Here is a 55,437-nt window from a genome sequence, read left to right as displayed (position 1 = left end):
TCGCGATCCCACAGCTCGCCGAGGCGCCGCATCGCGGGCAGCACGGTGAAGCCGTCGGTGCGGAAACGCTGCACGCGCCCGCCTTCGTGATCGACGGCGATCAGGATGTCTTCGCGCACCGCGCGGATCGAGTCGGTCAGCGCGGTCAGTTGCGCACGGTTCTGGAAGTGCCGCGCGAACAGGATCACGCCGCCGGTATTCGGATGCGCGAGGCGCCGCGCATCGTCGCGCGACAGGGCCGTGCCGACGACGTCGAGCATGACCGGGCCGGGAGTCGTTTTCATCGAATCGGGAATTCCGTCAGGAGGAGGTTCGGGAAACAGGGGCAGGCGCGGCGTCCGTCTCGGCGATCACGAACGACACCGCGTAGTCGCGCTCGTCGCTGACCGTCACGCGCGCCGTGATGCCGCGGGCGGCAAGCCAGTCGGCCAGCTCGCCCGACGCGACCACGTACGGCTCGCCGCTCGGGTGGTTGAGGGTCTGCAGCGCACGCCACGTCATCGGCCAGTGCATGCCGAGCCCGATCGCCTTCGAGAACGCTTCCTTCGCGGAAAAGCGCGTCGCGAGGAACGCGATGCCGCGCGCCTCGGAGCGGGCGCGGCGCGCATGGAACACGCGCAGCTCGTCGGGGCCCAGCACCTTCTCGGCAAACCGGCCGCCCGTGCGTTCGAGCACGGCCGCGACGCGGCTCACCTGCGCGATGTCGGTACCGATGCCGTAGATCGCCATGTCAGTACGCGCCGGTGTGGCCCGGCTGAGCCGGGTCAGGCATGACGTGCGATGCGCAGCGGCCTTTCATCTTCACCGCGCGCCGCCATGCAGCGCGGCAACGCGTGCGGCGACCATGATCGCCTTCATTTCGCGCACCGCGTTGTCCCAGCCCGCGAAAATCGCGTGCGCGACGATCGCATGGCCGATGTTCAGCTCGACGATGCCGTCGATCGCGGCGATCTGCTGCACGTTCGTGTAGTGCAGCCCGTGACCGGCATTGACCTTCAGGCCGAGCTGCGCACCAGCCTGTACGCCCGCGACGATGCGCTCGTATTCGCGCTGCTGCGCGGCTTCGTCGTGCGCTTCGGCATAACGGCCCGTATGCAGCTCGATCACCGGCGCGCCTGCTTCGTGCGCGGCACGGATCTGCGTCTCGTCCGGGTCGATGAACAGCGACATGCGCACGCCCACGTCGGCAAGCTGCTTGCACGCCGCACGCACGGCCTCGAAGCGGCCGGCGACATCGAGACCGCCTTCGGTCGTCAGTTCCTCGCGCTTCTCGGGCACGAGGCACGCGTCGTGAGGGCGCACTTCGCAGGCGATATCGAGCATCTCGGCCGTCACCGCGCATTCGAGATTCATGCGCGTCTTCAGCAGCGGGCGCAGCTTGCGCACATCCGCATCGACGATGTGGCGGCGATCCTCGCGCAGATGCAGCGTGATCGCGTCGGCGCCGGCTTCCTCGGCGGCGAGCGCCGCGCGGATCGGATCGGGATAGGTCGTGCCGCGCGCATTGCGCAGCGTCGCGACGTGGTCGATGTTCACGCCGAGGTCGATGGCGGTGGGCGTTGTCAGGAAGAAGCTCATAGGTTTTGCAGGTCGATCAGGATCTGACGCGTGGCAAGCGGCGTACCGCCGAGATAGGTGTTCAGCAGGAAGCGCATCAGCGTCTTGCTTTGCGCAACCGTCTGGGCTCGATGGTAATCGTCCTGCTCCATGTCGAGCAACGTCTGCCCGGAAATGACCGGCCAGTGCGACGGAACTTCGTCGTCCGCGTTGCGCACGCCCCGCTCGGGATCGAACACGTAGCGGCGGTCAGGCTCGACCGCGCGGCGCGCGACCGTGCGGTTCAGCGCCATCGCGTAGCCGGTCTCGCGCAACAGCACGCGCTCGAACGAGCGCAGTACCTGCACCGCGGGCTCGCCGTGGGCGAGGCGCGTGAGGGTCAGCACGTAGTGGTTGAAGAGCGGCGGCTGGGGATCCTCGCGCGCGCAGAATTTCACGAGCAGCTCGTTCGCGTAGAAACCGCACAGCAGCCCGTCGCCGCCGAGCGGCAGCATCCCGCCGACCCACTCGGCGCCCGTCAGCGTGCGCACCTCGGATTTGCCCGACCACGACAGCAGCAGCGGCTGGAAAGTCTGCAGTACACCGCGCAGCGCGGAGTGCGGGCGCTTCGCGCCCTTCGCGACGAGCGCGAGCCGGCCGTGATCGCGCGTCAGCACGTCGACGATCAGGCTCGTTTCTCGATACGGGTAACTGTGCAGCACGAACGCCGGCTGCTCGGCGACGCGGAAATCGGACGTGCGAGACGTCGCGCGCCGCGCCTTGCGCGGCGGTTCGGGCGGTGCCGGCAACGGCGCGTCGTTCGCGCCGGCCGTCACCGCGTCTTCGGTCGACGTCAGTGCGTCATTCGTACCCATAGGCACGCAGCCCCGCCTCGTTGTCGGCCCAGCCGCTCTTCACCTTCACGAAGGTCTCGAGGTACACGGGGCCGTCGAACAGCTTCTCCATGTCCATCCGCGCCTCGGTGCTGATCTGCTTGAGCTTCTCTCCCTTCTTGCCGATCACCATCGCCTTGTGCGAATCGCGCTCGACGAGGATCGTCGCGAAGATGCGCTTCAGGCGCCCTTCCTCCTCGAACTTGTCGATCAGCACGGTGCTCGTGTACGGCAGTTCATCGCCGGTCCAGCGGAACACCTTCTCGCGCAGGATTTCGGCGGCGAGGAAACGCGAGCTGCGGTCGGTCAGTTCGTCCTCGCCATAGATCGGCTCGCCTTCCGGCAGGTACGGCTTGATCGTGTCCAGCAGGCGCTTGATGTCTTCCGGACGCTGCGCCGACAGCGGCACGAGCTCGGTGAATTCGCGCAGCGTGCTCATCTGCTGCATGAACGGGAACAGCGACGCCTTGTCGGTCACGCGGTCGATCTTGTTCGCGATCAGCAGCGTCGGCATGCCGGGCGGGATCAGGTCGAGCACCTTCTGGTCGTCGGGCCCGAAACGGCCGGCCTCGATCACGAACAGGATCACGTCGACCGACGTCAGCGTCGACGTGACCGCGCGGTTCAGCGAACGGTTCAGCGCGGTGCTGTGACGGGTCTGGAAACCCGGCGTGTCGACGAACACGAATTGCGCGTCGTCGAACGTGTTGATGCCGGTGATGCGGTGGCGAGTCGTCTGCGCCTTGCGCGACGTGATGCTGATCTTCTGGCCGACGAGTGCGTTCATCAACGTCGACTTGCCGACGTTCGGGCGGCCCACGATCGCGATCATGCCGCAACGGAAACCGGTAGGAGCGGGAGTGTTCATATCGTTTGGGAGACAGGTTCGGAAACGGCCGCGCGACGCGCGGCACGATCGATGGGCAATTCAGTGGTCGGCATCGGCCACGCGCGCCTGCGCGGCAGCGAGGCTCACGCCGCCCGGCGGCGTCTCGGAATCCGGTGCCGCCGTATCGCGCGTGCGCGCCGCCGTGCGCGAAGCGGAGTCGGTACCGGCGGAAGTCTTGTCGGCGGACGCGGGGGCCGAGTCGGCGGCCTGGGCAGCCGGCTTGTCGGCTCCGCGTGCGGCGGGCACGGCTTCGGCGGGTTTCTCTGCGGCCTTGTCGGGTCGCTCGGCCGGCTTCTCTGCCGGCTTTTCGGCAGCCTTGTCGACCGCCGGCTTCGCCGCCCGTTCACCCTTCTCGGCGGCTGCGTCGACATGCGCCGCGCGAATCGCGGCCATCGGCGCCGCGGCCGGCTCATTACCGGTCGCCGCGGTTGCCGCGGGAGCCGCACCGGCCGCCCTCGCCTCGCGCGCCGCCGCGCGTTCCTTGCGCTCCGGCGAGCGCAGGTCGAGCGCTTCCTGCACACCCTTCACGCCCGGCACGATTTCGGGTTCGACATGCTTCGACCCGCGCGCGTTTTTCGAGCGCTTCGGCTTGGCGGCCAGCATCGGCGCGGCCGCCATCACCTCGTCGAGCGCCTTCTTCGCGGCGGCCTGCTCGGCCGCGCGCCGGCTCGCACCGGAGCCCGACACCTTCACGTCGAGCTTCGGCACCGTGCATTCGACTTCGAATTGCTGATTGTGCGCCGCACCATGCGTGGCGACCACCGTGTAAGTCGGCAGCGCGATCTTGTGCCCCTGCAGGTATTCCTGCAGCAGCGTCTTCGCGTCCTTGCCGAGCGTGCGCGGATCGATGTGGTCGAGAATCGGGATATAGAGGCGCTTGATGACCCCTTGGGCGGCTTCGAAGCCGCCATCGAGGAACACGGCCCCGATGATGGCTTCGAACGCGTCCGCGAGGATCGACGGGCGGCGGAACCCGCCGCTGCGCAGCTCGCCCTCGCCGAGCCGCAGCCCGTCCGAGATATTCAGGGCCTGAGCAATTTCGTACAGCGACTGCTGTTTGACGAGGTTGGCGCGTACGCGCGACAGGTCGCCTTCGTCCAGCTTGCTGAAACGCTGGAACAAAAGGGCAGCCACCGCGCAATTCAGAACGGAATCGCCGAGAAACTCGAGCCGTTCGTTGTGCGTGGCACTGTGACTGCGATGGGTCAAAGCCTGGCGCAACAATTCCGCATTGCGAAATTCGTAGCGCAGCCGGCTTTCCAACTGGGATAAGGGCATGTGCAGGAGTATAACGCGGGCGCCGGTCGGGCCGAAACGGCACGGCCGGACGCGAAAAGGCGTGACGAGGCGGTGTTACCGCCGGTTCTTAAAGTAGTTCGGCAATACGCGACGCGGCCCGTGCGTTGCGTATTGCGAGTGACCCGGATGCGATCAGTTGAAGGAACCGATGCGCTTGAGGTCGCTGAAGTTCATCCAGATGAAGAACGCGCGGCCGACGATGTTCTGGTCCGGCACGAAACCCCAGTAGCGGCTGTCCGCACTGTTGTCGCGGTTGTCGCCCATCATGAAGTAGTGACCGGGCGGCACCTTGCAGATCACGCCGCGGCTGTTGTACGTGCAGTTGTCGCGAAACGGATAGTCGTATGCGCCCATCACGAACGGCGGCACGGCCGGGTTGTTGAGGATCGCGTTCTTCTTGTTGCCGATCGTTTCCTCGAACTGCTTCGCGTAATTCTGGCGCTCGTCGTCGAAGAAATCGGGCAGCGGCGTTTCGGGCACCGGCTGGCCGTTGATCGTGAGCTGCTTGTCCTGGTATGCGACGGTATCGCCCGGCAGGCCGATCACGCGCTTGATGTAGTCGACCGACTCGTCCTTCGGATAGCGGAACACGACGACGTCGCCGCGCGACAGCGGGCTGCCCTGCGTGATCTTCGTGTTCGTCACCGGCAGGCGCAGCCCGTATTCGAACTTGTTGACGAGGATGAAGTCGCCGACGAGCAGCGTCGGCACCATCGAGCCCGACGGAATCTTGAACGGCTCGACGACGAACGAACGCACGACGAACACCGCCAGGATCACCGGGAAGAAGCTCGCGGTGTACTCGAGCCACCACGGCTGGCGCAGCTTTTCGTCGCGCAGCTTCGAACGCGTCTGCACCGCGTTTTCATCCGCGAAACGCTTGTCGATGCGCGACTGCTGGCGATCGAACTCCTCGATCGCCGAGTCGGCCGCCTTGCGTCGCTGCGGCAGGAACACCAGTTTGTCCAGCACCCACGCTACGCCCGTCAAGATGACGAGCACAAAAAGAATCAGCGCAAAATTCATAAAAGGAACAGTCCTGTTATTTGTCTTCGACGCGCAAGATCGCAAGGAACGCTTCCTGCGGGATCTCGACCGAACCCACCTGCTTCATCCGTTTCTTGCCTTCCTTCTGCTTTTCGAGCAGTTTCTTCTTTCGCGTGATGTCGCCGCCGTAGCACTTCGCAAGCACGTTCTTGCGCAGCGCCTTGATGTTCTCGCGCGCGACGATGTGCGCGCCGATCGCGGCCTGGATCGCCACGTCGTACATCTGGCGCGGGATGATCTCGCGCATCTTCGCGGCCACTTCGCGACCGCGGTATTGCGACTGCGAGCGGTGCACGATGATCGACAGCGCATCGACCTTGTCGCCGTTGATCAGCATGTCGACCTTCACGACGTCCGACGAACGGTATTCCTTGAACTCGTAGTCCATCGACGCGTAGCCGCGCGACACCGACTTCAGGCGATCGAAGAAGTCGAGCACGATCTCGGCCATCGGGATCTCGTACGTAAGCTGCACCTGGCGCCCGTGATACTGCATGTTGATCTGCGAGCCGCGCTTCTGCTCGCACAGCGTGATCACCGAGCCCACGTAGTCCTGCGGCATGTACAGGTTCACGGTGACGATCGGCTCGCGCACCTCGGCAATGCGGCCGGGCTCCGGCATCTTCGCCGGGTTCTCGACCATGATCGTCGAGCCGTCGCTCTGCACGACCTCGTAGACGACCGTCGGTGCGGTCGTGATGAGATCCATGTCGAACTCGCGCTCGAGCCGCTCCTGCACGATTTCCATGTGCAGCAGCCCGAGGAAACCGCAGCGGAAACCGAAACCGAGCGCCTGCGACACTTCCGGCTCGTACTGCAGCGACGCGTCGTTCAGCTTCAGCTTCTCGAGCGATTCGCGCAGCGCGTCGTATTGGTTCGCTTCAACCGGATACAGCCCCGCGAACACCTGCGGCTTCACTTCCTTGAAGCCCGGCAGCGGCTCGGCGGCAGCCTTGGTCGCATGCGTGACGGTATCGCCGACCTTCGCGGCCGTCAGTTCCTTGATGCCGGCGATGATGAAGCCGACCTGCCCGGCCGACAGCGATTCGAGATTGCGCGATTTCGGCGTGAACACGCCGACGTGCTCGACCGGATACTGCGCGCCGGTCGCCATCATCTTGATCTTGTCCTTCGGACGCAGCGTGCCGTTGACGATGCGCACCAGCATCACGACACCGACGTAGTTGTCGAACCACGAGTCGATGATCAGCGCCTGCAGCGGCGCGGCCGGATCGCCCTTCGGCGGCGGCACCTTCGCGATCAGCGCTTCGAGGACGTCCTCGACGCCGAGCCCCGTCTTCGCGCTGCAGCGCGTCGCGTCGGTCGCGTCGATGCCGATCACGTCCTCGATCTCCTCGATCGCGTTCTCGGGGTTCGCGGCCGGCAGGTCGATCTTGTTCAGCACGGGAACGACCTCGACGCCGAGCTCGATCGCCGTATAGCAGTTCGCGACCGTCTGCGCCTCGACGCCCTGGCTCGCATCGACGACCAGCAGCGCGCCTTCGCACGCGGACAGCGAACGGCTGACTTCGTACGAGAAGTCGACGTGCCCCGGCGTGTCGATCAGGTTCAGGTTGTAGACCTTGCCGTCGCGCGCGCGATAGGACAGCGCGGCTGTCTGCGCCTTGATCGTGATGCCGCGCTCGCGCTCGATATCCATCGAGTCGAGCACCTGCGCTTCCATTTCACGGTCGGCGAGGCCGCCGCATACCTGGATGATGCGATCCGCGAGCGTCGACTTGCCATGGTCGATGTGCGCGATGATCGAGAAATTGCGAATATGATCCATTCAGTGCCGATCAAGCGAAAAAGGCGCGCTCGACGACCGCTGAGCACGCCTTGTGTAAGTCGGTGAAAAAACGGCTTATTTTAGCCGAAAAGGCCTTCGCCGGGCGGTATTTCCAACGCCGGCCCGCGCGGCACCCTGCCGGGGCCGCCCGCCGGGCATAGCCCGGTACCAGGCGCCGCCGCAAGGCAGCAGCCCGACCTCAGCGCCGGGCCGCGAGCGCGTCGTGCACCTTCGCGGCGTCGAACCGGTGGCGGCACACTTCCGCACCGTCCAGCAACAGCACGGGCACGTCCTCGTCGTAGCGGGCGACGAGTGCCGCATCGGTATCGATGTCGATGTAATCGACCGCAACGCCGAATTCGGCCGCCACCGGCGCCAGTGCGTCGCGCATGTCGTCGCACAGGTGGCACCAGCCGCGGCCGTAGAGCGTGAACATCGGCGCGTTATTTCTGGCGCGGCCGCACGGGCACGAACTGCGTGTTGTCGCCGCGCCGCACGAGTACCGCGACCGCCTTCTGCGGATCGAGCTGCGCGGTCACTTCGGCGAACTGCTTCGCGTTCGTGATGTCGGTGTCGCCGACACGCAGCACGATGTCGCCGCGCTGCAGGCCCGCACGGGCGGCCGGGCCGTCGACGCCGTCGATCTGCACGCCGTTCTTCAGCTTCAGCGTCTTCATCTGCTCCGCCGTCAGGTCGCTGACCGTCAGACCGAGCGAGTTGGCCTGGCGCGGCTTCTGCGGCGCGTTCTTGCGCTGCTCGGCCTTCGCCGTCGATTCGGCCGGGGTTTCCGCGATCGTGATCGGCAGATCGCGTGCCTGACCCTTGCGCCACACGCTGACCGTCGCCTTCGTGCCCGGCTTCGTGTCGCCGACCATGCGCGGCAGATCCGACGCCGTGTCGACCGAACGGCCATTGAACTTCAGGATAATGTCGCCCGGCTGGATGCCCGCCTTGTCGGCCGGCCCGCCCGGCTCGACGCTGCTGACGAGCGCGCCCTCCGCCTTCGGCAGCCCGATCGAATCGGCCACGTCCTTCGTCACTTCGCCGATCGCCACCGCGATCCGGCCGCGCGTGACCTTGCCCGTCGCCTTCAGCTGGTCGGCCACGCGCATCGCCTCGTCGATCGGAATCGCAAACGAGATGCCCATGAAGCCGCCGGTACGGCTGTAGATCTGCGAGTTGATGCCGATCACCTCGCCCTGCATGTTGATCAGCGGGCCGCCCGAGTTGCCGGGGTTCACGGCGACGTCGGTCTGGATGAACGGCAGGTAGTCGCCCGTGTTGCGGCTCTTCGAGCTGACGATGCCGGCCGTCACCGTGTTGTCGAGGCCGAACGGCGAACCGATCGCGACGACCCACTCGCCGACACGCACCTTGTTCGAATCGCCGATCGCGACGACCGGCAGGTTCGACGCCTGGATCTTGACGACCGCGACGTCCGTGCGATCGTCGACGCCGATCAGCTTCGCCTTGAATTCGCGCTTGTCGGTCAGCGTCACGTAGATGGTGTCCGCATCGTCGACGACGTGCGCATTGGTCATCACGTAACCGTCGGCCGACACGATGAAACCCGAACCGACGCCGCGATTCTGTTCGGTGTCGGGGGGATTGTCCGGCGCCGGCGCGTTCTTCGGGTTGCCGCCGCCATTGCCGCCACCGTTGCCGGGCGCCTGCGGCAGCGGAATGCCGAAGAAGCGCCGGAAGAATTCCGACATGTCGCCGTTGTCGAAGCCCGGCGGGAGCATCCCGCGCGGGCCGCTGCTCGTCGGCACGTTGGCGGTGGTCCGGATGTTCACGACGGCCGGCCCGACCTTTTCGACCAGATCGGCGAAGTCGGGCAGGCTGGCAGCGGGAGCCGTCACCGCGACCGCGGTATGTGGCACGAGCGGCAGGCAGGCAGACAGCGCCGCCGCCGCGAGCCATTTGCGCAGCGTGAGTTTCATCATGTCGGAAGCCGTAGCGTTACTTGGAAGCCTTGTATTCTATGGCAGACGCGAACTGCTGCAACGTCGCCGGCGGCACTTCGCCGAGCACGGTGATCCAGTAGTCGCCGCGGCGCTTCACGAGAACGTTCGTTGCACCGGTGCTGCCCGCGCCTTCCTTGCGCGTATTCTTTTCGGCCGGCTCGATGAAAACCGAGATCGTCGCGAGACCGTCGGTGAAGACGGCCTGATCGACCGGAATCGGCGGCTCACCCGCGTCGCGCGCGGCCATCGGCCGGCGCACTTCGCGAATCTTCTGGAAACCGGCAACACTCGGTGCGAGTTGCCAGCCCTGCGCTTCCATGTCGACCGTCGCGACCGGCGGGCGTACGACCGTCCAGCCGCTCAGGTTGCGCATGCCGGCCGCGATCGCGGCCTTGTCTCCGCTTGCGCCGCCCGTCTGCAATTGCGAGAAAGCGATCTGCTCGAGCACATGATCGTTCGCATCGAGCGTCTGCGAACGCAGCAGCAGCCCCGTGCGCGCGTCGGCCCACAGCTTGTACGTGAAGCGGTATGCGTCCTTCGGCACGAGCTCGACGACCTGCGCGTCGATCCCCGCGACACGATCCTTGCCGAGCGACTTCGCGTCGTAGACGGACATCACGTGCTCGCCGCTCGCGCCGAGCAGCGCGGGGAACGAGTCGCGCGTCTGACGGCGCTCGACCACGCACAGCTTGCGCTCGGGTACGAACGTGTACAGCTCGTCGTTGTGGCGCAGCAGTTTGCGCGGCTTGCCGTCGAGCGTCTCGATGCGCTCGAACTCGCCGTCGCGGGACGCGACGTGCGCAATGCGCGACGACTGCACATACCCGCCGCGCTGATAGACGAACGTGCCTTCGTAGCTCTGCTGCTGCGCCGCTTGCTGGACGCGGTCGAGCCAGTCCGCGGCACCCTTGCGGGTCGCGACGGGATCGTCCGGTTGCTGGGCGCTGGCAGGAAGGGATTGAACGGACAACAGGGCGGCTGCGCAAAGCAGGAGGGCCGGCAGCCGCTTCCATCCGGAGATGGCTTGATTCAACTGCAATGTCCGCATCGGGTTTATTGGCCTGGCGTGGTGGTCACGGCAGCGCGGATCAGCGGCATCGAACCCGTGACGACGGGCTGCTGCGCGAATTGCTGATGCGCTTCAAGGTATTGGTCGAGGCTGGCGTCGCGGATGATGTTGACGTCCTGCAGCCCCGGCTGGGTCGATGCCTGCGCAACCGTCACGCGCTGCAGGTTGCCGCCTTGCGGCGCACCGGCCGACGCGACCTGGACGGCGCCCGGGGCACCGGCCGTCTGCATTTGCGGGACGACGATCCACGTCAGCGTGGCCGCCGCGGCGGCAACCGCGAACGCGGGCACGACGCGCCGGCGCAGCGACAGCAGCTTGCGCGCGACCGGCGCGGCCGCCGGCGCGAGCAGGTGCGGCTCGCTTTCGAGCGCAGCCGACATGCGCGCGGTGAACGCGACGCTCAGCGCGGGCGACAGCGCCAGTTCGTCCGAGCGCAGCGCATCGCCGATCAGGTGGTAATGGGCCCACGCAGCGCGATCCGCGCGGTTGAGCTCAGCCAGAAACTGCCCGTTGTCCGGGCCATCGAACATTTCGCCGTCGACCAGCGCGGAAAGGCGCTCGCCGCGCGAGCACGCTTGCGACTGCGTATTGACCGACCCCATGATGCTCCCCATCTTGCACACCCCGTCGTGACTTCACGACTCTAACCGTAACTAGACCCCGACCCGCGTCGCTCCGCCTGTCGCGCTTACCAGCGCTTGCCTTCGGGCGTATCGAGCAGCGGACGCAATTTGGCAGCGATTGCCTCGCGTGCACGGAAGATCCGCGACCGGACCGTCCCGATCGGACAGCCCATCATTTCCGCGATCTCTTCGTAGCTCAGGCCCTCGATCTCGCGCAGCGTAATTGCCTGGCGCAGTTCCTCGGGCAGCAGAGCCATGGCAGCGTTGACCGTCTCGGCAATCTGCTTGCTCATCAACATCGACTCAGGCGTGTTGATATCCCTTAGTTGGTCTGCGTCGGAGAAAGTTTCCGCTTCCTCCGCATCGGCCTCGGTCGAGGTCGGCGCCCGGCGGCCTTGCGTCGCAAGGTAGTTCTTCGCCGTGTTGACGGCAATTCGGTACAACCACGTATAGAACGCCGATTCGCCACGGAATTGCGGCAGCGCACGATACGCCTTGATGAACGCGTCCTGGGCCACATCCTCGACCTCGGCGGGATCACGCACGAGGCGCGAGATCAGCCGAATGATCTTGCGGTGGTATTTGGAGACCAGGAGTTCGAACGCCGCCTTGTCGCCCTTCTGTACGCGTTCGACCAGAGCCTGATCGATTTCTTTTTCACTCACCTGACAAATCCGTTAACTAGGGATGCAACGCGGAGCGTCATTGTAACGTTCCCGCGCCGGACGCTGGTTACGGTACGTAACCGCGCCGCCGTCATGCCCGCCCCGCCGCGCCCGCCGTCTTCGCCAGCACGGAAAGCGCGCTGAACGATGCGGCATCGAGCGCATCGGCCGGAATCAGCAGCGGCCGGGCTCGCCGAGCACCCTGCCCGCCGACCGACAGCACCAGCAGCAGGCTGCTCCAGTGCGCATGCCCCGTCACGCGGCCACGGGCCAGCAGGCGCCCGGTGCGGCCGAACGCCGCGATTTCCCCGAACGCGTCGATCCGCAGCTCGGCCGGCAGCCGGCGGGCACAGGCCCGTGCGGCGCATACGGCCAGCAGCGCGGCCGTCACGGCCGACACGCATGCGCCCGCGGCAGCGCCCGCACGCGGCGCCCAGAACAGGTAGGCCGACGCGGCAGCCGACGCGACGAACGCGGCCAGCACGACATATGACACGGCCGAGGCCCGCAACGCAAAGCGCTGCGGACGCCCGGCCGGCGCATCGAATGGACTCGTCAAGTGACTGCGGCGTCAGACGCGCTTGAACACCAGCGTGCCGTTGGTACCGCCGAAGCCGAAGTTGTTCTTCACGGCCACGTCGATCTTCATGTCACGTGCGGTGTTCGCGCAGTAATCGAGATCGCACTCGGGGTCCTGGTTGAAGATGTTGATGGTCGGCGGCGACACGTTGTTGTGCAGCGCGAGCACCGTGAACACCGACTCGAGGCCGCCCGCGCCGCCCAGCAGGTGGCCCGTCATCGACTTCGTCGAGTTCACGACGATCTTGTAAGCGTGCTCGCCGAAGGCCGCCTTCACCGCGTCGGACTCGTTCTTGTCGCCCAGCGGCGTCGACGTGCCATGCGCGTTCAGGTACTGGACCTCGTCCGCGTTCACGCCGGCGTCGCGCAGTGCCGCGACCATGCAGCGGCGCGGGCCGTCCATGTTCGGCGCGGTCATGTGGTACGCATCGCCCGTCATGCCGAAACCCGAGACTTCCGCGTAGATCTTCGCACCGCGTGCCTTCGCCGCTTCGTATTCCTCGAGCACCATCACGCCCGCACCTTCGCCCAGCACGAAGCCGTCGCGGTCCTTGTCCCACGGTCGGGACGCGGTGGCCGGATCGTCGTTGCGGGTCGACAGCGCGCGCGCTGCCGCGAAACCGCCGATGCCGAGCGGCGACACCGTCGATTCGGCGCCGCCCGCGACCATCACGTCGGCGTCGCCGGCCTGGATCAGGCGCGCCGCGAGGCCGATGCTGTGCAGGCCGGTCGTGCAGGCCGTGACGGCCGCGAGGTTCGGGCCCTTCAGGCCGAACATGATGCTCAGGTGACCCGAGATCATGTTGATGATCGAACCCGGCACGAAGAACGGCGAAATCCGGCGCGCGCCGCGATCGACGTAGGTCTGGTGCGTATCTTCGATCATCGGCAGGCCGCCGATGCCGGAACCGACCAGCACGCCGATGCGCTCCGCATTGGTTTCGTTCACTTCCAGCCCGCTGTCCTTGATGGCCTGGACACCGGCGGCGATGCCGTAATGGATGAACGTATCCATGTTCCGGGCTTCCTTCGCCGGGATGTACTCCTCGGCGCTGAACCCCTTCACTTCGCCCGCGAAATGGACGGCGAGGTTCGACGGGTCGAACTTCGTGACGGTGGCAATGCCGGACTTGCCGGCGACGAGATTGGCCCAGCCGTCGGCAACATTATTGCCAACAGGCGAAATCAGCCCCAGGCCTGTAACAACAACACGACGGCGGCTCACGGTAACCTCTTTTCCATTATTGGATGACAAAAACAAAAGCCACAGTGGCCACAGGAACCAGCCCTGCGAGCCCTGTGGCTGTTAGTCCGTCCGGCGCGAGGCCGGCAGGATGGCGCGTCAATCGCGAAGATCGCGGCGACGTGGCGGACAAGCGCGAAAGGCGCCTGTTACGCCTTGACGTTTGCGCGAGCGTAGTCGATCGCTTGCTGAACGGTCGTGATCTTCTCTGCTTCTTCGTCCGGGATTTCCATGCCGAACTCGTCTTCGAGAGCCATCACCAGTTCGACGGTGTCGAGCGAGTCGGCGCCCAGGTCGTTCACGAACGAAGCTTCGTTCTTGATCTCGGCTTCCGCGACGCCCAGTTGTTCAGCGACGATCTTCTTGACACGTTGTTCGATGTTGTCCATTACCCCTCCGAGGGAAAGTTCAGATTTACAAGTGCGCGCATTTTATCAGGTTTGCTGACGCCAAAACGCGCGTTGGCTTGATGGTCGATCAAGCGCCGATCCGCCTGAAAAACGGGATACGGCGCGGATGGTAAACGAAAATCGTTACGACATGTACATGCCGCCGTTCACGTGCAGCGTCGTACCGGTGATGTAACCGGCCTGCGGCGACGCGAGGAACGCGACGGCGTGGGCAATGTCTTCCGGGCTGCCGAGGCGGCCGAGCGGAATCTGGGTCTTGAGCGCGGCCTGCTGTTCTTCCGGCAGCGTCTTCGTCATGTCGGTATCGATGAAGCCCGGCGCCACACAGTTCACGGTGATGCCGCGGCTGCCGATTTCACGTGCGAGCGCACGGGTCATGCCCGCGACACCCGCCTTCGCGGCTGCATAGTTGACCTGACCCGGGTTACCGGCCGAGCCGACCACCGACGTGATGTTGATGATGCGGCCGCCACGCGCCTTCATCATCGGGCGCAGCACCGCGCGCGACAGGCGGAACACCGACTTCAGGTTGGTGTCGATCACCGCGTCCCAGTCCTCGTCCTTCATCCGCATCGCGAGCTGGTCCTGCGTGATGCCCGCGTTGTTGACGAGCACGTTCAGCGCGCCGAATTCCTTCACGGTCGCGTCGATCAGCGCCTCGGCGGCTGCCGCGTCGTTGACGTTCAGCACCGCACCGCGACCCGTGACGCCCGCTTCCGCGAACGCCGCGGTGATCGCAGCGGCGCCCGACTCACTCGTCGCCGTGCCGATCACCGTCGCGCCCAGGCGCGCGAGTTCGAGCGCGATCGAACGGCCGATGCCGCGCGATGCGCCGGTAACGATCGCAACCTGTTTATCGAGAGTCTTGTCCATGAATCGAATATCCGTCTCTTGAGAAAAGGCGCCGCGTCAGGCGGTCACCAGCTTGAGCGCTTCGTCGAGCGACGCCGGATCGAACACCGACGCACCCGTCAGGTTGCCGTCGATGCGCTTCGTCAGGCCGGCGAGCACCTTGCCCGGACCGCATTCGATCACGTGCGTAACGCCCGTGCCTGCGATGTGCTGCACGCACTCGACCCAGCGCACCGGGCCCGCGGCCTGGCGCACCAGCGCGTCCTTGATCGCGGCCGGATCGCTGACCACGGCGACGTCGATGTTGTTGACGACCGGAATCTGCGGCGCCTTCACGTCGACGTTCGCGAGGTAGTCGCGCAACTGATCCGACGCCGGCTTGAGCAGCGACGAATGGAACGGCGCCGACACCGGCAGCGGCAGCGCGCGCTTCGCGCCCTTCGCCTTCGCGATCTCGCAGGCCTTTTCGACCGCGGCCTTGTTGCCTGCGATAACGACCTGCGCGGGTGCATTGAAGTTCACTGCCTCGACGACACCCGCTTCCGCGGCTTCCGCGCATACCGCACGCACCGTGTCGTCATCGAGACCCAGGATCGCGGCCATGCCGCCCTGGCCGACCGGCACGGCCGTCTGCATCGCCTGCGCGCGAAAACGCACGAGCGGCACGGCATCCTTGAACGCGAGCGCGCCGGCGGCGACGAGCGCCGTGTATTCGCCGAGGCTGTGTCCGGCGACGATCGACGGCGCCGGGCCGCCCGCCTGCTGCCACGCGCGATAGCACGCGTAGGCCGCGGTCAGCATCACGGGCTGCGTGTTGGCGGTGAGGTTCAGCTCTTCGGCCGGGCCTTCGGCGATCAGCTTGCCGAGATCCTGATTGAGTGCATCGGATGCTTCCTGGAGCGTCTCGCGCACGACGGCCAGATCGGCGAATGCGTTGAGCATGCCGACCGCCTGCGAGCCCTGCCCCGGAAATACGAATGCAAATTTCATATCGTCCCCAATTGAATCGATTCGGACGGCGCGCACGAATGGCGCGCCGGTGGGATCCGCGCGCAGCCGTCGCGCGCCGCGGATCAGTAGCGGAAGACCGACGCGCCCCAGGTGAAGCCGCCGCCGACGCCTTCGATCAGCACGTGCTGGCCGCGCTGGATGCGACCGTCGCGCACCGCGGCGTCGAGCGCCAGCGGAATCGACGCGGCCGACGTGTTGCCGTGCTGGTCGACCGTCACGACCATGCGCTCCTGCGGCAGGCCGAGCTTGCGGCAGGTGCTGGTCATGATGCGGATGTTGGCCTGGTGCGGAATCAGCCAGTCGATCTGCTCGGGCGCGAGATTCGCCTTCGCGAGCGCTTCGATCGCGACCTTTTCGAGCACGTTGACCGCGAGCTTGAACACGGCCTGCCCGTCCATGTGCAGGAACGCGCTGCCGTCGATCACGCCGCGATTGACGTTGCCCGGCGTGCACAGGATGTTCGAGTAGCTGCCGTCCGCGTGCAGCGCGCTGCCGAGCACGCCCGGCTCTTCCGACGCGGACAGGATCACCGCGCCCGCGCCGTCGCCGAACAGCACGCAGGTCGTGCGGTCCTTGAAGTCGAGAATGCGCGAGAACGTCTCCGCACCCACCACGAGCGCGGTGCGGTGCTGGCCGCTGCGGATGAAGCTGTCGGCGGTCGCCATCGCGTACGCGAAGCCCGAACACACGGCCTGTACGTCGAAGGCCGCGCCGCCGTTCTTGATGCCGAGCTTGTTCTGCAGCAGGCACGCGGTGCTCGGGAACACGAAATCGGGGGTCGAAGTCGCGACGATGATCAGGTCGATCGACTGCGGATCGATGCCGGCGGCCTCGATCGCGCGACGCGACGCCTCGAGCGCGAGGTCGCTGGTCGTGACGTCCGGTGCGGCGAAATGGCGCGCATGGATGCCCGTGCGCGCAACGATCCACTCATCGCTCGTCTCGATGCCTTCCTTCGCAAGTCGATCGGTCAACTGCTGGTTCGTGACGCGGTCAGGCGGCAGGTAGCTGCCCGTGCCGAGCACGCGGGAATAGAGAGTCGATTGGGCCATTTATGCTTTAGAGGATTGCGCAGCGGAAGGTTCGGCGTGATGGCCTGCGGCGGGGCTTGCATGGCCCGCGCCGCCCGCGTTGTGTTCGCCGTCGCCGAGCGACACCGAATTATCCGCCATCGCACGCGTGAGGCGCTCCAGCACGCCGTTTTTGACGGCATCATACCCGCGTTTGATTGCCCACTCAAACGCGTAGGCATCGGCCGAACCATGGCTCTTGATCACGAGGCTCTTCAGCCCCAGCAGCGCCGCGCCGTTGTACTGGCGGTGATCGACGCGCTTCTTGAAACGCATCAGCACCGGCAGCGCGAGCAGCGCCATCAGCTTCGACATCAGCGAACGGCCGAACTCTTCGCGGATGATGTCCGACAGCATCTGCGCGAGCCCCTCGGACGTCTTCAGCGCGACGTTGCCGACGAAGCCGTCGCACACGATCACGTCGACCGTGCCCTTGTAGATGTCGTTGCCTTCCACGTTGCCGCGAAAATTGAGCGTGCTGGCGCGCAGCAGTTCGCCTGCGCGCTTGATCGTCTCGTTGCCCTTGATAACCTCTTCGCCGATGTTCAGCAGGCCGATCGTCGGGCGCTCCTTGCCTTCGAGCGCGGCCACGAGCGCGTGCCCCATTTCCGCGAACTGCAGCAGGTGCTGCGGTTCGCAGTCGACGTTCGCGCCGAGGTCCAGCATCATCGTGTAGCCGGTCGGGTTCGGCAGTGCGAACGCGATCGCGGGCCGCTCGATGCCGGGCAGCGTCTTGAGTACGTAACGGGAAACGGCCATCAGCGCGCCGGTATTGCCGGCGGAGATGCAGGCCTGCGCCGCGCCTTCCTTGACGTGGTTGAGTGCGACGCGCATCGAAGAATCCTTCTTCTTGCGCAGCGCCACTTCGACAGGGTCGTCCATCGCCACGACTTCGGTGGCGGGAACGATGGTCAGCGCGGGATCGTCGAGGGCTTTCAGCTTTTTCAGCTGAGCGCGGATCGCGCTTTCGATGCCGACGAGCATCAGGTGCGCATCGGGATGCGCGCGGACGAACTTGACTGCCGCGGGAACGGTCACGGACGGGCCGTGGTCGCCTCCCATGCAATCGATTGTGAGCTTTACGGTCATGGAATGCGACGAATTTCAGGCACAAAAAAGCGGCAGTTGAATGCCGCCTTTTTGTTGAGCCAGGAAAGTGTCAAGCGAACCAGTTGTCACGCGAACGGCAAACGTAGCGCGCAACGCGTGACTTGACGCTTAGTCGTTCTTCGTCTTGACGACTTTCTTGCCGCGGTAGTAGCCGTTCGGGCTGACGTGGTGACGCAGGTGCACTTCACCCGTGCTCGGCTCGACTGCCAGCGGCGCTGCCGTCAGGAAATCGTGCGAACGATGCATGCCGCGCTTCGACGGCGACTTCTTGTTTTGCTGGACTGCCATGACTAACTCCTAAATAATTTTCCGGATTCTAACACAGCCCGATCCGGCGCTTAACTACCCTGGCCCAAAGCCTTTACGCCTTCCCGCGCCACAACTGCTTAGTGTTTCTTGGTGCCGTCACCGCCCTTCTTCAGCGCTTCCAGCGCTGCGAACGGATTCGGCCGTTTGCCTTCGTCCCCGGCTTCGTCGGACTCCTCGTCCGTCTCTTCCGCGGGACCGCTCGCGCCCGACACGAGGCTTTCGTGAACTGCCGGGCAAACCTCGTGCTTGGGCACGAGCGGCAACGAAAGCAGCAATTCCTCTTCGATCAAGTCGACGAGATCGAACTGGCGTGAGCCCACGATCACATCGGCTTCATCGTCGTCGAGCGGAAATTCTTCAGCTTCTTCTTCGGTCGCGACGACCCGGTACGTCATGTCGACGTCGAACGTCTGGTCGTACGGGGTCATGCAGCGCTGGCACGTGAGCCACGCATGACCGTGCACCGCGAGGCGCAGATACGGCTGCTGCCCGTCGGCGCCGTCGTCCTGCAACTCCTTCTGGGTGAACCCTTCCGCCTGCCATGTGAAGACCGTGTCGCGATCTGGCGCGTCCGCAGGCACTTCGTTTAACATGCGCGGCAGTTGCGAGAGGTGCACCGCGCCTGCTGCCTGCCGCCCGCTGCGGGCGAACTCGAACAGGTCGACTGCATGCGGATCAAGTGGCGCCGCAGCAGGTTTGCCAGAAGAAGTGTTCATGTGCGCTCCTGCCTACAGGCTGACTTGCGGATCCGACTTGGTGCCGCTCGCGTACGGGTGACCGTACTTTACTTCCGAAGACCCGGCAGGCGCCACCACAACGGAAGCCTGCCGACGAAAAGCGGGAAAGCATACCTGTTTTACCTTTTGCAGTCAATCACTTAAGCTTGCGTCCGCAGCAACGCTGCGCAACACCCGACGACTCACCGATCCCACCGACCATGCCGGATACCGTTTGCCGCCCGCCGCGGCTGATTCTTGCCTCCAGTTCACGCTACCGCCGCGCGCTCCTCGAGCGCCTCGGCATCCCCTTCGACGTCGTGTCGCCCGACCTCGACGAAACCCCGCACGACGGCGAGACGCCGGCCGCGACCGCACTACGCCTTGCAGGCGCGAAAGCGCGCGCCGTCGCCGCGACGATCGACGCGCCGGACGGCGTGCTCGTGATCGGGTCCGACCAGGTCGCGACCTTCGACGGGCTCCAGATCGGCAAGCCCGGCACGCATGAGCGTGCGCTCGCGCAACTCGTGTCGATGCAGGGCCGCGAAGTCGAATTCCACAGCGCGCTCTGCCTGTATGACAGCCGCACGGGCGAAGCGCAGGTCGAGGACGTCGTCACGCGCGTGCGTTTCCGCTCGCTGCCCGAGGCCGAACTCGATGCGTACCTGCGCGCGGAAACGCCGTACGACGTCGCCGGCAGCGCCAAGTCGGAAGGGCTCGGCATCGCGCTGCTCGACGCGATCGACTCGAACGACCCGACGGCACTCGTCGGCCTGCCGCTGATCGCGCTCACGCGGATGCTGCGCGCCGCCGAATATCCACTGTTTGCAACCACCCGTGGAGACCGCGCATGACGGCCGGCACGCTCTATCTCGTTCCGAACACGCTCGGCGAAGGCGACGAATCGATGCTCGCGGCGGTCCTGCCCGCGGCCGTGCAGGCACGCGCCGGCACGCTCGGCTATTACATCGGCGAGAACGCGAAGACGACGCGCGCGTTTCTGAAGAAGATCGGCACGACGCGCCCGATCCAGGAAATCGAGATCAGCGAACTGAACGTCAATACGCCGGCCGGCCAGATCGACCGGCTGCTCGCGCCCGTGCTGGCCGGCGCGGATGCCGGCCTCGTATCCGAAGCCGGCTGCCCGGCCGTCGCCGATCCCGGCGCCTTGCTGGTGCGCCGCGCACACGAGCGCGGCGTGAAGGTCGTGCCGCTCGTCGGGCCGAGCTCGATCCTGCTCGCGCTGATGGCATCGGGCCTGAACGGCCAGAGCTTCGCGTTCAACGGCTACCTGCCGGTCGACGCGGCCGCGCGCGCGAAACGCCTGCGCGAACTCGAGCAGCTGTCACGCAAGGCGCGCCAGACGCAGATCTTCATCGAAACGCCGTACCGGAATCAGGCGATGCTCGACACGCTCGTCGCGACCTGCGCACCGTCCACGCAGATCTGCGTCGCGGCCGACCTGACCCTCGCGACCGAGACGATCGCGAGCCGCACCGTAACGGACTGGAAAAAGGCGCCTGCGCCGAATCTGCACAAGCGCCCTGCGATCTTCCTGCTGCTGGCGAACTGAAGCCGCGACCGGTGGCTGCCCGGCAGCCGATCGGCGGGCCATCGCGGCCCGCCCGCTTCCGTCAGCGCAAGCTGACCGCCGCGCCGCCGGCCGTCAGCGCCTTCATCGCGGCGCCGCCGACGGCCGCACCGAACTTGCGCGCGACACGGTTCGTCAGGCTTTCCTTCACCGTATAGTCGACGAGATCGGGCGCCTTCAGCACGTCGCGCGCGACCGTGTCGGTCGTGCCGAAGCCGTCGGCGAGCCCGAGCTCGACGCTCTTCTCGCCGGTCCAGAACAGGCCCGAGAACATGTCGGGCGTCTCGTGCAGCCGCTTGCCACGGCCATCCTTCACCGCCTTGATGAACTGCGCGTGCACCTGGTCGAGCAACGCCTGCGCGTGCGCGTCCATCTTCGGCGTCTCCGGCGAGAACGGATCGTAGAAGCCCTTGTTTTCACCTGACGTATGCAGGCGCCGCTCGACGCCGAGCTTCCCCATCAGGCCGGTAAAGCCGAACCCGTCCATCAGCACGCCGATCGACCCGACGATGCTCGCCTTGTCGACGAAGATCTTGTCGGCCGCGGACGCGATGTAATAGCCGCCCGATGCGCACATGTCGGTCACGACGACGTACAGCGGCTTGTCCGGATGCTTCGCGCGCAGCCGCCGGATCTCGTCGTAGACCATCCCGGCCTGCACCGGGCTGCCGCCCGGGCTGTTGATCCGCAGCACGACGCCGGCCGTACCGTCGTCGTCGAACGCGGCGTCGAGCGCCGTGTTGATGTCGTCGGCGTTCGCGTTGACGCCGGCGGCGATCTCGCCGTCGATCGTCACGAGCGCCGTATGCCGCCCGCTCGCCGAGAACTTCGCATCGCTCGAGAAATCGATCAGCGCGAACGCAAGCAGCACGAACACGCCGAGGAACGCGAAGCGGAAGAAGATCTTCCAGCGCCGTGCCGCGCGCTGCTCCTTGACGGCCGCAAGCGCGATCCGCTCGAGCGCCGCACGCTCCCAGTTCGGTTCACGGCTGTCGGGACGGGAGGAGGAATCCGGGGAATTCGGTTGGTCGGCCATGCGGTATTGTCGTCAGTCGGTCTTGGCGGAAACGGCGGGACGCAGGTCGGCGTCGGGCACCCAGAATACCGCACGCCCGTCGGCCGTGTCGCGCTCGTCGACCTCGACCGGCCGCAGCCGGCCGCCGCGGCACGGGCCGCCGACGCACTTGCCGGTGTTCGGCTCGTAGATCGCGCCATGCGTCGCGCACATCAGGTAGAGACCCGACGATTCGAAGAACTGGCCTTCGGCCCAGTCGAGCTCCATCGGCACATGCGCGCAGCGGTTCAGGTAACCGTATGCGCGCCCCTCGTAGCGCACGAAGAACACGACGGCCTGCTCGCCGCGCAGCGTCGCGTCGACGCGCACGCCGGCACCGCCGTCGGCCAGGGCATCCGATGCACACACGCGCATCGCATCCGGCGCCGCGCTCATGCGTGCTCCCGCAACCACGCGGCCAGCGCTTCGACGTCCGGCGCGACGAAGCGCGGCGTGAGCGCAGCCAGCGCATCGGCCGTGTGCGCGCCGTATGCGACACCGACGCCGGCCGCCCCGGCACTCGCGGCCATCTGCAGGTCGTGCGTCGTGTCGCCGATCATCACGGTGCGGGAAAGATCCTGCCCCAGTTCCCGGGACAACTCGTGCAGCATCGCCGGATGGGGTTTCGAGAAAGTCTCGTCCGCGCAGCGCGTCGCATCGAACAGGCTCGTCAGCTTCGACTGGTCGAGCACGCGATTCAACCCGACCCGGCCCTTGCCGGTTGCCACGGCGAGCAGATACCCGGTGTCGCGCAGCTCGGCGAGCAGTTCGCGCACGCCGGCGAACAGCTCGATGCGCTGGTCGTCGAGCAGATAGTGATAGCGGTAGCGCTCGGCGAGCCGCGAATAGTCGGACGGATCGAGGGTCGGAGCGGTAATCTGCAGCGCGTCGCGCAGGCCGAGGCCGATCACGTAGCGCGACGCCTCGTCGGACGGCGTGGGCAGGCCGAGATCGCGGCATGCGGCCTGGATGCTGTGCGCGATGTGCGCAGTCGAATCCATCAGCGTGCCGTCCCAGTCGAAGACGATCAGGTCAAATTGCTGTCGAGCCATGCGGTTCAGGTTCAGGCGGTATCGCGCAATGCGCTGAGTTGGTCGAGGAAGCGCCGGCATTCGTCCGGCAACGGCGCATCGAACTGCAGCGCCTCGCCGGTCAGCGGGTGGGCGAGCTTCAGCCGGTGCGCATGCAGGAACATCCGTTTCAGCGACGGCTGCGCATTCGCGCGCGCCAGCGCCTTGTTCAGTGCGAAATCGCCATACTTGGCGTCGCCGGCGATCGGCAGGCCGAGATGCGCGAGGTGCACCCGAATCTGATGGGTCCGACCCGTTTTGAGTTCCGCTTCGACGAGAGCGTAGTCCGGCCAGCGGTCGACGAGGTTGAACACCGTATGCGACGGCAGCCCGTCGTCCTGCACCCGCACGCGGCGCTCGCCTTCCGGGGTCGAATACTTGAACAGCGGCGCCTTCACCGCGCGGCGGCGGCCCCAGTCGGGCTGCCATTCGCCGTGCACGCACGCGAAGTAGCGCTTGTCCATCCGGTTCTCGCGAATCTGCTCGTGCAGGCCGACGAGCGCCGTGCGCTTCTTCGCGAGCATCAGGATCCCGGACGTCTCGCGGTCGAGCCGGTGCACCAGTTCGAGGAATTTCGCGCGCGGGCGCGCCTGGCGCATCTGCTCGATCACGCCGAACGCGACGCCGCTGCCACCGTGAACCGCGACCCCCGCCGGCTTGTCGATGACGAGCATCGCGTCGTCCTCGTACAGCACGTGGAAATTCGCGGGCGGCACGACGGGCGTGTCGGCGCGCGCGAGGTCGGCCGCCGCGACGCGCACCGGCGGCACGCGGACGAGGTCGCCCAGTTCGAGGCGGTACTGCGCATCGATCCGGCCCTTGTTGACGCGCACTTCGCCGCTGCGCAGGATCCGGTAAATATGGCTTTTCGGCACGCCTTTACAGACGCGCAACAGGAAGTTGTCGATCCGCTGACCGGCCGAGTTTTCGTCGATCTCGATCATCGATACCTGGCCGCTTGCGACCGAATTCTGGGATATTTTGCCTAACTCATTCATACTGAATATAATTTTGCCCAGCCTGACGTTGTGGGTGGCCTGATCGGCCGGCCCCGGCTGAATCGGGCAAGGCGCAAGCGCAAACCGCTATTTTACTTGCGCCGGGGGTCCGCTGCTCGCCCCTAATCAAAGAGATGCAGCAAGTTGCACGCACGGCGCCGCCCGTCGGCAAGGATCGCGCCCACAGGCGGATTCGGTCGGCAAGGCGCCGCGGTAACGGAAAGTTGGTTGAAAAGAATTTGATCGGCAGCCCGACGGCGCGAGGTGCGTCCGCAAGCTGCCGGTTGCGAAAATTACGGCGTTGCGCCCGATTTGGTTCCGCGAAGCGTGCGGGACTTGGCGACGTCAAACCAGGGAAGTACACCCCAAGCGGGAAAGTCGGGCTGGATTCGATACTCCCCGCTGCGGCCCAAGCCGCAGCATCTGCCGCCCGTCGGCGCGCGCGACGCATTGCGCGCGCCCGTGGCAATGCCCGGACAGGCTTAGCGCGCTTTTGCAGCGTGCGGTGTGTGAACGCCGTGCTTTGAAGCCGTATTCGCAGGTGCCCTACGGCCGCCGGCCCCGTCTTTCGGGGCCCAAGCGCCTCTTCAGGCAATTCTCCCCGCCATCGTTCCCGCTCCAGCGTGCTCGTGACAACACAACAAGGTGCGGCCTGCCGTCGTTCCCGCCCTCGCGACTGACAACCGCGAGGCGCCGGCAGCGGAGCCGCCTGGAGCCGTTCATGAAACGCATGCTGTTCAATGCGACGCAGCAGGAGGAGCTGCGCGTCGCCATCGTCGATGGGCAGAAGCTCATCGACATCGACATCGAAACCGCCGGGCGCGAACAGCGCAAAGGCAATATCTACAAAGGTGTCATCACCCGCATCGAGCCGTCGCTCGAAGCGTGCTTCGTCAATTACGGCGAAGACCGCCACGGGTTCCTGCCGTTCAAGGAAGTCGCCCGCCAGTACTTCAAGGAAGGCATCGACATGCGCTCCGCGCGCATCCAGGATGCACTGCGCGAAGGCCAGGAACTGATCGTCCAGGTCGAGAAGGAAGAGCGCGGCAACAAGGGCGCCGCCCTCACCACCTTCATCTCGCTCGCCGGCCGCTACCTGGTGCTGATGCCGAACAACCCGCGCGGCGGCGGCGTGTCGCGCCGGATCGAAGGCGACGAGCGTCAGGAACTGCGCGAAACGATGGCGCAACTGCAGATTCCGGACGGCATGAGCATGATCGCCCGTACCGCGGGCATCGGCCGCAGCGCCGAGGAACTGCAGTGGGACCTGAACTACCTGCTGCAACTGTGGCGCGCGATCGAAGCGGCGTCGCAAAGCGGCAACGCCGGCCAGCCGATGCTGATCTATCTGGAATCGAGCCTCGTGATCCGCGCGATCCGGGACTATTTCCAGCCCGATATCGGCGAAATCCTGATCGATACGAACGAGATCCACGATCAGGCCCGCGCATTCATGGATATCGTGATGCCGGACAACGTCGCGAAGGTGAAGCGCTACCACGACGACGTGCCGCTGTTCTCCCGCTTCCAGATCGAGCACCAGATCGAGACCGCGTACTCGCGTACGGTGCCGCTGCCGTCGGGCGGCGCGATCGTTATCGACCACACCGAAGCGCTCGTCGCGATCGACGTGAACTCGGCGCGCGCGACCAAGGGCGCGGACATCGAGGAAACGGCTACCCGCACGAACCTCGAAGCGGCCGACGAAGTCGCCCGCCAGCTCCGCCTGCGCGACCTCGGCGGCCTGATCGTGATCGATTTCATCGACATGGAATCGGCGAAGAGCCAGCGCGAAGTCGAGCAGCGCCTGAAAGACGCGCTCAAGCATGACCGCGCACGCGTCCAGATGGGCAAGATCTCCCGTTTCGGCCTGATGGAACTGTCGCGCCAGCGCCTGCGTCCGGCCCTGTCGGAAGGCAGCCATGTGACCTGCCCGCGTTGTAACGGCACCGGCCACATCCGCGATACCGAATCGTCCGCGCTGCAGGTCCTGCGGATCATTCAGGAAGAAGCGATGAAGGAAAACACCGCGGCGATCCACTGCCAGGTGCCGGTCGAGGTGACCGCCTTCCTGCTCAACGAAAAGCGTCAGGAAATCAACAAGATCGAGTCGCGCTTCAAGGTCGGCATCGTGCTGATCCCGAACAAGCACCTCGATACGCCGCACTACAAGCTCGAGCGCCTGCGTCACGACGACGCGCGCCTCGACGATCCGCGCGCGTCCTGGAAGATGGCCGAGGAAGCGGCCCGCGAGCTCGAGTCGGAAACCGGCTACAGCAAGCGTGCGGCGGAAGTGAAGCCGAAGCAGGAAGCCGCGGTCAAGGGCATCACGCCCGAGCGTCCGGCGCCGAGCCCGGCACCGCAGCGTCCGGTCGAACCCGTTGCCGCGCCCGCGCCCGTCGCGCCGGCAAGCGGCGGTTTCATCGGCTGGCTGAAGGGCCTGTTCGGCGTGGCGCCGGCTCCGGCGCCCGCACCGGTCGCCCCGGCACCGGCGAAGGAGCAGGCAGCCCGTCCGGCTCGCGGCGAACGCGCCGAGAAGTCCGAGCAACGCGGCGAACGCGGCGGCGATCGCAACCGCAACCGTCGCGGCGGCGCCCAGCAGGCACAAGGCGGACGCGACCAGGCTGCGGCAGGCCGCGGCCAGCAGCAACGCCAGGAACGCGAAGGCAAGGAAGTGCGTGAAGCACGTGAGCCGCGCGAGAACCGCGAACCGCGCGAGGGCCGTGAGCCGCGCGAGGGCCGTGAGCCGCGTGAAGGTCGCGAGATCCGCGAAGGCCGTGAGGGTCGCGAAGGTCGCGAGGGCCGTGGCCCGCGCGAAGGCCGCGAGCCGCGTGAAAGCCGCGAGCCGCGCGAGAACCGCGAACCGCGCGAGCGTGCCGAGCAGCCGGAAGGCGTCGAAGCCGCAAGCCGTGGCGAGCGCCAGGAACGTCGCGAGCGCGGCGAGCGCCGCAAGCCGACCCAGCATGCGGCTACGCTCGAAACGGTCAACCGTGGCGAAACGCATCCGGAACCGGAAGCCGACAAGGCCGTCGCCGAGGCCCTGCCCGGCGCCGAGCTGGCAGCCGACGCGGAAGCCGGCGCGCGTGATGGCGAGGAACGTCGCCGTCGCCGTCGCGGCCGCCGCGGCGGTCGCCGCGAGCGCGAGGAAGACGGCGCAGTCGTCGACCACGCCGAGCAAGGCGCAGATGGCGAAGCCGCCGTACAAGCCGTGACGCCGGAAGCACCGGCTGCTGCCGAACCGGCCCACACGGCCGCACCGGCAGTCGTCGTGGCCGCGGCTGCGGAAGGCGCCGTCGTCGCCGAAGCAGCGGTCGAGCACCACGCCGAACCGGTTGCACCGGCCGCTGTCGAGCCGCAGCCGGCACCGGCAAACGTCGAAGCGGCTCCGGTCGAACCGGCGGTTGTTGCCCACGCGGCAGAACCGGCTCCGGTCGCACCGGCCGTCGAAACGGAAGCCGGTCCGGCTCCGGTCGCGGTTTCGCCGACGGACGCGTTCGAAGTGCCGGCAGCGCCTGCCGCGGTCGAAGCACCGCAGTCCGCGCCCGTCGAGCAAGCCGCGCCGGCCGTGGCGATCGAAGCCGCTCCGGCGGCTGTCGAGCCGGCACCGGTCGAAGCTGCGCCGGTCGAGGCCGTTGCAGCACCGGCACCGGCACCCGTTTCCGCACAACCGGCAGCCGCACCCGCTTCGGCGAGCCTGGATGTCGTGCTGGAGCAGGCCGGTCTCGTCTGGGTGAACACGGACGCCGACAAGTTCGCCGCCGCGCAGGAAGCCGCGTCGCGACTCCCGCGCCCGGCTCGCGTGCCGCGCGAACGCAAGGTACTGCCGCCGGTCGATACGGCCCCGATGCAGCAGGTCGAAACGACGCATCACTGACCGGCACATCGCCCGACCAGGAAAAGCCCGCCTCCGGCGGGCTTTTTCACGTCCGCGCTGCGGGTTTCCGCCCACCGGACCGGCCCGCCGCTTGCGGCTAAAATAGAGGTCTGGTTCGCACTTCTTTCAACATGTCCCGACGCATCATTCCTCTCGCCGACGTCAGCGGGATGCCGGACGTCTCCGGCGTCGCGCACGCCCCGGACGGCACGCTGGCCGACACGCTCGCCAGGCCGCTGCGTGACCTGCGCATTTCGGTGACGGATCGCTGCAACTTCCGCTGCGTGTACTGCATGCCGCGCGCCGTCTTCGACAAGGACTACCCGTTCCTGCCGCACAGCGCGCTGCTCACGCACGAGGAAATCGAACGCGTGGCGCGACTCTTTGTCGCACACGGCGTCGAGAAGATCCGCATCACGGGCGGCGAGCCGCTGCTGCGCAAGAATCTCGAATTCCTGATCGAGCGCCTCGCACGCCTGACCACGCATGACGGCCGCCCGCTCGACCTGACGCTCACGACCAACGGTTCGCTGCTCGCCCGCAAGGCGCGCGCGCTGAAGGACGCCGGGCTCACGCGCGTGACGGTCAGCCTCGACGCGCTCGACGATACGCTGTTCAAGCGCATGAACGATGCCGAGTTCGCAAGCGCCGACGTGCTCGACGGCATCTTCGCCGCCCAGGCTGCGGGCCTCGCGCCGGTCAAGGTCAACATGGTCGTGAAGCGCGGCACCAACGACAGCGAGATCCTGCCGATGGCGGAGCGTTTCCGCGGTACCGGCGTGATCCTGCGCTTCATCGAATACATGGACGTCGGTACGTCGAACGGCTGGAACATGACCGAGGTGCTGCCGTCGGCGGACGTCATCGCACGCATCGCCGAACACTTCCCGCTCGTGCCGCTCGAGCCGCACACGGCGGCAGAAACCGCGCAGCGCTGGGGCTATGCGGACGGCAGCGGCGAGCTCGGCGTGATTTCGAGCGTCACGCAGGCCTTCTGCGGCGACTGCACGCGCGCGCGGCTGTCGACCGAAGGCAAGCTGTACCTGTGCCTGTTCGCGTCGACGGGCCACGACCTGCGCGCACTCGTGCGCGGCGGCGCGAGCGACGCCGAGATCGCGACCGCGATCGCCCGCATCTGGCAGGCCCGCACCGACCGTTATTCGCAGCTGCGCGGCAGCGCGTCTGCCGACACCGTGCCCGACGGCGCCGGCAAGCGCGTCGAGATGTCGTATATCGGCGGCTGACGCACGCTGCCCTTCCGCCTTCTCGCGATGCCCGCTTCCACCTCTCCCTCGATCGCCGGCCTGCTGCTCGCAGGCGGGCGGGCCACACGCATGGACGGCGTCGACAAGGGCCTGCAGTTGCTCGACGGCACGCCGCTCGCGCTGCACGTGCTGCGCCGCCTCTCGCCACAGGTCGACGAAACGCTGATCAGCGCGAATCGCCATGCCGATCGTTATGCCGAACTCGGCGCACCGTTCGACGCGCGCATCGTCGCGGACGAAACACCCGACTTCCCCGGCCCGCTCGCGGGCCTGCTCGCCGGCATGCGGGCGGCACGCGCGCCGCTCGTCGCGTGTTCGCCATGCGATACGCCCTACCTGCCCGCCGACCTCGTCGCACGGCTGCACGCGGCGCTCGACGCGCAGCAGGCCGACATCGCCATGGCGGTGACCGTCGACGCGCAGCAGGCGCGCTCGCCGCAGCCGACGTTTGCGCTGCTGCGCACGTCGCTGGCCAACGATCTCGCCGCCCGGCTCGCGGCCGGCGACCGCAAGGTGCGTGCGTGGTACGCACGCCACAAGACGGTCGAAGTCGAGTTTCACGACGAGCGTGCGTTTTACAATGCCAACTCCTGGCAGGAACTCGCCGCGCTGGCCCGCCGCTGACGGCACTCGCGCGGTTCCCGCCCGCCGCACGCGAAACCCGCGCTCAGGCACCCTCCTCGCGCCACCGGCCACGAACCCGATACGCCTTGCGGCGCAGTCCGACTGATGATCACGCAATCCTCGCCCGCCTCCCGAAGCGCCCCCGATTCCGATGCCCCGCTGTCGCTCGCCGACGCGCAGGCACTCGCGTGCCGCTTTGCGGTGCCCGTCGCGGCGTGCGAGACGGTGGCGCTGCGCGATGCGCTCGACCGCGTGCTCGCGGCCGACGTGAACGCGCCGTTCGACATTCCCGCCTACGACAACTCGGCGATGGACGGCTACGCGTTCGACGGCAGCACCGGCACGCACGCGGCGCCGCAAGCGGATGTCGCGCTGACGGTCGCCGGCACCGCGCTCGCCGGCCATCCGTTCGACGGCACCGTGGCGGCCGGATCATGCGTGCGCATCATGACGGGCGCGCCGATGCCGGCCGGATGCGACACGGTGATTCCGCAGGAACGCGTACACGCCGACGGCGACACGATTCGCTTCGTCACGCATGACATCGCGCGCGGCGCGAACTGCCGCAAGGCCGGCGAGGATCTCGCGCGCGGCGCCTGCGCGCTCGCCGCGGGCCGCATCCTGCGACCGTCCGATCTCGGGCTGCTTGCGTCGTTCGGCATCACCGAGGTCACGGTGCGCCGGCGCGTGCGCGTCGCCGTGTTTTCCACCGGCGACGAACTGCGCGAGCCCGGCGAGCCGCTCGGCCCCGGCGCACTGTACGACAGCAATCGCGGGATGCTGATCGCGATGCTCGAACGACTGCATGTCGACGCGGTCGACCTCGGGATCGTCCGCGACGACCCGGCCGCGCTCGAAGCCGCATTGCGCGACGCCGTCGCCGCGCAGGCCGACGCGGTGATCACGTCCGGCGGCGTATCGGTCGGCGAAGCCGATTTCACGCACGACGTGATGGCACGGCTCGGCGACGTGACGTTCGCCAGCCTCGCGCTGCGTCCCGGCCGGCCGCTCGCGTGCGGCACGCTCGCACGCGCGGCCGGTGGCACCGGTCACGCGCTGTTCTTCGGCCTGCCCGGCAATCCGGTCGCGTCCGCCGTGACGTTCTACGCGATCGTGCGCCCCGCACTACTGACGCTGGCCGGCGCGCAGGCCCAGCCGCCGGCGATGCATACGGCACTCAGCACGCATGCGCTGAAGACGCGCCCGGGCCGCACCGACTACCTGCGCGGCATCGCGACACGCGCCGCCGACGGCCGCTGGCACGTCGCACCTGCCGGCTCGCAGAGTTCCGCGTCGCTGAGCGGCCTCTCGGCCGCCAACTGTTTCATCGTCCTGGGCCACGATACCGCGGCAGTCGACGCGGGCACCCCGGTCGACATCCTGCCGTTCGACGGCCTGATCTGAATTCCACTATCGGTATATCTCTACGGGGGCAATCCGCACATGAAGAAACAAATTTCGTCGATCGCCGCGGGGCAGACCGCAAAGGCGCTGATCCTCGTCTACCTGACGTTCAGCGTGCCGATCGTGCTGCTCGGCATTCTCGTCGCCTACGTTCGTTACGGGATGGTCGAACTGAGCACGATCCTGAGCGCGCTGCTGCTGAACGCCATCCTCGGCTTCGTGTTGCTGTGGATCGCGTGCCACGCGTACAACTGGGTCGCATCGCGCTTCGGCGGCATCGAGATCGTGCTGTCCGATCCGCCGGAGGAAGCGTGAGCGGCACACCGCTGATCCGCGCAGCGCAAGCGAGCGACGTCGGGGCGATCCTCGCGCTGATGCGCGAGCTCGCCGAATTCGAGAAGCTCACGCATCTGTTCGTGGCAACCGAGGCCGACCTCGCCGACGCGCTGTTCGGCGCGCGGCCTGCCGCCGAAGCGCGGGTGGCCGAACACGACGGCGCGATCGTCGCGTATGCGCTGTTCTTCCACAATTACTCGACGTTCCTCGGCCGTCGTGGCCTCTATCTCGAGGATCTGTACGTGCAGCCGTCGCAACGCGGCACGGGCCTCGGCACCGCGATGCTGCGTCACCTCGCGGCCCTGGCCGTCGAGCGCCGTTGCGGGCGCTTCGAATGGTCGGTTCTCGACTGGAACCAGCCTGCGATCGATTTCTACGAGAAGATGGGCGCCACCGTGCTGCCCGACTGGCGCATCGTTCGCGTGACGGGCGACGCGCTGGACACGCTCGCCGGGCATTGAGCGCATCGCGGCCGCACCGGCGATCGCTGCATGAAAAAACGGGCGCCGCGGCGCCCGTTTTCGTTCCGGCCGGTATCGGCAACGCGCGTCACGCGTCGTCCGCATCGGCGCCGTCGCTACCTTCCGCGCCGAGCAGCCCGGCTGCCGCGTCGCCCGGCAGCGCCTCGACCTGCTTCAGCTTGCGGTTCATCACGCGCGTACGCTGCTCGGCGGACTCGATCGAGCGCGTGACCGTTTCGAGCTGCGCCTTCGTGCGCGCGAGCACGTCGCCGAACTTGCCGAATTCCGTTTTTACCGCGCCGAGCACCTGCCACACCTCGCTCGACCGTTGCTCGATCGCGAGCGTGCGGAAACCCATCTGCAGGCTGTTCAACAGTGCGGTGAGCGTCGTCGGGCCGGCCACCGTCACGCGATAGTCGCGCTGCAGCAGGTCGGTCAGCCCCGGGCGACGCAGGATCTCCGCATAGAGCCCTTCGGTCGGCAGGAACAGCAGCGCGAAATCGGTCGTGTGCGGCGGCGCGACGTACTTCTCGGCGATCGTGCGCGCCTCGAGCCGCACACGCGCTTCGAGCGCGCGGGCCGCTTCCTCGACCGCCGCCGCATCGGCGCGCTCCTGCGCGTCGATCAGCCGCTCGTAATCCTCGCGCGGGAATTTCGCGTCGATCGGCAGCCACACGGGCGGCGCGTCGCGCGTACCGGCATCGCGCCCCGGCAGCCGGATCGCGAACTCGACGCGCTCGCTGCTCTTCGGCACCGTCGCGACGTTCTTCGCGTACTGCTCGGGCGTCAGCATCTGCTCGAGCAGCGCCTCGAGCTGCACTTCGCCCCAGGTGCCGCGCGTCTTCACGTTGGTCAGCACTTTCTTCAGATCGCCGACGCCCGCCGCGAGCGTCTGCATCTCGCCGAGCCCGCGATGCACCTGCTCGAGCCGGTCCGACACGAGCTTGAACGATTCGCCGAGCCGCTGCTCGAGCGTCGCGTGCAGTTTCTCGTCGACGGTGCGGCGCATCTCCTCGAGCTTCGCCGCGTTGTTCGTCTCGATTTCCTTCAGCCGCTGTTCGAGCGTCGCGCGCACTTCGCCGATCCGGCGATCGTTCGCCTCGGTCAGCTGCGTGAGCTGCCGGTTCAACGTGTCGCCGAACAGCCTGAGCGCGCCCGTCTGCTCCTCGCGCGCCTGCTGCGCCTGACGCTGCAAACTCTCGCGCATCGCGTCGAACTGCTGCGCATTGCCGGCGACGAGCTTGCCGAGCTGCTGGGCGAAGCCCTCGACCTGGTTGTTCTGCACGGTCGCCACGCTCGTCAGCTGCGCGGCGAGCGTCTGCTGAAGCTGCGCAAAACTGCCGGCCAGCTCGGTGCGCGAGCCGCGCGCGTGCTCGACGATCTCGCCGCGCAATTCGCGTTCGAGCCGTTCGACCGCGCGCGCCTGCGCGTGCGCGGCGTCCTCGATCTGGTCGCCCAGTACCGCCGTATCGTCGTGACGGCCAGCGCCACGCATGAGCGCGACGATCGCCACCGCGAGCGCGACGGCCAGCACGACGACCGCCGCAAGCAACAACGTCATCGTCATGCGCGCGGCTTCCCGATCACGTCAGGGTTGATCGGATTCGGCGGCCGCCCCGCGCGCGGCCCCTCGCCCAGCGCGGCGATCAGGTTGTCGGCGGCGAGGTTCGCCATCGCGCGGCGCGTTTTTTCTGTCGCGCTCGCGATATGCGGCGTCAGCACGACGTTCGGCACCTCGAGCAGCGCCGGATGCACCGTCGGCTCGCCTTCGTACACGTCGAGGCCGGCGGCGGCGATCGTCCCGTCGCGCAGCGCGACGGCCAGCGCCGCGTCGTCGACGATCCCGCCGCGCGCGATGTTGGTCAGCGTCGCGGTGGGCTTCATCTTCGCGAGTTCGGCCGCGCCGATCGTATGGTGGTTTTCCTGCGTGTACGGCAGCACGAGCACGACGTGATCGGCGCGCGCGAGCAGCGCATCCTTCGATACGTATTCGGCGTTCAGCTCGGCCTCGATCTCGGGCGCGACACGCGACCGGTTGTGATAGATGACCTGCATCCCGAAGCCGCGCGCGCGGCGCGCGAGCGCCTGGCCGATGCGCCCCATTCCGATCACGCCGAGCGTCGAGCCGTAGATGTCGCTACCGAGGAACCCGTCGTAAGCCCACTTCTGCCAGTGGCCGGCGCGCAGCCAGTGCTCGGATTCGGCGATCCGACGAGCGGCGGCCATCATCAGCGCCCAGCCGAAATCGGCGGTGGACTCGTTCAGCACGTCGGGCGTGTTGGTACCGAGCACGTTCGCCGCGTTGAACGCAGCCATGTCGAAGTTGTTGTAGCCAACCGCCATGTTCGCCACGACGCGCAGGCGCGGCGCGGCGGCGAGCTCGGCCGCGCCGACCGGATCGCCGGCCGTCAACGCGCCGTCCTTGTCGGCCAGACGCGCGGCGAGCGCGCCGGGCGCGAGTGCGTCGCCATTGTTCCAGTCGACGTCGAAATATTGCTTGAGCCGCTCGATCACGTCCGGAAAGATCGGACGCGCGACCAGGATCTTCTGCATCGCCATCTCCGCATGCCGCGGGCGGATCGAAGCGCGCCGTGCGCCGCCGGGACCGCCCGCTCAAGGTTGAAAATCGTCAGCTTACGCCGTGAAGAAAAGCCACGACGTCAGCAGGAATACCGGTATCAGTACAACCAGCGCCCAGCCGAGATACGCGAAGAAGCTCGGCATCTTCACGCCGCGCGATTCGGCGATCGCCTTCACCATGAAGTTGGGTGCGTTGCCGATATAGCTATTCGCGCCCATGAACACCGCACCCGCGGAAATCGCGGCGAGCGTCGACGCGCCCGTCGTCATCAACGACTGGGCATCGCCGCCCGCGAGGTTGAAGAACACGAGATAGGTCGGCGCGTTGTCGAGGAACGATGAAAGAATGCCCGTCGCCCAGAAGTACATCGCGTCGATCGGCTTGCCGTCCGGCCCCGTGACGAGGTGGACGATCTGCGCGAACGCGCCGTCGGCGCCGGCGCGCAGGATCACGATCACCGGCGCGATCGTCACGAAGATCCCCGCGAACAGCTTCGCGACTTCCTCGATCGGCGCCCAGTTGAACGCGTTGCCCTCGCGCGCGGAACGCGGCGTCAGCGCGAGCGACGCGAGCGTCACGCCCACGAGCGCGACGTCGCGCACGAGGTTCTGCAGCGCGACGTGCGTGCCCCATACGTCGAACGCGATGCCTGGCTTCCAGATGCCGCTCATCAGCACGAGCGCGACCACGACCGCGAGCAGCACGAAGTTGATCTTCCCGTCGATCGACAGCGCCGCGCCGTCCGGCGTCGGGTCGAGCACGGCCGGCCGCTCCTCGCCGCCTTTCCGGTAGAAGTACGTATCGAGCACGAAGAACAGCGTCAGCAGCACCGCGCAGATGAACAGCATCGGCAGTGCGAGGTGCGTGGTCGTCCAGAAGAAGCTCACGCCGTTCAGGAAACCGAGGAACAGCGGCGGATCGCCGAGCGGCGACAGCGAGCCGCCCGCGTTCGCGACGAGGAAGATGAAGAAGATCACGACGTGCACGACATGCTTGCGATTGTCGTTGGCGCGCAGCAGCGGCCGGATCAGCAGCATCGCGGCGCCCGTCGTGCCCATCACGCTCGCGAGCAGCGTACCGAGCGCGAGGATCGCGGTATTGAGCTTCGGCGATCCATGCAGATTGCCGTTCACGCAGATGCCGCCCGCGACCGTATAGAGCGCGGTGAGCAGTACGATGAACGGAATGTATTCCTCGAGCAGCGCATGCACGAGCGTGCCGAACGCGGTGCCCGCGCCGAACGCGAATCCGAACGGGATCAGGAACACGACCGCCCACGCGGCCGCAATCTTGCCGAAATGGTGATGCCAGAAGACGGGGGCGACGAGCGGGAACAGTGCGATGGACAGCAGGATTCCGGCGAACGGAATGCCCCAGAGGGCAGACAGCGAGGCACCGTCGAGCGTTGCGGCCGATGCAAGCGCGGGAACGGCGCCAAGCGCGATCCCCGACGCCATGCCCGCCCAGGCGGCATGTCGTTTCATCAGAACTTCCTTGTTCGAATGGTGGTGGATGCGGCGGGCGCGTCATGCGCCCCGTACGACGATCACGTGAACGCGGTACGGGCCGTGCGCGCCCAGTACGATGGTCTGCTCGATATCGCCCGTGCGCGACGGGCCCGACACGAAATTGACCGCGCGCGGCAATTCGCCGCGCTCCGCGCGGATCAACGCAAAGGCGTCCTCATGACCGGCGACGATCCGCGACGCGGGAACGATCGCGATGTGCGTTTCCGGCAGCAGGCCCGCCGACGCATAGGTGTCGGGGCCGGACAGCAGCACCAGCGAGCCCGTTTCGGCGGTCGCGCAAAAACAGCCGGTAAGGCCGACCAGATCGCCGTCGCGCGGCTTGCGGCATTCGACCGACAGGCCTGCGCCCGCCCAGTCGAAATCGGCCAGCGTGCGCCATGCGACGGCCTGCGCCGGCAGGCCGTGAGCGGACAGGTAGCGGGCCGCGGCGGCCGGCACATCGGCAAGCGCCGCGACTTCGTCGACCGTCGTCGACAGACGGGCCGCTTCGTCGACGAACGCCGCGACGAGGTCGGCCGGCGCCGGCGGGCGCGGGCCCTCCGGATGACGGGCGAGATAGTCGGCAACGCCGTCGCGCTCGGCCGCATCGGGTTCGGCCGCACGCCCCTGCGCCGCGCGAATGCGCGCGAGGATCTGGCGACGGGCAGCGGAAGTGTCCATGAACGGTCCTCGTGACGTTGGCGGGCGATACCGTCGGATTATACCGGCCGGCCCCGCCGCGACGCAGTTTTGGCCGTTCGGCCGACGCTTACTTCGACGCGTCTTCCTCGACCGGCTGCGCGATGCCGAACACCTGGCGCAGGTACGTGAGATACGCCTTGTCGTCGCACATGCTCTTGCCCGGCGTATCCGACAGTTTCGCGACCGGCTGCCCGTTGCAGCGAACCATCTTGATCACGATCTGCAGCGGCACGTAGCCGAGGTCGTTCGTGAGGTTGGTGCCGACGCCGAATGCGAGCTTGCAGCGGCCGCGGAAACGTTCGTACAACTGCATGACCTTCGGGATGTCGAGCGCATCCGAGAACACGAGCACCTTGGTGCGCGGGTCGCAGCGGTTCGCCTCGTAGTGGCGCAGCATGCGCTCGCCCCACTCGAACGGATCGCCCGAATCGTGGCGCGCGCCGTCGAACAGCTTGCAGAAGTACATGTCGAAGTCGTTCAGGAACGCGTCCATCCCGTAGACGTCCGACAGCGCGATCCCGAGGTCGCCGCGATACTCCTTCGCCCACATCTCGAAGCCGTAGATCTGCGAATCGCGCAGCCGCGGGCCGAGCGCCTGGCACGCCTGCAGATACTCGTGCGCCATCGTGCCGAGCGGCGTGATGCCGTGCTTCATCGCGTACAGCACGTTGCTCGTGCCGGCGAACTGCGGGCCGAGCCCGTCGCGCAGCGTGAGGGCGACTTCCTCGTGCCACACCTTCGAGAAGCGCCGACGCGTGCCGTAGTCGGCGATCTTGCAGTCGGCGAACTCGGGCTTCGCGCCGAGCAGTTTGATCTTCTCGCACAGCCGCTCGCGACCTTCGCGATAGTCGGGCTCGCGCTGCGTGTTGCGGAAATACACTTCGTTGACGATCGCGAGCACCGGGATCTCGAACAGGATCGTGTGCAGCCACGGCCCCTCGATCACGATGTCGATCTCGCCGTTGCCCTTCGGCGACGGCGTGATCGAGATGTACTTCTCGTTGAGGTGGAACAGCGCGAGGAAGTCGACGAAATCGCTCTTGATGAAGCGCATGCGCCGCAGGTAGTCGAGTTCGACGTCGGTGAAGCGCAGCGAACACAGGCCGCGCACCTCGTCGCGGATCTCGTCGATGTACGGCACGAGATCGACGCCGGGCGTACGGCACCGGAAGCGGTACTCGACGTTTGCGGCAGGAAAGTGATGCAGGACGACCTGCATCATCGTGAACTTGTAGAGATCCGTGTCGAGCAGCGAAGTGATGATCATGATTACGGCACCGCCAGTATCGTGACAGGGCCCCGGCGCACCGCGCGCCGCCCGGTCTGCCGGCCATGTTACCCGAATGCGGGCCCGACCATCGCGAAACCGCCGGTCGCCCTGCCCGGCCGCGCCGCCGTACGGCACACGCGCCCCGTCGGCGAGTCCCTTCTGCGGGCCGCCATAAACTAATCACGAAACGATATAAGCCGGATAGCCGACCACGCCATGCGGGTTTTGCGCTTCAGTTACAATGCCGGTTTTGGCGCAAACGCCACCCCATATATACCGCCAAGCAGGAGCGTTTTAATGACTCACGTTGTGACCGAAGGCTGCATCAAGTGCAAATACACGGACTGCGTGGATGTGTGCCCGGTGGATTGCTTCCGTGAAGGTCCCAACTTTCTCGCCATCGATCCGGACGAGTGCATCGACTGCGCCGTGTGCGTCGCCGAGTGCCCGACCAATGCGATCTATGCCGAAGAAGACGTTCCGGGCGACCAGCAGCAGTTCACCGCGCTGAACGCCGAGCTGGCAAAGGACTGGCCGTCGATCACGAAGACCAAGCCGGCACCGGCCGACGCGGACGAGTGGAAGGACGTGCAGGACAAACTGCACCTGCTCGAGCGCTGATCGCGCAGCGGCCGCAAAAAATTTTTGTGCGCCGCGGCCCAAAAGTGTTGACAGGTTGATCAACGCTCCATACAATCTCGTTTCTCTGCTGTTGTTGTTTGTTCCCCGATAGCTCAGTCGGTAGAGCGCCGGACTGTTAATCCGTAGGTCCCTGGTTCGAGCCCAGGTCGGGGAGCCAAAAACGCAAAGGCCCGTTGAAAGTGGACGGGCTTTTTGCTGGTAGACAAACAAGCAGATGTACCGATTTATTCCCCGATAGCTCAGTCGGTAGAGCGCCGGACTGTTAATCCGTAGGTCCCTGGTTCGAGCCCAGGTCGGGGAGCCAAAAAGCGAAAGGCCCGTCATTCGACGGGCCTTTTGTTTTTCCGGCCCGCCTTTCGGCTTTCGTCGCCCGGTCGCGCGCATGCTAGAGTCTCTGTCCCGCATTCGCATCCGGTTCCGTCGATGAAGCACCGTCTCCTCCGCTCAGCACCACTCGCCCTCCTGCTTTCCGCATTCGCCGCGGCACCGCTCGCGCACGCGGAGGAAGTCGGCAGCGTCAACACCCATTTCCGCGTCACGGGCTCCGATCGCGTGGTCGTCGAGGCGTATGACGATCCGGTCGTGAACGGCGTGACCTGCTACGTGTCGCGCGCGCGCACCGGCGGGATCAAGGGCACGCTCGGCGTCGCCGAGGATCCGAGCGAAGCGTCGATCGCGTGCCGGCAGGTCGGCCCGATCAGCTTCAAGGAGCCGCTCAAGCAGCAGACCGACGTGTTCAGCGAGCGCATGTCGTTCATCTTCAAGACCCTGCACGTCGGGCGCGTGGTCGACACCAAGCGCAATACGATCGTCTACCTGACCTACAGCGACCGCATCGTCAGCGGCAGCCCGAAGAACGCCGTCACCGCGGTGCCGATGCCGGCCGGCACGACGATTCCGGTCAAGTAAGGCCCGCGCCTGCCGGGCGCGCGAGCGATACACTGTCGGTTCGACCGCTCCGCGCCCGCTCATGTCCGCCACCCGCCTTCCCGACTCCGCACGCTACTGGCGCACGCCGCTGCTGCCGGATGCGGATCTCGTCACGGCCACCTATCGCGACCACACGTTCGCGCCCCACTGGCACGACGCGTACACGATCCCCGTGATTCTCGAAGGCGCGGAACGCTATACCTATCGCGGCAGCGGCCATGTCGCAGAAACCGGCACCGTGCCCGTGATCAATCCCGGCGAAGTGCATACGGGGTCGCGTGCGGCCGACGAGGGCTGGTGCTATCGCGTCAGCTACATCCCGGTCGATTTCATCCAGGAACTCACCAGCGCGATCGCCGGCCGCCCGCAGGACGCGCCGTGGTTTGCGCCCGACGTGATTCGCGACGCCGACCTGGCGGCGCGCCTCACGCTGGCGCACCGGATGATGGAAGCCGGCAGCGAGCAGGCACTGCCCTCGCAGGCGCACGGGCAAGCAGCTGACGTTCCCGCGAAGGGCGCACCCCGCATCTACGATCCGCTCGCCGCCGAAACGGCGATGCTCGATGCGTTGTCGACATTGATCGTGCGCCATGCGGACGCCCTGCCGCGCCCGGCGCCGCTCGCGGCGGACGAACCCCGCGTCGACGCGATGCGCGAACGGCTCGCCGCCGATCTGACGTGCACGGTGACGCTCGACGAGGTCGCGCAGGCGGCCGGCCTGTCGCCGTTCCACGCCGCGCGCCTGTTCACCCGCACGAACGGCATGCCGCCGCATGCGTGGCGCAACCAGTTGCGCCTGCAGCGCGCGCTGGCGCCGCTGCGCGCGGGCGTGCCCGTCGCCGACGTCGCGGCTGCCAGCGGCTTCGTCGACCAAAGCCACTTCACACGGCATTTCAAACGCATGTTCGGCGTACCGCCCGGGCGCTGGCAGGCGAGCTGACGCGCGGCGTCCGGCCCGCCAACGCGATGCCGCCGGCGCCTGCAAGCAGGCAAGCACCGGCTCGCCGCCCAAGCGCAAGAACATACAAGCCGGCTCGCCCCCCGCTCGCTATCCTCCCGTTCATGGAGGAGCCCCCCTTGAACCCGACACCCGCATCGCCCGCTCGCCGCCCGTTCAACGAATGGCTCGACGGCGCGCGCGACACGATCCCGATGATGATTGGCGCCGCCCCGTTCGGCGTGATTTTCGGCACGCTCGTCGGCGGCGGACCGCTCGCCGCGTGGCATGGCACGCTGATGTCGCTCGCCGTGTTCGCGGGCTCCGCGCAGTTCATCGCGCTCGGCCTGATCGCGGGTAGCGCAAGCTTCGTCGTCGTGCTCGCGACCACGCTGATCGTGAACCTGCGTCACCTGCTGTACAGCGCAACGCTCGCGCCCTATGTCGCGCACCTGCCGCTGCGCTGGCGCGCAACGCTCGGCGCGCTGATGACCGACGAGGTGTTCGCGGTCGCCTATGCGCACTACCGGCATTTCCCGCCCGGCGCGATCGGCCCCCACTACTTCTTCGGCTCGGGGCTCGCGATGTACCTGAACTGGCAGGTCTGGACGCTCGCGGGCATCGGTTTCGGCGCAGCGTTCCCGGGGCTGCAGTCGCTCGGCCTCGATTTCGCGATGGCGGCCACCTTCATTGCGATCGTCGTCCCGCAGCTCGGCACCCTGCGCTATTTCGCGGCGGCCGTGACGGCCGGCACGCTGGCGTACTTCTGGCAGGGCTGGCCGTACAAGCTCGGATTGCTCGGCGCGGTCGCCGTCGGCGTCGCGATCGGCGTCGCGCTCACGCTGCTGCACGAACGATCGCGTGCCGGCTCGCGCACGGAGGCCGCATCGTGAGCTACGCGCTGCTGATTTTCGGGATGGCCGTCATCACGTACGCGATCCGCTCGACGCTGTTCCTGTTCGGCGAACGGCTGGCTTTCCCGCCGCTCGTGCGGACCGCGCTCGGCTTCGTGCCGGTCACCGTGCTGACCGCGATCATCGTGCCGATGACCGTCTCGCCGCACGGCGGCACGGCCGAGCTGACCTGGCGCAATCCTCGGCTCGTCGGCGCGCTGGCGGCCGTGCTCGTGTCGGCTGCGACCCGCCGCCCGCTCGTGACGATCTCGGCAGGGCTCGCGGTGTTCTTTTTCTGGCAAGGGGTCGTGCTGCCCCACGGGCTGCCCGCCTGAGCACACGCTCGGTCACGCGCGCTCAAGTTTCCGCCCGGCAGGCCGATATAGGGGATGAAGACCCGCCACCGGCATCGGCGCGCACCGGTCAGTCGACGCTGCGCCCGCCCCGGTGCGCCGTGCCGGCCGCCGGCTTGCGCGGGCCGCCATCGAGACGATTCATGGGCCAGATCACCCTTTCCCTCAAGGACGACACGCTCGAGTCCCTGCGCAAGGACTACGACGCGTTCGTCCGCGTGTCGCTGAAACTCGACCCGCAGTTCGCGACGCCGTCGTTCGAGGATTTCCTGCGCGCCAAACTGCTCGACAACATGGTGCCGCTGACCGAGCACGCGGTGCAGCGGATGCTGCAGGGCGGCCAGTACGCGTGGGCCAAACGCACGCTCGACAAGGAATTCCCGGACGTCGTCGCGATCCTGATGCGACAGGCCGGCGAATTCGGCTTCGGCTTCGCGTGCCGCTCCGAATGGACCCCCGACGAACTCGCGAAGGCGTGCCGCGACTGGGCGAAGGCGATCGTCGCCGAAGCGCAGGGCGACCCGTCGCTGATCGACCCGCTCGCGTCGCAGATCAAGGGCGCGGCGCAAGACATCCAGGCACTCGAGGAACTGATGCAGACGCCGGCGTGGCGCCTCGCGGAATCGCTGCGGCAACGGGTCTACGAGGCCAAGCTCGCGTGCGAGATGAGCGTCGGCAGCACCGCGCGCGACAAGCTCGGCGAACTGCGCGGGCTGCTGCGGCTCGGGCTCGCGCACGGCTCGTTCCAGAAACAGGAAGCGCAGCAGATCATGGAATACCTGCGGCTGCTGAAGCCGGAGATCTTCGTCGAGGAGCCGTACGATGTCTTCGCACGGCTCGCCGCGTGGCTGCGCAGCGTATTCACCCCGGCTGCCGCGCGGCCGGCACAGGGTCCGGGACAAGGACAGCGCCGCCCGTAACGGCGCCCCCATGCGCATCGACACACGAAAACGGCCCGGTTCGCGCAATGCGAACCGGGCCGCTGGATGACCGCCGTCGCGACGCACCGTCAGGGACGAGCGTCGCGCGGCGCCAGGCACCGCTTACTGCGTGGCGCCCTGGGCCGATGCACCGCCCTCCGCACCGACCGATGCGCCGCCTTCGGTCGCTTCGCCGGCCTTCGCCTTGGCCGAACCGACATGGCTCTTGGCCGACTTCGTGGCATGCTTCGTGTGCTTCTTGGCCGAGTGGACGGCCGACGACGCCGTATCCTTCGCGCCGTCGGCTGCCGCGCCGACCGCATCGGTTGCCCCGCCGGCGGCATTGCCCGACGCGTTCGCGCCCGCACTGCCCTGCATGCCGGCACCGACACCCGCCGCCGGCGTCTGCGCCTGCACGCCGGCACCGGCCGTGCCCTGCACCGCCGTGCCCGTCTGGGCAAATGCGGCCGAAGTGGCGAACGCCGTCAGCGCGGCACCGATCAGCATCGTACGAATCTTGGACATGGCAATTCTCCTCAGGAAGTTGTGAGCCCGAACCGCAGCGATGCGGTCCGTCGCTTCCCCTGCCGCAACACGCAGCAGGTACGAAAAAGACCCGCGGCGCGCCCGGCCGGTTCTCGAATCTCTCAGACTGTTACCCACCGTTTCATTTGCTGACGAGTCGCTCACAGTCCTTAACAACTGCATGCCGCGGCGGCCCGCGCTCGCGTGCCGGCCCGTGGTGCCGTATGATGCGGAGCGTTTCCTCCCGCGCCTTGCGCACCTTCTTCGTCATGCCCAACCTGGATTTCACGCTGACCGGCGAATACGTCGAGCTGCACAACCTTCTCAAGATCACCGGCCTCGCGGACAGCGGCGGCAGCGCGAAGCTGATGGTCGCGTCCGGCGCGGTGAAAGTCGACGGCGCGGTCGAACTGCGCAAGACCTGCAAGATCCGCGCGGGCCAGGTCGTCCTGCTCGGCGACACGCGCATTGCGGTGCGCGAAGCCTAGGGCCGACGGTTCCCCTGCCTGCGACATGGCCATCGGCGCGCGCGTTCGACACGGTTCGAATAAAGCCGTAAGCTAGCCGTCTCTCAAAATAAATACATATAGCGCGGGCCCGCACCCGCGCGAGCGCCCACTCCATGTCGCATTCCGGTCTTACGCGGACGGCCGCCGCGCCGCCGTCCCTGTCCAGTCATGCCGCCGATACCGCCCGCCTCGCCGCGCCGCTCGCGATCGCGCAGCTTTCGCAGATGGCGATGAGCGTCACCGACACGGTGCTGCTCGGCTCGCTCGGCCCCGATTCGCTCGCCGCCGGCGGGCTCGGCGCGAACTTCTTCTTCGTCATCGTGACCGTGCTGCAAGGCGTGCTGTCGTCGGTCAGCGTCAGCGTCGCGCACGCGCGCGGCGCCAAGGCCGACGAGCGCGTACCGCACATCTACTGGACCGGCTTCGCGCTGTCCGTGCTGCTCGCGATTCCGGCCATCATCGCGCTGTCGCTGTCCGAACCGATCCTGCTGATGTTCCACGAGCCGCCATTGCTCGCGCATCACGTCGGCGAATACACGGGCATCCTGCGCTTCGCCGCGCTCGGCAGCCTGATCGGTGTCGGGCTGATGCGCGCATTCCTTCCGGCGATCGGCGCGGCGCGGCGGCTGCTGTGGGTGTCGATCGGCGGCGTCGGCGTCAACGCCGTGCTGAACTACGGCCTGATCCACGGCGCGTTCTGGCTGCCGCGCCTCGGCTTCCTCGGTTCGGCGGTCGCGACGACGATCACGATCTGGCTCACCGCGCTCGCCCTGATCTGGCTGCTGCACGGCCGGCAGCGCTTCCGTCATTTCGTCACCGCCGCGCGCCCGAAGCTGCCCATGATGGGCGAGCTGATCGGCATCGGCTGGCCGGTGGCGATCACGTACGGGGTCGAGTCGACGCTGTTCCTCGCAACCGGCCTGACCATCGGCGTGCTCGGCGCGACGTCGCTGGCCGCGCACCAGATCGCGCTGAACGTCGCGTCGGTGGCGTTCATGGTGCCGCTCGCGATCGGCCAGGCCGCCAACGTGCGCGTCGGCTACTGGGTCGGCGCGGGGGCGCCCGTCGCCGCGCGGCACGCGGGTTTCGTCGCACTCGGCCTCGGTGTCGCGTTCATGACGCTGTCGGGCATCGTGCTGATCGTCGCGCCGCACGCGATCGTCGGCCTGTACCTGAACCTCGACGATCCGTCGAACGCGGCCACGGTGTCGCTCGCCGCGTCGCTGCTCGGCATCGCCGCGGTGTTCCAGATCGTCGACGGCGCGCAGACGGTCGCGTCGGGCGCGCTGCGCGGCCTGAAGGACACGCGCATCCCGATGCTCGCGGCGACCCTCGGCTACTGGGGCATCGGTTTTCCGACCGGCTACTGGTTCGCGTTCCACGTGGGCCTCGGTGCCCGCGGCCTGTGGTGGGGTCTCGCGGCCGGCCTTGCCAGCGTGGCCGTGCTGATGGGGTGGCGCTTTCATCTGAAGAGCGCGTCGCTCACGGCGTCGCCGCACTGAGCGCGACACGACGCGAAATCCCGGCCGGCGCTATGCTAGTCGGCTGAAGACCTCGAGACGCCGCGCCAGCGGCGCGACTGCCTCACGATACGTCTGGTTATGCCTGATGCCGCGCGACGACGCGCGGCCTTTCCCCTTTCCTGGAGGAGTGGATCATGAACGAAGCAGTTCGGATGGAACGCGATACGTTCGGCGAGATCGCCGTACCGGCCGACCGGCTCTGGGGCGCGCAGACCGAGCGCTCGCTGCAGAATTTCCGGATCTCGACCGAGAAGCAGTCGCCCGAGCTGATCCACGCGCTCGCGATCGTCAAGCGCGCCGCAGCGGCCGTGAACCAGTCGCTCGGCGTGCTGGCCGACGACAAGGCGCGCGCCATCATCGACGCGGCCGACGAGATCATCGCCGGCAAGCATCCGCGCGAATTCCCGCTCGCCGTGTGGCAGACGGGCTCCGGCACGCAGACCAACATGAACCTCAACGAGGTGATCGCGAATCGCGCGAGCGAACTGATGGGCGGCGAGCGCGGCGAAGCGCGCAAGGTTCATCCGAACGACGACGTGAACCGCGGCCAGTCGTCGAACGACGTGTTCCCGACCGCCATGCACGTCGCCGCCGCGTACGCGATCGTCAACCACCTGCTGCCGGCGCTGCGCACGCTGCGCACGACGCTCGACGCGAAGTCGAAGGCCTTCGCTGACATCGTGAAAATCGGCCGCACGCACCTGCAGGACGCCACGCCGCTCACGCTCGGCCAGGAGTTTTCCGGCTACGTCGCGCAGCTGGACCAGGGCATCCGTCACGTCGAATCGGCATTGCCGCACCTGTATGAGCTCGCGCTCGGCGGCACCGCGGTCGGCACGGGGCTGAACGCGCATCCGGAGTTCGCGGTGCGTGTCGCCGATGAGATCGGCCGACTCGCGAAGCTGCCGTTCGTGACGGCGCCGAGCAAGTTCGAGGTGATGGCTGCCGCCGATGCGCTGGTGTTCGCGCACGGCGCGCTGAAGACGGTTGCTGCCAGCCTGATGAAGATCGCGAACGACGTCCGCTGGCTCGCAAGCGGGCCGCGCTGCGGGCTTGGCGAACTGTCGATTCCGGAAAACGAGCCGGGCAGCTCGATCATGCCGGGCAAGGTGAACCCGACGCAGTCCGAAGCCGTGACGATGCTGTGCTGCCAGGTGTTCGGCAACGACGTCGCGGTCAACGTTGGCGGCGCGAGCGGCAATTTCGAGCTGAACGTGTTCCGGCCGATGATCGCGCACAACGTGTTGCAGTCGGTGCGGCTGCTCGCCGACGGCGCGCAGAGCTTCAACGACCACTGCGCGGTGGGCATCGAGCCGAACCGCTCGCGGATCGACCTGCTGCTGAACGAATCGCTGATGCTCGTGACGGCGCTCAATCCGCACATCGGCTACGACAAGTCGGCGCAGATCGCAAAGAAGGCGCACAAGGAAGGCACGACGCTGAAGGCCGCCGCGCTCGCGCTCGGCTACCTGACCGAGGCGGAATTCGATGCGTGGGTGCGCCCCGAGCAGATGATCGGGGCGCGCTGACGGTACGACGACCGGCGGTACGACGATCTACGGAATCGCGGGCGCGGCGCCCGCCGCGGTCAGACCGCGCCTTTCGCGACTTCTTCCGGCTTCATCTCGACGATCTTGTCGAGCGCGGCCCGCACGTCGGCCGCATATTTCGCGAGCACCTTCTGCTCGTCGGTCTCGGGCACGAACGGCGGCACCGGCACCGGGTTGCCGTTCTCGTCGACCGCGACGAACACGACGAGGCAATCGGTCGTCTGGCGCAGCACGCCGCCCTTCGGATCCCCGGCATGGACGGACACATGGATGTGCATGCTGGTGCGGCCCGTCGCAACGACGCGCGCCTTCAGCTCGACGAGATTGCCGACCAGGATCGGACGCTGGAAGCGGATGTTGCCGACGCTGACCGTCACGCAATAGCGGCTCGACCAGACGGCCGCGCACGCATACGCGACTTCGTCGATCCACTTCATCAGCGCGCCGCCATGCACCTTGCCGCCGAAGTTCACGGACGAAGGTTCGGCGAGGAAGCGGAATACGGTTTCGGTGCGGTCGAGGGCGGCCGGTACGGGGGACGGTTGGGACATCGTGTTGGCTCCAGGCGGCAGGGGCGCTGTAATCGGCCGATTATACGTTGCACTGCGGCAACGCGTCGCGGGGCGCCCCGTGTGGCGCGGCCGTGGGGGCCGTGCCCGGCGTGCCTGTGGCCGGCGCCGGTCAGCGGCGCACCGTGATGCCCTGATCGATCGTCCCGTACATCTCGAGGCTGCCGCCGCGCTCGCCGGCCGCGCCCGCACCGCCCTGCGCACATGCCGCGCAGACGAGCGCCGCCGCCAGCAAACAGAAAATCGTCTTCATCGTTGCGTCGTGTCACGTGCGGCAGCCCGCTGCCGCCGCTTTCGGCCATTCTACGCGCGCGCCGCACGGGGCCGCGGCCCGGTTCGCCGCATCGACGCCGCCGGCAAGTCTGCATCCGACATTTCATCCGGAACCGAAACATCGAATGCGCGCGCCCACTACACTGGAGACCATCCCGCCTAACGAGACACGACGATGACCGACCAAGACGACCACCACTTTCCGGGCCTGAGCCGCATCGGTTCGCTGATCGCCGACCCAGGACGCGCCGCGATGCTGTGGGTGCTGATGGACGGCAGCGCACGACCGGCAGGCGAGCTGACGATGATCGCGGGGCTGTCGCCCTCCGCCGCAAGCGCCCACCTCTCGCGCTTGACCGAAGGCGGCCTGCTCGCGCTCGACGTGCGCGGCCGGCACCGCTATTACCGGATCGCATCGGCCGACATCGCGGCATCGCTCGAGGCACTCGCGAACGTCGCCCGCGCGGCCGCGCCGCATCGCGCGGCTCCGCCGCCGTCCCGCACGGTCCCGGCCGAATTGCGCTATGCGCGCACCTGCTACGACCACATGGCCGGCGAACTCGCGGTGCGCATCTTCGACGGGCTCACTGCGCGCGGCTGGCTGCAGGCGGACGGCGATGCGATCGAGACCACCGAACTCGGCACCCAGGCGCTTGCGCAATGGGGCATCGACGTCGCACAACAGCGCACGCGCCGGCGCCGCTTCGCGTGCGGATGCCTCGACTGGAGCGAGCGGCGTTCACACCTCGGCGGCGCGCTCGGTGCGGCACTGCTCGAGAGCTTCTGCGCGCACGGCTGGATCGAGCGTGCGGCACGGCCGCGCGTGCTGCGCGTCACCGTGCCCGGACAGCAGGTTTTCGACGAGTGGCTTACGTCCGCTTGACGCCCGCATTGCGTCTGCACGAGAACGGCGCGCGATCGACAGGTTTTGTTACATCGCGTGCCATTCGACTTACAAAACACCGAGCATTGAAACAGGCCGAGCGGATATTGTGAACTCAACGGCACGAATCGACGCGCCGCGACAATGACGAAGACGCTCACCATGGCCACCCTGTTCACGCTCAAGCGAACCGCCCGCTGCACACTGCTCGTGTTCGTCGCGCTTGCGGCCCTGCCCCCCGCATTCGCGCAATCGGCCGGCGCCCCTCCGTATGCGGCCGCGGCACGGCAACCGGGCGGCGATCCGCCCAGCCGTGTCGCACGGCTCAATTACCTGTCGGGCGCCGTGACGACCGAGCCGGCCGGCACCGATACGTGGTCGTATGCCGCCGTGAACCGGCCGCTGACGACCGGCGACCAGCTCTGGAACGATGCCGGTGCGCGCTCGGAACTGCACATCGGCTCGACCGCGGTGCGGCTCGGCGAGTCGACGAGCCTGTCGGTGCTGAACCTCGACGACACGACGACCCAGCTGAAAGTGGGGCTCGGCACCGTATCGACTCACGTGCGCGATCTGCCGGCCGGCGGATCGTACGAAATCGACACGCCGAACCTCGCGCTCGGCATCACGGGCCCTGGCGACTATCGCGTCGACGTCGCGCCGAACGGCGCGAGCACGACGGTCACGGTGCGCAGCGGCAGTGCGACCGTCTACGGCAGCAACGGCCAGTATCCGCTGTCACCGGGGCAGCAGGTCGTGTTCACGGGCACCGACCTGCAGGTCGCGCAGCAAGCCGCCGCCCCCGGCCCCGATGCGCTCGACCAGTGGGCCGCCAGCCGCGACGCGGCCGAGGAACGCTCGGTGTCGGCCCGCTATGTGTCCCGTGACATTCCCGGCTACCAGGATCTCGACGCAAACGGCACGTGGCGCGACACCCCGAATTACGGCCAGGTATGGGTGCCGAACGATACGCCGGCGGACTGGGCGCCGTATCACGACGGCCACTGGATCTGGCAGGCCCCGTGGGGCTGGACGTGGGTCGACGACGCGCCATGGGGTTTCGCGCCGTATCACTACGGCCGCTGGGCGTACGTGGACGATAGCTGGGCCTGGGTACCGGGCCCGCTGGCCGTCAGCCAGCCGCCGGCCTATGCACCGGCACTCGTCGCGTTCGTCGGCGGTGGCGGCGGCCCCGACTGGAGCGTCGCGCTCACGGTGGGCGGCGTCGCCGCGGCCGGCTGCGCGTGGTTCGCGCTCGGCCCGGGCGAACCGTGGCATCCGGGCTGGGGCGGCTGGAGCCCGCACTACTACGACCGGGTGAACCGCAACATCGTGGTGAACAACGTCAACGTGAACAAGACCGTGAACGTGACGAACATCACCAATATCACCAACATCAACAAGACCTACGTCAACTTCCGTGCGCCGCACGCGATCACGGCCGTACCGGCTGCCGCGTTCGTGCACGGCCAGCCTGTCGCGCACTTCTCGCAGCACGTCGACCCGCAGCAATGGCGCAATGCGCACGTCACGCCGGGTACGCCGGGCATTGCGCCGGTGCGCCAGAGCTTCACCGGCGGGCTGCGCAATGCGAGCTACCGGCCGCCGGCGGCAATTGCCCAGCATCCGTACGTCGCCACGCGCAATCCCGCCGTGCCGGCCGCGTATCGCGACCAGACCGCCGCCCACCTCGCGCAGCAAGGCGGGCGCGTGCCGGGTGCCGGCGCGCCCGTCGTGAAGACGAACGTGCCGGCCGACTATACGGCGCGTCCGGTCCGCATACCGGGCAAACCGGGTGGCGGCGCATGGGCGATGCACAACGTGCAGCTCGTGAATCCGCACGGCCCCGTCGTGCAGCCGGCACGCGCGCCTCGCGAAGGCCAGCCGGCCGCCTTGCAGGCCGGGCGGCCGGGAACACCGATGCCCGGCGTGCCGAATTCCACGCGGCCCACGAACGGCGAAAACCCCGGCGCACCGCACTTCGCCAACGGTGGCATGCCGCAGGCACCCGGCAACCCGGCGCCACATCAGGCGTTCGGGCCCGGTAACGGTGTCCCCCATCCGCCGGTAGCGAACAACAGTCCGGCCGGCATCGGCAATGCGCACGCGGCCGAGACGCCGTCGCCCGCGTGGATGCAGCCGCACACACCGATGGAGCGCCAGCGCCCCGCTCCGCCCACCGCACTGCATGCGGCGGGACAGAATGCGCTGCCGCCGGTGCGCAGCGCGGCGATCCCGCATCCGGAGGGCGCGCCGGCGCTGCAGGGCGCGCAGCCCGGCGGCCGGAACGAAACGCCGCGCGCACTGCCGCAACCAAGGCTCGACAATACGGCGCAGATTCCGCAGCCGCGCCCGCGCCCCGAATTCCCGACACCGGCGCAGCATGGGCAACCGCAACCGGAGCGCGCGGCGCCCGCGCCGCAACCGCACCCCGAATTCGCGCAACCGGCGCCGCACCGCGAAGTCGCCCCGCCACGTGTGAACGAGTACCGGCCGCCGGCCCCCGCCGTGCATGACATGCCGCGCCCGCAACCGCAGGCGCCGCGCATGGAGCCGCGCCCGTCGATGCCCGCACCGCATATGGAACCGCGGCCGCAACCGGCGCCGCACGTCGAGGCGCCACACCCGAGCAACCCGCCGCCGCAAGGCGGCCACGAAGAGCGTCACCGCCAGTAGGCGCCGCAAACGTGAAACAAAATGGCCCGACCGGTATCAGCCGGTCGGGCCATTTTCCTGCGGGAAGCGGATCGATGCCCCCACGCGTCCCGGGCCGCGCGATCAGACGGCCATCGGTGCGGTCAGCGGCTCGTGGTGGCGATAGCCGACGAGCGAGAAATCCGACGGCTCGATCCGTTCCAGCCACTCGGGCTCATAAACACCCGTCTTCGCGTATTCCGGCACACGCTCGGAAATCTCGAGCCGCGGGCTGTCGTAAGGCTCGCGCGTGAGCTGACGCTGCAGCATGTCGAGCTGGTTCTCGTAGATGTGCGCGTCGCCGATGAAGTACGTGAACCAGCGCGGCGTGTAGCCGGTCAGCCGGCCGACGAGCGCCAGCAGCGCGGCCCCTTCCGTCAGGTTGAACGGCGTGCCGAGGCCGACGTCGTTGCTGCGGATGTACAGGCACAGCGAGATTTCGCGCTTCGTCGCGTTCGGCAGGAACTGGTACAGCAGATGGCACGCGGGCAACGCGATCTGGTCGAGCACGGCCGGGTTCCACGCGTGAAACAGGATGCGACGATCGGACGGGTTCTCCATGATCGTGTCCAGGCACTGGCGCAACTGGTCGATCGCCTTGTACAGCAGCACCTTCGGTGCGCCGTCTTCGTCGAAACGCGTCACGATCCGGAAGCCGCGGCGCGTCGCATCGGCGATCTGCGCGTCGGCGCCCGCGTCGAGCACCTTGTAGCCCGGCCACTGGCGCCATTGCACGCCGTACACGTCACCGAGATCGTCGACGCCCTGGCGATACGGGTTCGCAAGCCACTGGGCATTCTCGTTCGCGTTCGCGTCCCACACCTTGCAGCCGAGCGCGCGGAAATCGGCCGCGCTGCGGGACGCGCGCAGGAAACCGACCAGTTCGCCAATCGCCGACTTGAACGCGAGCTTCTTGGTCGTCACGGCCGGGAAGCCTTGCTGCAGGTCGAAGCGCAGCATCGCGCCCGGCATGCTGATGGTGCGGATCCCCGTGCGGTTCTCCTGCCAGGTGCCGGTATCGAGAATGGTGCGAACGAGATCGAGATACTGTTTCATGCGGGTTCCTTCGGCCGCGAGGGCGGCCGTACCCGCCAATTTTAGCAAGCGTGACGCGGAAGCTCCTGCAACGGCGCCGAAAACCCTGCCAGCGTGTCGCCGCGATCGCGCATGCCGTGCGCGCACATCAGCCGGTAGAGCGTGACGCGCGACACGCCGAGCTCGCGCGCGGCATCCGCGAAACGGCCACGATGGCGCAACAGCGCCTGCTCGATCGCCTGCCGTTCGGCCGCCTCACGCGCCTCCAGCAGCGACACGGGTGCGAGTGTCGCAAATTCGCTCAGCTCGAGATCGGCGGCGGTGATCATCCGCCCCTCCGACATGACGATCGCGCGGCGCACACGATTGATCAGTTCACGCACGTTGCCCGGCCACGAATAGCCGTACAGCGACGCAACCGCATCAGGCGAAAAACCGCGCAGGCGGCGATGTGCGTCGCCCTTGAAACGCTCGAGCATGTGGCGCGCAAGTATCTCGATATCCTTGCCGCGCGCGCGCAGCGGCGGCTCCTCGATCTTCAACACGCACAGGCGATGGAACAGGTCCTCGCGGAACCGCCCTTCGCGCAGCGCTGCGTCCATGTCCACGTGCGTCGCACAGATCACGCGCACGTCGACGGGCACCGATACGTGGGCACCGAGCCGCTCGATCTTGCCTTCCTGCAGGAAGCGCAGCAGGCTTGCCTGGCTTTCGAGCGGCAAGTCGCCGATCTCGTCGAGAAACAGCGTGCCGCCGTTGGCGGCCTCGACGCGGCCGATCTTGCGCTGGTTCGCGCCGGTGAACGCGCCGCGCTCATAGCCGAACAGCTCGGCCTGCAGCAGCGTCGACGGGATCGCGCCGCAATTGATCGCGATGAACGGCGCATGCGCGCGCGACGAGCGCTCATGAATCGCGACCGCCGTCAGCTCCTTGCCCGTACCCGATTCGCCGGAGATGAACACCGGTGCGTCGGTCGCCGCGACGCGGCGAATCGTCCTGAAGAGCCCGAGCATCGCATCGCAGGTCCCGACCATCTCGCCCTCGCTGCGTCCCGTGCCGACGGGCGGCGCAGCGGTTTCGGTCAGCGCAACCATGCCGTGCGCATGACCGACGGTCTCGACGATCCGCGCCGTCTCGTACGGCATCGTCACGTAGTCGAAACAGTAGTCACGAATGAGATGGCGCAGCGTGGCGTCCTGCAACTGGCCGCGGCGCGTCGCCGCAATCCAGCCGATGTGCTGAATGCTCAGACAGGATTCGAGTTCGCGCAGGTCCGAGGGCTTGAAGCCCGGCGAAAAATCGAGCAGCCCGGCCGTTGCGACACCGTGCTGCACGACGCGCCGTACGTCCCGCACGGTCTCCGCGAGATCGACACGCCAGCCGCATTCGTCGAAATGGCCGCGCAACGCGTCGTTCGGCTCGCGCGAATAGTAGATCACATGCCGCTGATCGACTCCCATATGCTCACCCCGTTCCTCAACCGTCTAACGATTGCCGTGCACGTCAGTATGCGTGCGAAAGGATCGAATCGGGGCAGCCGAAGGCGGCTCGATTCGCCATGCCGATGCTCGGCAACGACAAAGCCTCGCATGATGGCGCTTATCTCGCGTCCAGTTATTTTGATCAAGATAGCTTAGTTATAGGCACTGAATACGACAATCCGATTTCAGTACCGTGGGCGATACGGCCGAATCGCTCAGGAGGTCGATGTATGTCAATCGTCTGCACATAGCACCTGTGTAGCAATGCGTGCAGTCATCGATGCATGCGACGATTTTCGTCCTTGAAGCGTATCGATTGAATCCGCAGTATTCCCGAGCCCCCTCGTTTCAGGCCTGAAACATTTTCAGCCGCTTTCCGCCACAATTCGCAACGCTTGCGCACGAATCGCAGTCTCGACAACGGTCGCGGCGCGATGGCATGTATTTCGCTGAATAGGGAAACCGTCGGAGACAGCGACCATGCGAAAACATCTTTTACTTTCTTTCGTGCCGATGACCATTGCGGTCGCGGCCGCCGGCCCGCCCACGCCCGTACACGCAGACGAAAGCTCGAAGCCGGATCACGCCGTGCGGCTTGCATCAAACACGCCGGGCATGCAGCACGGCGTCGGGTTCGGCATCGTGACCGTGTCGGCACCGCAACCGCTGCCGGCCGGCAGGACATCGGTGACCTTGTGGGACGAGATCCCCCCGCCGCCCCAGTTGCCGATGCCGCTCCCGATACCGCAGCCGGGCGACGTGCAGCATGCGATGGAAGGCACCGCACAAGGCAGTACGCATCAGTGACCGTCGATCGAACCATTTGATCAGGATGACGTATTGATCCGGGCAGGCCGGAGAGCATCGATCAGAGACTGTATTCGCGATCTCTCGACACGAAACGGTTTTGTGCTCCGTCCCCCGGCGGGCACGCTTTTTATTCATTCCGTCGCCGCGACGCGTGGCTTCGACCGTCGCGGCGCGCAGCGCCGGAAGGCGGATGCGCGCACCCGGAACCGGTGCGCGCCGCCGTTCCGGTAGAATCGGCGCCATTCCGGTTTTCCTCTCCCCACCTTCATGACGACGTTGACCCTGATCGTCGCGCGTGCCCGCAACGGCATCATCGGCCGCGACAACCAGTTGCCCTGGAAACTTCCCGAGGATCTCGCCTTCTTCAAGCGCACGACGATGGGCGCACCGATCGTGATGGGCCGCAAGACCCACGAGTCGATCGGCCGGCCGCTGCCGGGCCGCCGCAACATCGTCGTCACGCGCGATGCGGCGCGACGCTTCGACGGCTGCGACACGGTCACGTCGCTAGCCGATGCGCTGGCGCTCGCCGCGCGCGACGGGGTGCCCGAGGCGTTCCTGATCGGTGGCGCGCAACTCTACACGGAAGGTCTCGCACTCGCCGACAAGCTGATCGTCACCGAGATCGATGCCGACTTCGACGGTGACGCGTCGTTCCCGGCACCCGACGCCGCGCACTGGCAGGAAGTGTCCCGCGACGCGCACCAGGCGGCCGCGCCGAACACGTTCGGCTATGCGTTCGTCGTCTACGAGCGCAAGCGCGGCTGACGCATCGCGCGCAATTAAAAAGCCCGACCGGCTCACTCACGCCGTCGGGCTTAATAGGATGGTCAGCCCGATCCTCACTCAGTGGACTACGCTGAGTGAGGATTTTGTCCTTTCAGGGGGCCATCATGAACACGGTATCGCTAGTCGGGATCGATCTGGGCAAGCATTGCTTCCATCTGCATGCGCAGGATGTGTCAGGCAAGCAGGTGTTGCGCAAGAAGCTCACGCGCAGGAAGAGGGGAACGGGGGGGGGGAAGGGGCCGAGGGGGACGGGGGGGAGGGAGGGGTGGGCGGGGGCGGAGGAGAGCGGCAGGGAAGAGGAGAGTG

General features: G+C 67.2%; 57 protein-coding genes, 2 tRNA genes and 1 pseudogene (1 of these 60 only partly in view). 24 read left to right on the top strand and 36 right to left on the bottom strand.

The features are described from left to right. The 22 genes from nagZ to FOZ70_RS15165 form a co-directional block, all read right to left on the bottom strand. Positions 1–284: the 5' end (the start) of a beta-N-acetylhexosaminidase gene (gene nagZ, locus FOZ70_RS15270; RefSeq protein ID WP_219706195.1), read on the bottom strand. The gene continues 745 nt to the left of window position 1, outside the view; the window shows 284 of its 1,029 coding nt (coding positions 1–284); its start codon is at positions 282–284; its stop codon lies off the left edge, out of view. A gap of 16 nt (positions 285–300) precedes the next feature. Further along, positions 301–729 carry a holo-ACP synthase gene (gene acpS / locus FOZ70_RS15265; RefSeq protein WP_021159685.1) on the bottom strand — a complete coding sequence of 143 codons (429 nt, stop codon included), beginning with the start codon at positions 727–729 and terminating at the stop codon, positions 301–303. 72 nt (positions 730–801) lie between these two features. Then, entirely contained in the window at positions 802–1,578 is a 777-nt protein-coding gene (gene pdxJ / locus FOZ70_RS15260; protein WP_219706194.1) for a pyridoxine 5'-phosphate synthase, read from the bottom strand. Then, positions 1,575–2,411 carry a DNA repair protein RecO gene (gene recO / locus FOZ70_RS15255; protein ID WP_021159687.1) on the bottom strand — a complete coding sequence of 279 codons (837 nt, stop codon included), beginning with the start codon at positions 2,409–2,411 and terminating at the stop codon, positions 1,575–1,577. The genes pdxJ and recO overlap by 4 nt, the downstream gene beginning before the upstream one ends. Further along, a complete protein-coding gene (gene era / locus FOZ70_RS15250) occupies positions 2,398–3,297 on the bottom strand; it encodes a GTPase Era (protein ID WP_027788003.1) in 900 nt (299 codons plus the stop codon). The genes recO and era overlap by 14 nt, the downstream gene beginning before the upstream one ends. A gap of 60 nt (positions 3,298–3,357) precedes the next feature. Continuing rightward, positions 3,358–4,596, bottom strand: a complete 1,239-nt coding sequence (gene rnc, locus FOZ70_RS15245) for a ribonuclease III (protein WP_059555234.1) — start codon at positions 4,594–4,596, stop codon at positions 3,358–3,360. Between the two features lie 153 nt (positions 4,597–4,749). Continuing rightward, positions 4,750–5,643 (bottom strand): signal peptidase I, encoded by an 894-nt coding sequence (lepB, locus tag FOZ70_RS15240; RefSeq protein WP_027788005.1) that lies wholly within the window; start codon positions 5,641–5,643, stop codon positions 4,750–4,752. Between the two features lie 16 nt (positions 5,644–5,659). After that, on the bottom strand, positions 5,660–7,453 hold the full coding sequence (gene lepA / locus FOZ70_RS15235) for a translation elongation factor 4 (protein WP_021159691.1): 1,794 nt from the start codon (positions 7,451–7,453) through the stop codon (positions 5,660–5,662). A gap of 199 nt (positions 7,454–7,652) precedes the next feature. Further along, entirely contained in the window at positions 7,653–7,889 is a 237-nt protein-coding gene (locus FOZ70_RS15230; protein WP_027788006.1) for a glutaredoxin family protein, read from the bottom strand. 7 nt (positions 7,890–7,896) lie between these two features. Beyond that, positions 7,897–9,399: a DegQ family serine endoprotease gene (locus tag FOZ70_RS15225; RefSeq protein ID WP_021159693.1), complete on the bottom strand. Its 1,503-nt coding sequence runs from the start codon at positions 9,397–9,399 to the stop codon at positions 7,897–7,899. 16 nt (positions 9,400–9,415) lie between these two features. Further along, a complete protein-coding gene (locus tag FOZ70_RS15220) occupies positions 9,416–10,468 on the bottom strand; it encodes a MucB/RseB C-terminal domain-containing protein (RefSeq protein WP_021159694.1) in 1,053 nt (350 codons plus the stop codon). Positions 10,469–10,473: 5 nt separating this feature from the next. Next, positions 10,474–11,091, bottom strand: coding sequence for a sigma-E factor negative regulatory protein (locus FOZ70_RS15215; protein ID WP_021159695.1), 618 nt, complete (start codon positions 11,089–11,091; stop codon positions 10,474–10,476). A gap of 86 nt (positions 11,092–11,177) precedes the next feature. After that, on the bottom strand, positions 11,178–11,777 hold the full coding sequence (rpoE, locus tag FOZ70_RS15210) for an RNA polymerase sigma factor RpoE (RefSeq protein WP_006490873.1): 600 nt from the start codon (positions 11,775–11,777) through the stop codon (positions 11,178–11,180). 91 nt (positions 11,778–11,868) lie between these two features. After that, the gene (locus FOZ70_RS15205) at positions 11,869–12,336 is read right to left on the bottom strand and encodes a hypothetical protein (protein ID WP_219706193.1); all 468 of its coding nucleotides are present in this window, start codon (positions 12,334–12,336) and stop codon (positions 11,869–11,871) included. A 12-nt stretch (positions 12,337–12,348) separates the two neighbouring features. After that, positions 12,349–13,581, bottom strand: coding sequence for a beta-ketoacyl-ACP synthase II (fabF, locus tag FOZ70_RS15200; RefSeq protein ID WP_021159697.1), 1,233 nt, complete (start codon positions 13,579–13,581; stop codon positions 12,349–12,351). 167 nt (positions 13,582–13,748) lie between these two features. Next, positions 13,749–13,988, bottom strand: coding sequence for an acyl carrier protein (acpP, locus tag FOZ70_RS15195; RefSeq protein ID WP_004197638.1), 240 nt, complete (start codon positions 13,986–13,988; stop codon positions 13,749–13,751). A gap of 144 nt (positions 13,989–14,132) precedes the next feature. After that, positions 14,133–14,882, bottom strand: a complete 750-nt coding sequence (fabG, locus tag FOZ70_RS15190; protein ID WP_006476504.1) for a 3-oxoacyl-ACP reductase FabG — start codon at positions 14,880–14,882, stop codon at positions 14,133–14,135. A 36-nt stretch (positions 14,883–14,918) separates the two neighbouring features. Next, the gene (gene fabD / locus FOZ70_RS15185; RefSeq protein ID WP_042975162.1) at positions 14,919–15,851 is read right to left on the bottom strand and encodes an ACP S-malonyltransferase; all 933 of its coding nucleotides are present in this window, start codon (positions 15,849–15,851) and stop codon (positions 14,919–14,921) included. A gap of 83 nt (positions 15,852–15,934) precedes the next feature. Further along, complete coding sequence (locus FOZ70_RS15180) at positions 15,935–16,924, bottom strand: beta-ketoacyl-ACP synthase III (RefSeq protein WP_042975163.1); 990 nt, start codon at positions 16,922–16,924, stop codon at positions 15,935–15,937. Beyond that, positions 16,925–18,031 carry a phosphate acyltransferase PlsX gene (gene plsX, locus FOZ70_RS15175; RefSeq protein WP_042975164.1) on the bottom strand — a complete coding sequence of 369 codons (1,107 nt, stop codon included), beginning with the start codon at positions 18,029–18,031 and terminating at the stop codon, positions 16,925–16,927. 129 nt (positions 18,032–18,160) lie between these two features. After that, on the bottom strand, positions 18,161–18,340 hold the full coding sequence (gene rpmF, locus FOZ70_RS15170) for a 50S ribosomal protein L32 (protein ID WP_006051932.1): 180 nt from the start codon (positions 18,338–18,340) through the stop codon (positions 18,161–18,163). Positions 18,341–18,438: 98 nt separating this feature from the next. Further along, positions 18,439–19,077, bottom strand: coding sequence for a DUF177 domain-containing protein (locus FOZ70_RS15165; RefSeq protein WP_021159702.1), 639 nt, complete (start codon positions 19,075–19,077; stop codon positions 18,439–18,441). Between the two features lie 221 nt (positions 19,078–19,298). Here FOZ70_RS15165 and FOZ70_RS15160 point away from each other — a divergent pair, with 221 nt between their 5' ends. Together FOZ70_RS15160 and FOZ70_RS15155 are read left to right on the top strand one after the other, a co-directional pair. Then, positions 19,299–19,931: a Maf-like protein gene (locus FOZ70_RS15160; protein WP_042975165.1), complete on the top strand. Its 633-nt coding sequence runs from the start codon at positions 19,299–19,301 to the stop codon at positions 19,929–19,931. Then, positions 19,928–20,650, top strand: coding sequence for an SAM-dependent methyltransferase (locus FOZ70_RS15155; protein WP_027788014.1), 723 nt, complete (start codon positions 19,928–19,930; stop codon positions 20,648–20,650). The genes FOZ70_RS15160 and FOZ70_RS15155 overlap by 4 nt, the downstream gene beginning before the upstream one ends. Before the next feature lie 61 nt (positions 20,651–20,711). Here FOZ70_RS15155 and FOZ70_RS15150 read toward each other — a convergent pair whose 3' ends face one another. Genes FOZ70_RS15150 through FOZ70_RS15135 form a run of 4 tightly spaced genes read right to left on the bottom strand, consistent with a single transcriptional unit; the run spans position 20,712 to position 23,790 of the window. Next, positions 20,712–21,704, bottom strand: coding sequence for a S49 family peptidase (locus tag FOZ70_RS15150; RefSeq protein WP_021159703.1), 993 nt, complete (start codon positions 21,702–21,704; stop codon positions 20,712–20,714). Positions 21,705–21,716: 12 nt separating this feature from the next. Further along, complete coding sequence (locus FOZ70_RS15145) at positions 21,717–22,118, bottom strand: Rieske 2Fe-2S domain-containing protein (protein ID WP_048022961.1); 402 nt, start codon at positions 22,116–22,118, stop codon at positions 21,717–21,719. Further along, positions 22,115–22,774 (bottom strand): HAD-IA family hydrolase, encoded by a 660-nt coding sequence (locus FOZ70_RS15140; RefSeq protein WP_027788016.1) that lies wholly within the window; start codon positions 22,772–22,774, stop codon positions 22,115–22,117. Before FOZ70_RS15140 ends, FOZ70_RS15145 begins: the two co-directional genes overlap by 4 nt. 11 nt (positions 22,775–22,785) lie before the next feature. Further along, positions 22,786–23,790, bottom strand: a complete 1,005-nt coding sequence (locus FOZ70_RS15135) for an RluA family pseudouridine synthase (protein ID WP_059589887.1) — start codon at positions 23,788–23,790, stop codon at positions 22,786–22,788. A 721-nt stretch (positions 23,791–24,511) separates the two neighbouring features. Here FOZ70_RS15135 and FOZ70_RS15130 point away from each other — a divergent pair. From FOZ70_RS15130 to FOZ70_RS15105, 6 genes are all read left to right on the top strand, one after another. Next, positions 24,512–27,664: an Rne/Rng family ribonuclease gene (locus FOZ70_RS15130; RefSeq protein ID WP_219706192.1), complete on the top strand. Its 3,153-nt coding sequence runs from the start codon at positions 24,512–24,514 to the stop codon at positions 27,662–27,664. 131 nt (positions 27,665–27,795) lie between these two features. After that, positions 27,796–28,908, top strand: a complete 1,113-nt coding sequence (gene moaA / locus FOZ70_RS15125) for a GTP 3',8-cyclase MoaA (protein ID WP_021159709.1) — start codon at positions 27,796–27,798, stop codon at positions 28,906–28,908. A gap of 27 nt (positions 28,909–28,935) precedes the next feature. Further along, a complete protein-coding gene (gene mobA, locus FOZ70_RS15120) occupies positions 28,936–29,553 on the top strand; it encodes a molybdenum cofactor guanylyltransferase MobA (RefSeq protein ID WP_111999602.1) in 618 nt (205 codons plus the stop codon). Between the two features lie 105 nt (positions 29,554–29,658). Next, on the top strand, positions 29,659–30,957 hold the full coding sequence (gene glp / locus FOZ70_RS15115) for a gephyrin-like molybdotransferase Glp (RefSeq protein WP_219706191.1): 1,299 nt from the start codon (positions 29,659–29,661) through the stop codon (positions 30,955–30,957). A 39-nt stretch (positions 30,958–30,996) separates the two neighbouring features. Continuing rightward, entirely contained in the window at positions 30,997–31,272 is a 276-nt protein-coding gene (locus FOZ70_RS15110; protein WP_006401288.1) for a hypothetical protein, read from the top strand. Continuing rightward, positions 31,269–31,754 (top strand): GNAT family N-acetyltransferase, encoded by a 486-nt coding sequence (locus FOZ70_RS15105; RefSeq protein WP_027788021.1) that lies wholly within the window; start codon positions 31,269–31,271, stop codon positions 31,752–31,754. The genes FOZ70_RS15110 and FOZ70_RS15105 overlap by 4 nt, the downstream gene beginning before the upstream one ends. An 88-nt stretch (positions 31,755–31,842) precedes the next feature. Here the strand turns inward: FOZ70_RS15105 and rmuC are convergent, their stop codons facing one another. The 5 genes from rmuC to pncB form a co-directional block, all read right to left on the bottom strand. After that, positions 31,843–33,321 (bottom strand): DNA recombination protein RmuC, encoded by a 1,479-nt coding sequence (gene rmuC / locus FOZ70_RS15100; protein ID WP_059706949.1) that lies wholly within the window; start codon positions 33,319–33,321, stop codon positions 31,843–31,845. Continuing rightward, positions 33,318–34,307 (bottom strand): D-glycerate dehydrogenase, encoded by a 990-nt coding sequence (locus FOZ70_RS15095; protein WP_021159714.1) that lies wholly within the window; start codon positions 34,305–34,307, stop codon positions 33,318–33,320. The genes rmuC and FOZ70_RS15095 overlap by 4 nt, the downstream gene beginning before the upstream one ends. A gap of 81 nt (positions 34,308–34,388) precedes the next feature. Continuing rightward, positions 34,389–35,819, bottom strand: coding sequence for a sodium:proton antiporter (locus tag FOZ70_RS15090; RefSeq protein WP_059620770.1), 1,431 nt, complete (start codon positions 35,817–35,819; stop codon positions 34,389–34,391). A gap of 42 nt (positions 35,820–35,861) precedes the next feature. Continuing rightward, positions 35,862–36,524, bottom strand: a complete 663-nt coding sequence (locus FOZ70_RS15085; RefSeq protein WP_059486561.1) for a lactate utilization protein C — start codon at positions 36,522–36,524, stop codon at positions 35,862–35,864. Positions 36,525–36,612: 88 nt separating this feature from the next. After that, positions 36,613–37,812: a nicotinate phosphoribosyltransferase gene (gene pncB, locus FOZ70_RS15080; protein WP_048022948.1), complete on the bottom strand. Its 1,200-nt coding sequence runs from the start codon at positions 37,810–37,812 to the stop codon at positions 36,613–36,615. Positions 37,813–38,112: 300 nt separating this feature from the next. On the opposite strand from pncB, the gene fdxA reads away from it, so the two are divergent. The 8 genes from fdxA to FOZ70_RS15040 all read left to right on the top strand — a co-directional run bounded on the left by fdxA (position 38,113) and on the right by FOZ70_RS15040 (position 42,490). Beyond that, positions 38,113–38,436, top strand: a complete 324-nt coding sequence (gene fdxA, locus FOZ70_RS15075) for a ferredoxin FdxA (protein WP_011351384.1) — start codon at positions 38,113–38,115, stop codon at positions 38,434–38,436. A gap of 102 nt (positions 38,437–38,538) precedes the next feature. Further along, a tRNA-Asn gene (locus FOZ70_RS15070) sits at positions 38,539–38,614 on the top strand. 71 nt (positions 38,615–38,685) lie between these two features. Further along, positions 38,686–38,761, top strand: a tRNA-Asn gene (locus FOZ70_RS15065). A gap of 119 nt (positions 38,762–38,880) precedes the next feature. Further along, entirely contained in the window at positions 38,881–39,366 is a 486-nt protein-coding gene (locus FOZ70_RS15060; RefSeq protein WP_219706190.1) for a CreA family protein, read from the top strand. A gap of 61 nt (positions 39,367–39,427) precedes the next feature. Continuing rightward, a complete protein-coding gene (locus FOZ70_RS15055; protein ID WP_059649267.1) occupies positions 39,428–40,327 on the top strand; it encodes an AraC family transcriptional regulator in 900 nt (299 codons plus the stop codon). 122 nt (positions 40,328–40,449) lie between these two features. Beyond that, positions 40,450–41,217, top strand: a complete 768-nt coding sequence (locus FOZ70_RS15050) for an AzlC family ABC transporter permease (RefSeq protein ID WP_059649266.1) — start codon at positions 40,450–40,452, stop codon at positions 41,215–41,217. Beyond that, positions 41,214–41,552, top strand: coding sequence for an AzlD domain-containing protein (locus FOZ70_RS15045; RefSeq protein WP_059854980.1), 339 nt, complete (start codon positions 41,214–41,216; stop codon positions 41,550–41,552). Before FOZ70_RS15050 ends, FOZ70_RS15045 begins: the two co-directional genes overlap by 4 nt. A gap of 161 nt (positions 41,553–41,713) precedes the next feature. Beyond that, complete coding sequence (locus FOZ70_RS15040; protein WP_059649264.1) at positions 41,714–42,490, top strand: DUF4088 family protein; 777 nt, start codon at positions 41,714–41,716, stop codon at positions 42,488–42,490. Positions 42,491–42,613: 123 nt separating this feature from the next. Here the strand turns inward: FOZ70_RS15040 and FOZ70_RS15035 are convergent, their stop codons facing one another. Further along, positions 42,614–43,015: a hypothetical protein gene (locus tag FOZ70_RS15035; RefSeq protein WP_219706189.1), complete on the bottom strand. Its 402-nt coding sequence runs from the start codon at positions 43,013–43,015 to the stop codon at positions 42,614–42,616. Between the two features lie 269 nt (positions 43,016–43,284). On the opposite strand from FOZ70_RS15035, the gene FOZ70_RS15030 reads away from it, so the two are divergent. The 3 genes from FOZ70_RS15030 to fumC all read left to right on the top strand — a co-directional run bounded on the left by FOZ70_RS15030 (position 43,285) and on the right by fumC (position 46,576). Continuing rightward, a complete protein-coding gene (locus FOZ70_RS15030) occupies positions 43,285–43,503 on the top strand; it encodes an RNA-binding S4 domain-containing protein (RefSeq protein ID WP_059649389.1) in 219 nt (72 codons plus the stop codon). 134 nt (positions 43,504–43,637) lie between these two features. Continuing rightward, positions 43,638–45,026 carry a multidrug efflux MATE transporter NorM gene (gene norM / locus FOZ70_RS15025; RefSeq protein WP_219706188.1) on the top strand — a complete coding sequence of 463 codons (1,389 nt, stop codon included), beginning with the start codon at positions 43,638–43,640 and terminating at the stop codon, positions 45,024–45,026. Positions 45,027–45,181: 155 nt separating this feature from the next. Next, the gene (gene fumC / locus FOZ70_RS15020) at positions 45,182–46,576 is read left to right on the top strand and encodes a class II fumarate hydratase (RefSeq protein ID WP_021159727.1); all 1,395 of its coding nucleotides are present in this window, start codon (positions 45,182–45,184) and stop codon (positions 46,574–46,576) included. Positions 46,577–46,635: 59 nt separating this feature from the next. Here the strand turns inward: fumC and FOZ70_RS15015 are convergent, their stop codons facing one another. Then, the gene (locus FOZ70_RS15015; protein WP_012328135.1) at positions 46,636–47,148 is read right to left on the bottom strand and encodes an acyl-CoA thioesterase; all 513 of its coding nucleotides are present in this window, start codon (positions 47,146–47,148) and stop codon (positions 46,636–46,638) included. 130 nt (positions 47,149–47,278) lie between these two features. Continuing rightward, positions 47,279–47,419: a hypothetical protein gene (locus FOZ70_RS15010; RefSeq protein WP_006753078.1), complete on the bottom strand. Its 141-nt coding sequence runs from the start codon at positions 47,417–47,419 to the stop codon at positions 47,279–47,281. A gap of 195 nt (positions 47,420–47,614) precedes the next feature. Here FOZ70_RS15010 and FOZ70_RS15005 point away from each other — a divergent pair, with 195 nt between their 5' ends. Beyond that, a complete protein-coding gene (locus FOZ70_RS15005; RefSeq protein ID WP_027788033.1) occupies positions 47,615–48,322 on the top strand; it encodes a helix-turn-helix transcriptional regulator in 708 nt (235 codons plus the stop codon). Positions 48,323–48,484: 162 nt separating this feature from the next. Continuing rightward, complete coding sequence (locus FOZ70_RS15000; RefSeq protein ID WP_219706187.1) at positions 48,485–50,998, top strand: DUF6600 domain-containing protein; 2,514 nt, start codon at positions 48,485–48,487, stop codon at positions 50,996–50,998. Between the two features lie 102 nt (positions 50,999–51,100). Here FOZ70_RS15000 and FOZ70_RS14995 read toward each other — a convergent pair whose 3' ends face one another. Together FOZ70_RS14995 and FOZ70_RS14990 are read right to left on the bottom strand one after the other, a co-directional pair. Beyond that, a complete protein-coding gene (locus FOZ70_RS14995) occupies positions 51,101–52,072 on the bottom strand; it encodes a thymidylate synthase (protein WP_059486877.1) in 972 nt (323 codons plus the stop codon). 41 nt (positions 52,073–52,113) lie between these two features. Continuing rightward, positions 52,114–53,511 carry a sigma-54 dependent transcriptional regulator gene (locus FOZ70_RS14990; protein ID WP_021159730.1) on the bottom strand — a complete coding sequence of 466 codons (1,398 nt, stop codon included), beginning with the start codon at positions 53,509–53,511 and terminating at the stop codon, positions 52,114–52,116. A 501-nt stretch (positions 53,512–54,012) separates the two neighbouring features. On the opposite strand from FOZ70_RS14990, the gene FOZ70_RS14985 reads away from it, so the two are divergent. The 3 genes and pseudogenes from FOZ70_RS14985 to FOZ70_RS14975 form a co-directional block, all read left to right on the top strand. Next, complete coding sequence (locus tag FOZ70_RS14985) at positions 54,013–54,339, top strand: hypothetical protein (RefSeq protein WP_111999598.1); 327 nt, start codon at positions 54,013–54,015, stop codon at positions 54,337–54,339. A 270-nt stretch (positions 54,340–54,609) separates the two neighbouring features. After that, positions 54,610–55,110, top strand: a complete 501-nt coding sequence (locus FOZ70_RS14980; protein WP_059498136.1) for a dihydrofolate reductase — start codon at positions 54,610–54,612, stop codon at positions 55,108–55,110. 125 nt (positions 55,111–55,235) lie between these two features. Then, positions 55,236–55,346: pseudogene (locus FOZ70_RS14975) on the top strand (IS110 family transposase); the annotation flags it as partial. Positions 55,347–55,437: the final 91 nt, after the last annotated feature.

This window comes from Burkholderia sp. COPS, assembly GCF_019425585.1.
Classification (GTDB): domain Bacteria; phylum Pseudomonadota; class Gammaproteobacteria; order Burkholderiales; family Burkholderiaceae; genus Burkholderia; species Burkholderia cepacia.
The sequence above is the reverse complement of the archived record's forward strand: the minus strand, read 5'-3'. Positions and strand labels throughout refer to the sequence as shown.

Bases quoted from the DNA above. Each gene is read 5' to 3' on its own strand.
- FOZ70_RS15095 (WP_021159714.1), bottom strand. From the start codon at position 34,307: ATGCAGAAGATCCTGGTCGCGCGTCCGATCTTTCCGGACGTGATCGAG.
- FOZ70_RS15035 (WP_219706189.1), bottom strand. From the start codon at position 43,015: ATGTCCAAGATTCGTACGATGCTGATCGGTGCCGCGCTGACGGCGTTC.
- pncB (WP_048022948.1), bottom strand. From the start codon at position 37,812: ATGATCATCACTTCGCTGCTCGACACGGATCTCTACAAGTTCACGATG.
- pdxJ (WP_219706194.1), bottom strand. From the start codon at position 1,578: ATGAGCTTCTTCCTGACAACGCCCACCGCCATCGACCTCGGCGTGAAC.
- FOZ70_RS15135 (WP_059589887.1), bottom strand. From the start codon at position 23,790: ATGAATGAGTTAGGCAAAATATCCCAGAATTCGGTCGCAAGCGGCCAG.
- acpP (WP_004197638.1), bottom strand. From the start codon at position 13,988: ATGGACAACATCGAACAACGTGTCAAGAAGATCGTCGCTGAACAACTG.
- FOZ70_RS15040 (WP_059649264.1), top strand. From the start codon at position 41,714: ATGGGCCAGATCACCCTTTCCCTCAAGGACGACACGCTCGAGTCCCTG.
- rpmF (WP_006051932.1), bottom strand. From the start codon at position 18,340: ATGGCAGTCCAGCAAAACAAGAAGTCGCCGTCGAAGCGCGGCATGCAT.
- FOZ70_RS14980 (WP_059498136.1), top strand. From the start codon at position 54,610: ATGACGACGTTGACCCTGATCGTCGCGCGTGCCCGCAACGGCATCATC.
- FOZ70_RS15230 (WP_027788006.1), bottom strand. From the start codon at position 7,889: ATGTTCACGCTCTACGGCCGCGGCTGGTGCCACCTGTGCGACGACATG.
- FOZ70_RS15085 (WP_059486561.1), bottom strand. From the start codon at position 36,524: ATGGACACTTCCGCTGCCCGTCGCCAGATCCTCGCGCGCATTCGCGCG.
- FOZ70_RS15005 (WP_027788033.1), top strand. From the start codon at position 47,615: ATGACCGACCAAGACGACCACCACTTTCCGGGCCTGAGCCGCATCGGT.
- lepB (WP_027788005.1), bottom strand. From the start codon at position 5,643: ATGAATTTTGCGCTGATTCTTTTTGTGCTCGTCATCTTGACGGGCGTA.
- fumC (WP_021159727.1), top strand. From the start codon at position 45,182: ATGAACGAAGCAGTTCGGATGGAACGCGATACGTTCGGCGAGATCGCC.
- FOZ70_RS15215 (WP_021159695.1), bottom strand. From the start codon at position 11,091: ATGGGGTCGGTCAATACGCAGTCGCAAGCGTGCTCGCGCGGCGAGCGC.
- FOZ70_RS15130 (WP_219706192.1), top strand. From the start codon at position 24,512: ATGAAACGCATGCTGTTCAATGCGACGCAGCAGGAGGAGCTGCGCGTC.
- FOZ70_RS15150 (WP_021159703.1), bottom strand. From the start codon at position 21,704: ATGGCCGACCAACCGAATTCCCCGGATTCCTCCTCCCGTCCCGACAGC.
- FOZ70_RS15225 (WP_021159693.1), bottom strand. From the start codon at position 9,399: ATGATGAAACTCACGCTGCGCAAATGGCTCGCGGCGGCGGCGCTGTCT.
- FOZ70_RS15180 (WP_042975163.1), bottom strand. From the start codon at position 16,924: ATGGCCCAATCGACTCTCTATTCCCGCGTGCTCGGCACGGGCAGCTAC.
- FOZ70_RS15015 (WP_012328135.1), bottom strand. From the start codon at position 47,148: ATGTCCCAACCGTCCCCCGTACCGGCCGCCCTCGACCGCACCGAAACC.
- acpS (WP_021159685.1), bottom strand. From the start codon at position 729: ATGGCGATCTACGGCATCGGTACCGACATCGCGCAGGTGAGCCGCGTC.
- FOZ70_RS15055 (WP_059649267.1), top strand. From the start codon at position 39,428: ATGTCCGCCACCCGCCTTCCCGACTCCGCACGCTACTGGCGCACGCCG.
- FOZ70_RS15155 (WP_027788014.1), top strand. From the start codon at position 19,928: ATGACGGCCGGCACGCTCTATCTCGTTCCGAACACGCTCGGCGAAGGC.
- FOZ70_RS15145 (WP_048022961.1), bottom strand. From the start codon at position 22,118: ATGAGCGCGGCGCCGGATGCGATGCGCGTGTGTGCATCGGATGCCCTG.
- FOZ70_RS15110 (WP_006401288.1), top strand. From the start codon at position 30,997: ATGAAGAAACAAATTTCGTCGATCGCCGCGGGGCAGACCGCAAAGGCG.
- mobA (WP_111999602.1), top strand. From the start codon at position 28,936: ATGCCCGCTTCCACCTCTCCCTCGATCGCCGGCCTGCTGCTCGCAGGC.
- fdxA (WP_011351384.1), top strand. From the start codon at position 38,113: ATGACTCACGTTGTGACCGAAGGCTGCATCAAGTGCAAATACACGGAC.
- FOZ70_RS15050 (WP_059649266.1), top strand. From the start codon at position 40,450: ATGGAGGAGCCCCCCTTGAACCCGACACCCGCATCGCCCGCTCGCCGC.
- lepA (WP_021159691.1), bottom strand. From the start codon at position 7,453: ATGGATCATATTCGCAATTTCTCGATCATCGCGCACATCGACCATGGC.
- FOZ70_RS15030 (WP_059649389.1), top strand. From the start codon at position 43,285: ATGCCCAACCTGGATTTCACGCTGACCGGCGAATACGTCGAGCTGCAC.
- rnc (WP_059555234.1), bottom strand. From the start codon at position 4,596: ATGCCCTTATCCCAGTTGGAAAGCCGGCTGCGCTACGAATTTCGCAAT.
- FOZ70_RS15090 (WP_059620770.1), bottom strand. From the start codon at position 35,819: ATGAAACGACATGCCGCCTGGGCGGGCATGGCGTCGGGGATCGCGCTT.
- FOZ70_RS15010 (WP_006753078.1), bottom strand. From the start codon at position 47,419: ATGAAGACGATTTTCTGTTTGCTGGCGGCGGCGCTCGTCTGCGCGGCA.
- norM (WP_219706188.1), top strand. From the start codon at position 43,638: ATGTCGCATTCCGGTCTTACGCGGACGGCCGCCGCGCCGCCGTCCCTG.
- recO (WP_021159687.1), bottom strand. From the start codon at position 2,411: ATGGGTACGAATGACGCACTGACGTCGACCGAAGACGCGGTGACGGCC.
- FOZ70_RS15220 (WP_021159694.1), bottom strand. From the start codon at position 10,468: ATGCGGACATTGCAGTTGAATCAAGCCATCTCCGGATGGAAGCGGCTG.
- moaA (WP_021159709.1), top strand. From the start codon at position 27,796: ATGTCCCGACGCATCATTCCTCTCGCCGACGTCAGCGGGATGCCGGAC.
- fabD (WP_042975162.1), bottom strand. From the start codon at position 15,851: ATGAAATTTGCATTCGTATTTCCGGGGCAGGGCTCGCAGGCGGTCGGC.
- FOZ70_RS15000 (WP_219706187.1), top strand. From the start codon at position 48,485: ATGGCCACCCTGTTCACGCTCAAGCGAACCGCCCGCTGCACACTGCTC.
- FOZ70_RS14995 (WP_059486877.1), bottom strand. From the start codon at position 52,072: ATGAAACAGTATCTCGATCTCGTTCGCACCATTCTCGATACCGGCACC.
- FOZ70_RS15060 (WP_219706190.1), top strand. From the start codon at position 38,881: ATGAAGCACCGTCTCCTCCGCTCAGCACCACTCGCCCTCCTGCTTTCC.
- fabG (WP_006476504.1), bottom strand. From the start codon at position 14,882: ATGGACAAGACTCTCGATAAACAGGTTGCGATCGTTACCGGCGCATCG.
- FOZ70_RS15160 (WP_042975165.1), top strand. From the start codon at position 19,299: ATGCCGGATACCGTTTGCCGCCCGCCGCGGCTGATTCTTGCCTCCAGT.
- plsX (WP_042975164.1), bottom strand. From the start codon at position 18,031: ATGACCGTAAAGCTCACAATCGATTGCATGGGAGGCGACCACGGCCCG.
- glp (WP_219706191.1), top strand. From the start codon at position 29,659: ATGATCACGCAATCCTCGCCCGCCTCCCGAAGCGCCCCCGATTCCGAT.
- FOZ70_RS15165 (WP_021159702.1), bottom strand. From the start codon at position 19,077: ATGAACACTTCTTCTGGCAAACCTGCTGCGGCGCCACTTGATCCGCAT.
- era (WP_027788003.1), bottom strand. From the start codon at position 3,297: ATGAACACTCCCGCTCCTACCGGTTTCCGTTGCGGCATGATCGCGATC.
- FOZ70_RS14990 (WP_021159730.1), bottom strand. From the start codon at position 53,511: ATGGGAGTCGATCAGCGGCATGTGATCTACTATTCGCGCGAGCCGAAC.
- rmuC (WP_059706949.1), bottom strand. From the start codon at position 33,321: ATGACGATGACGTTGTTGCTTGCGGCGGTCGTCGTGCTGGCCGTCGCG.
- FOZ70_RS15140 (WP_027788016.1), bottom strand. From the start codon at position 22,774: ATGGCTCGACAGCAATTTGACCTGATCGTCTTCGACTGGGACGGCACG.
- FOZ70_RS14985 (WP_111999598.1), top strand. From the start codon at position 54,013: ATGCGAAAACATCTTTTACTTTCTTTCGTGCCGATGACCATTGCGGTC.